Origin of the sequence: Paenarthrobacter sp. PAE-2, from assembly GCF_026013155.1 — a bacterium.
Classification (GTDB): Bacteria; Actinomycetota; Actinomycetes; order Actinomycetales; family Micrococcaceae; genus Arthrobacter; species Arthrobacter ureafaciens.
Genome location: NZ_JAPDNV010000014.1, coordinates 1 through 57,182 on the forward strand (window position 1 = coordinate 1; position 57,182 = coordinate 57,182).

Genomic DNA, 57,182 nt, shown 5'->3' on the forward strand with positions numbered 1-57,182 from the left:
CCGCCCGCCGCTACTTCAAAAACGACACCCACTCCATCGTCACCAAAACCCTGCAACTTCTCGCCGCCAAGGGCGAAGTCGCAGAAGACGCCACGGAGAAGGCCATCGCGAAGTACCGGCTGCTTGACGTGAACGCCGGCACCACCGGAGGCGCAGGCGGAGAGGCCTGACCTTTTCGCCAAGGCCCAGGCCAGTCCCCTGACAGGCCAAGCCCGGCATCAATCCGCGCGGCGGCCTCCACCGGAAGGTGGGGGCCGCCGTCGGGCTTTAAGCACGCCGTTTGCAGCGTCACGCGGTGACGTGAGCCGGACCATGCGAAGTTGTAGCCTTCGCACAAATGGAGCTTGGTCTTGATGCACCGTATGCTCATTCCATGGCCGAGCCCACCAAGACCACTACCAAGCGCAAAGCAGCCCCGCCGGCGGTGTCCCCGGAGAAGGCCGAGACCTTGCGCCAGCTCCGCGCAAACGTGGGACAACTGTCCACCAGCACCATGCGACAGCTGGAGAAATCACTGCCGTGGTACAGCCGGTTGAGCTCGGACGAACGCTCCGCGCTGGGACTTGTTGCGCAAAACGGCATCGCGGCTTTTGTGACCTGGTACGAGCGGCCGAGTTCCCCGTCCTGGATCCTGACCGACGTCTTCGGCAATGCCCCTACCGAACTGACTCGCTCCATCAGCCTGCAGAAAGCGCTGCAGCTGATCCGGATAGTGGTGGAGGTAGTGGAGGACCAGGTTCCGGTCATCGCACCGGAGTCCGACCAGCCTTCCCTGCGCGAAGCAGTACTGAGGTACTCCCGCGAGGTGGCTTTCGCTGCAGCCGACGTGTATGCCCGCGCGGCCGAATCCCGCGGCTCGTGGGATACCCGGCTGGAAGCGCTGATCGTGGACGCCATCCTCCGCGGCGAGAACACGGACGCCCTGCGCTCTCGAATCGCGGCCCTGGGCTGGAAAGCCCAGGAACGGTTCACGGTGATGGTGGGCAATTCCCCTTCCGAACCGAGCGCCAGCTACGTCAGCGAACTCCGCCGCACGGCCGGACGTTTCGCGGAGGACGCACTCGTGGGAATCCAAGGCGACCGCTTGATCCTCATTCTCGGCGGAGTCCAGGACCGGGACACCGCCTATGTAAAACTGAGCGAACTCTTTGCGCCCGGCGCGGTGGTGTACGGCCCCGAGGCCAGCTCCCTGCTCGAGGCAAGCAGTTCCGCCCAGGCCGCCTTCGCGGGGCTGACCGCGGCGCGTGCATGGCCGTCCGCTCCCCGGCCGGTCGCGGCCGACGACCTGCTGCCTGAACGTGTTGTTTCCGGGGATGACGCAGCGCGAAGGTCCTTGATCAAGAACATCTACCGCCCCCTGCTGGCCGCCTCGAACGGGCTGGTTGAAACCCTTGGCACCTACCTTGAGCTGGGACATTCGCTGGAAGCCACGGCGCGCGAATTGTTCGTCCATGCCAACACGGTGCGCTACCGTTTGAAGCGTGTTTGCGACGTGACGGGCTGGGATCCCCTACTGCCGAGGGAAGCTTTCGTTCTCCAAACCGCCTTGGTGGTGGGGCGCCTTTCAGCCCAACCGAAGGCCGCTGCCGACCGTCACGCATCGCGTTCGCAGAACTGAACCGTTGTAGACTTCCTACAAACTGACCCAGTGAGCTTGGTGTACCGAAACACCAGTGGATCACGTGGCAATTTGGAAAGCTGGATACGTGCTTGCAATCGTCTGCCCTGGACAGGGCTCCCAGACCCCAGGTTTTCTGGCCCCTTGGCTGGAACTCCCCTCCGTCGAAGGCCAATTGGCCAAGCTGAGCGAGATCGCAGGCATCGACCTCAAAGCCCACGGCACCACCTCTGATGAAGAAACCATCAAGGACACTGCCGTGGCGCAGCCGCTGATTGTGGCCGCGGGCCTCGTCGCCGCCAAATCCTTGTTCGACGTTGAACTCAATACTCTTCCCGTTATTCTTGCGGGGCACTCGGTAGGTGAAATCACCGCTTCCGCGCTTGCGGGCGTCCTCACGGACGAGGAGGCCATGACGTTCGTGCGCGAACGCGCCAACAGCATGGCAGCCGCTGCGGCCGTCACTCCCACGGGCATGAGTGCCGTGGTGGGCGGGGACCCGGCTGACGTCCTCGCAGCCATCGAGGCTTCCGGCGCTACTCCGGCCAACGTCAACGGCGCAGGCCAGACCGTGGCTGCCGGCACCTTCGAGCAGTTGAAGGCCCTTGCGGACAACCCACCGGCCAAGGCCCGCGTCATCCCGCTCAAGGTTGCCGGCGCTTTCCACACCTCCCACATGGCACCGGCAGTGGACGCACTTGAGGCACTCAAGCCCTCGCTTGCGCCCCAGGACCCTACGGTTCCCCTGCTGTCCAACTACGACGGCAAGGAAGTGAAGGCCGGTTCCGCCGTCGTCGACAGCCTGATCGCCCAGGTCTCCCGGCCGGTCCGTTGGGACCTCTGCATGGAGAACCTGGTTGAGCGCGGTGTTACCGGCGTCATCGAACTGGCCCCCGCGGGAACCCTCGCCGGCCTCGCAAAGCGCGGCATGCCCGGCGTCAAGACCGTAGCAGTCAAGACGCCCGAGGACCTGTCTGCCGCCCTTGCCCTGTTTGCCGAACTGGAGGGAGAAGCATGAGCACGCCCGTATTGAAGAAGGCTCCGGTTCACGAAAACAGCCGTATCCTCGGGATCGGCGCCTACCGGCCCGACGTCATCGTCACCAATGACGACGTCTGCCAGTGGATTGATTCTTCGGACGAATGGATCCGCCAGCGCACCGGCATCATCACCCGCCATCGCGCCGCTGCCGATGTCAGCGTGATCGACATGGCCGAGGGGGCCGCCCGCGACGCCCTCCAGCAGGCGGGCATTGAGGCATCCCGGTTGGGCGCCGTCATCGTCTCCACGGTCACCCACCCGTACGCAACGCCGTCGGCGGCTGCTGCACTCACCGACCGTTTAGGCGCGACGCCGGCACCTGCCTTTGACATCTCCGCCGCCTGTGCGGGTTACTGCTACGGGGTTGCCCAGGCGGATGCGCTGGTGCGGTCCGGAGCCGCCGACTACGTCCTGGTGGTTGGTGCCGAGAAACTTTCGGACGTCATCGACAACCACGAACGCACCATCTCGTTCCTCCTCGGCGACGGCGCCGGCGCCGTGGTGGTGGGACCTTCGGACACTCCGGGTATTGGCCCGTCCGTCTGGGGATCGGACGGCAGCAAGTGGAACGCCATCGGCATGACCCACTCGCTGGACGAAGTCAGGAAGCTGGGCGAATCAGCCCGCCACTCGGACGAGATAGACGATCCCGCCATCCTCTCCGCCACCCAGGACGTGTGGCCCACCCTGCGCCAGGACGGCCAGACCGTCTTCCGCTGGGCAGTCTGGGAAATGGCGAAGGTAGCCCAGCAGGCGCTGGATGCCGCCGGCATCGAGGCAAGCGACCTGGCTGCTTTTGTCCCCCACCAGGCGAACATGCGCATCATCGACGAGATGGTCAAGAAGCTGAAGCTGCCCGAGTCGGTGGTCGTTGCACGTGACATCGCCCAAGCAGGCAACACGTCCGCGGCCTCCATCCCCCTGGCCACCCACCGGCTCCTTCAGGAGAACCCGGGCCTGAGCGGAGGCCTGGCGTTGCAGATCGGTTTCGGCGCCGGCTTGGTCTTCGGCGCCCAAGTGATCGTGCTGCCGTAACCGGAGCCGTGTCTCCAGCCAACTGAATACGCAGTCAAAATCCAAACCGTAACCGCGGTTTGCCCCCTTTCCGGCAGCAGCCGGCACAACAAGAAAAGGAGCCAATCATGGCTAGCAACGAAGAAATCCTGGCCGGCCTGGCTGAAATCGTCAACGAAGAGACCGGCCTTGCCACCGAAGCCGTGGAACTGGACAAGTCCTTCACCGAGGACCTGGACATCGACTCCATCTCCATGATGACCATCGTGGTCAACGCCGAAGAGAAGTTCGGCGTGCGCATCCCGGATGAAGAGGTCAAGAACCTCAAGACCGTGGGCGACGCCGTCAGCTTCATCGCAAACGCACAGGCCTAGTCCTGGCACCAGCTGTGCCGGGCGGGGGTTGCTGATCCTGCGCCCGGCACAGCCGCATTACCGCCCAAAGATTTTTTCTGCCGCCCCTGCATGAACTGCAGGCGGGACGGCACATCCGACAGAGAGTGATCGCATGGCACGCAAAGTAGTCATAACCGGTCTGGGGGCCACCACTCCCATCGGCGGCGATGTTCCCACAATGTGGCAGAACGCGCTGAAAGGGGTCTCAGGAGCCCACACCCTCGAAGACGAGTGGGTTTCCAAGTACGACCTCCCCGTGCACTTTGCTGCCAGGTGCTCGACACCCGCACTGGACGTCCTGACGCGCGTTGAAGCCAAGCGCATGGACCCCTCAACCCAGTTCGGCGTCATCGCCGCGCGCGAGGCCTGGGCAGACGCAGGAATCGAAGGAATTGACCACGACCGCCTTGCAGTGGCCTTCGCTACCGGCATCGGCGGCGTCTGGACGCTTCTGGACGCGTGGGACACCCTCAAGGAAAAGGGACCCCGCAGGGTCCTGCCCATGACCGTTCCCATGCTGATGCCGAACGGCGTTGCCGCCGCAGTGAGCCTCGACCTGGGGGCCCGCGCCGGAGCCCACACGCCGGTCTCGGCCTGCGCCTCCGGCACGGAAGCACTCCACCTTGGCTTGGAGCTGATCCGTTCGGGCAAGGCCGATGTAGTCATGTGCGGCGGTGCCGAAGCGGCTATCCACCCGATGCCGTTGGCTGCCTTCTCCTCCATGCAGGCCCTTTCCCGTCGTAACGATGAGCCGGAGCGCGCCTCCAGGCCCTACGACATCGACCGTGACGGCTTTGTGATGGGTGAAGGCGCCGGAGCATTGGTGCTTGAAGCCGAAGAGCACGCGATCGCCCGTGGCGCACGCATCTACGCCGAGTTGGCCGGCACGTCGGTCACGGCAGACGCCTACCACATCACGGCTCCGGACCCTGAGGGCCTCGGAGCTACCCGTGCGCTGAAAGCAGCCATGTTCGATGGCCGCATCCAGGCCGAGGACGTGGTTCACGTCAATGCCCACGCCACATCCACTCCGGTGGGCGACAAGCCGGAGTACACGGCGCTCCGGGCTGCCCTGGGTACCCACGTGGACGACGTCGCGGTTTCGGCCACAAAGTCCCAGATGGGCCACCTCCTGGGTGCATCCGGCGCCGTCGAAGCTGTCCTCACGGTCCTGGCTGTCTACGAACGCAAGGCACCGGTAACCATCAACCTTGAGAACCAGGATCCGGAAATCCCCCTTGACGTCGTGACGTCGGTGCGGGATCTCCCTGCCGGGGACATCGTGGCCTTGAGCAACTCCTTCGGATTCGGCGGACACAACGCAGTCATCGCGGTCCGTAACGTCTAAAGCGGGTCCTTGAAACGGACGCGCAGAACCAGCAGGGCCCCCACCGCGTATGGTGGGGGCCCTGCTGGTTGCTATGGGAAAGTGGTGGAGGCTTGAGGTAGTCAGCCCACCTGGTGCAGCCAGCGAACAGGTGCGCCCTCGCCGGCATGGCGGAACGGTTCGAGCTCTTCGTCCCACGCTTCGCCGAGGGCAAGGGAAAGCTCATGATAGACCGCCGAAGGATCGCCGGCACCGGACTCGTAGGCGTAACGAATGCGGTCTTCGCTGACCATGACGTTACCGTGGACATCCGTGACGGCGTGGAAGATTCCGAGTTCGGGCGTGTGGGACCATCGGGCACCGTCCACCCCGGGACTCGGCTCCTCGGTCACTTCGTACCGCAGGTGTGCCCAGCCCCTGAGCGCAGAGGCCAGTTGGGCACCTGTGCCCGGCTGGCCAACCCACGACAATTCCGCCCGGAACATTCCGGGCGCAGCTGGTTGCGGGGTCCACTCAAGATCGGTTCGCTTGTCCACGACCGATCCAATGGCCCATTCGACGTGCGGGCACAAAGCAGTCGGAGCCGAGTGCACGAACAGGACACCGCGGGTTGTTGCAACAGACATTCCATCCTCCATAGCTGTAGGTACGTCTTCCCCAACGACCTCTGCATGGACGACAACACTGACCTATGCCGTGAACCCTGCGGGATATTCAGTTATTTGAAGACGACCCAATCCCGCTGGTCGCCGCTAATAAGAACCAGTCTTTCACAATGGAATCACTTTGCTCGATTGTGGCACACGAGTTCATTGTGGCAAACAAGGAACCCTCAACTTGAAATTGAAGGTTCCGCGGTGGTGCTTACATTTTGCCGTACACGTCACTTTTCCGCCAGTGCAACATTTGCCGGGCGCTAGGCTCTCGGATGCGCTTGCCGGTAACTGTTGCGCAGTCTTTCCACGGAGACATGTGTGTAGATCTGGGTAGTGGCAAGGCTGCTGTGACCGAGGATCTCCTGCACTGCCCTGAGATCGGCACCGCCGTCCAGCAAGTGGGTGGCCGCGCTGTGGCGCAGGGCGTGCGGACCGGTAGCGGCGGTGTCGCCGAGGGCTTCGAGAAGATTGCCCACGACGCTCCTGACTTGCCGCGGGTCCACGCGCTTGCCGCGCTGCCCCAGGAAAAGCGCGGGACCGCTCAGGGAGACAACCAGGGCCGGGCGTCCGCGTCGCAACCAGTCGTCCAGGGCAACGGCAGCGGGGACCCCGAAAGGAACCGTGCGTTCCTTGTTGCCTTTGCCCAGCACCCGCAAGGTCCGCCGGTCAGGGTCTACATCGTCGACGTCCAGGCCGGTCAGCTCACCCACGCGTATGCCGGTGGCGTAAAGCAACTCCACCATGGCACGGTTCCTCACCGATAGCGGGTCCCCCGCCGCGGCAGCGGCATCGAGTTCATCGACCACCCTGCTGATTTGCCGCTGATGAAGGACCCCGGGCAATGACTTGCTGCGTTTTGGAGCCTGCAAGCGCAGGGCGGGATCACTCTGGATCAGTTCTTCGCGAAGAGCCCACTTCGTGAAGGACCTGGCAGTCGCGGCCCGGCGGGCCAAGGTGGACCGCGCCATGCCCGATTCGCTTTGCGCACCCAGCCAACGGCGGAGCGTTCCAAGGTCCACCGAGCGAAGATCAGTGGTCCCCTCCTGTACCGCGAAGCCAAGAAGGCTCTCAACATCCGACATGTAGGCCCGTACCGTGTGGGCCGACCTGGCCCGCTCCGCTTCCAGATAACGCCTGAAGCCCTCGACCGCTCTACCAAAGTCCGGGGGCAGTGATTGTCCATCCACCTTTCCACTTTGCCACTGTCCGGTGCGGGATCGCTGCAGGACATGGCACTAGCCTCTGACCATCAAGCGTTCCCACTCCGTTTCCACGCACCCCTTTCCGAGGACGCGAGCCCAAGAAGTCCCAAGCGCCCCAAGCCCGCCCGAACTGCATCGGGGCTCAGCCCTGCCACGGTGGCAAGCTTGTCCACGGAGCTGGCTGAGCGCAGCGGCAGCGCATCCAAAAGGATAAGGTCCTCAAGTGACAGCCCGTCCTGCGGCTCCGCCGGAGTCTCTTTGTCGGCAGCCATCCATTCGCCGCTCCTGCCGGACAATTCGGCAACCTCTCCCACGTCGGTGACGCACACCGCTCCGCCGTCCCTCAGGAGCCTGTGGCATCCGGCGGAGTTGGCACTATGGATGGAACCGGGAACGGTAGCGACGATCCTTCCGATGGATTCGGCATGATGGGCGGTGTTCAGGGCCCCCGAACGCCATCTGGCCTCGACCACGACCGTCACGGAAGCCAATGCTGCGATCAGGCGGTTGCGCTGGAGAAACCTGTATCTGGTGGGGGCTGAACCGGGTGGCACCTCAGCGATCAGCGCTCCCTGATGGGTGACAGCCCGCAGCAGATCCTCGTTGCCCGCCGGATAGAAGCGGTCCACTCCGCCGGCCATCACGGCAATGGTCGGCATGTCGGAGGCGCCGCCGCTCAAAGCACCCCGATGCGCATGGGCGTCGATGCCGTAGGCACCACCTGACACAACCGAGTAGCCGCGCTGGGCCAGGCCATGGGCGAAGTCCCCGGCCACAGAAGCACCGTAGCTGGTGCTGTCACGGGAACCCACCACAGCAATGGTCCGCCGGGGCGAAGGAATCGGGCGCTCGGGGCCGCACCACCACAGGCACAACGGTTCCTGAAGTCCCAGGTCCGCCAGCTGTTCAGGCCACAGCTCGTCTCCGGGAATGACCAGTCGCCCACCCAGTCTCCTCATCGTCGCAAGGTCACGCTCGGGCGCCAGATCACGGACGCGCGGTGCCCAGCGTCGTTGGCTTGTGGCCATGCCAGTCCACGTTGGGGTGGTGCCATCCTGCGAGAGGAGTGCCGTAATTTCCCGCTCCACTGAGGCACCTGCTGAGAGCTCTCCGGTAGCGATGCCAAGAGCATCAAGGGCGCCTACAGCCCTCACCAGCGCCAGCCCGACGATGTCCTGCGGTTCCATCAAACGCGACAGCGCCGCCCTGGCGATGCGCTCCTTCTCCTGCATGGTCAGTTCCCCCAACTCCGTTGCTCCCTTCGATGTTCCGTTCATGGCATTGCGTTCGTTTGGCGCAAGCCCAGGGCTTGCCCGACGTGATCCGGTACCGGAGCATCCGCGTGGTCCAAGTCGGCCAAAGTCCATGCCAAACGGAGGACGCGGTCATACCCCCGGGCCGTCAGGATTCCCCGTTCCAGCGCCGTGTCCAGAATCCTGGTGGTCCCTGGCTGAAGGCGCAGTCCGCCGCGCAGCACGCGCCCCGGCACCTGCGCGTTGGTCTCGAAGCCGTACTCCCGGAGGCGGTCCACCTGACGTTGCCTGGCCGCCATGACCCGGAGGGCCACATCGGCTGTGCTCTCCTCGGTACCGCTGTGCCCGAAATCGGACAGCGAGACACGGTCCACCTGCAACTGGATGTCCACCCGGTCCAACAGGGGGCCGGACATCCGGCCGAAGTACCTCCTGCGCATCAACGGCGTACACGTGCAGTCTTTGCCCTTGCCAGAAGCATTGCCACAGGGACAGGGGTTGGCCGCCAAGACCAGCTGAAACCGCGCGGGATAGGCAGCTGTCCCGGCGGAGCGATGAATGACGAGGTCCCCGTTCTCCAACGGTTGGCGAAGGGCATCGAGGACCCTGCGTTCAAACTCGGGTGTTTCGTCAAGGAACAGCACGCCCCTGTGTGCCCGCGAAGCCGCCCCGGGGCGGGGCAGGCCCGATCCGCCGCCGATGATCGCGGCTGCTGTAGCGCTGTGGTGTGGACTTTCGAAGGGCGGCCGCCGAATCAACGTCACGGGTGAAGACCGCACAGCCGCAAGGGAATGGATCGCCGTCACTTCCATGGCAGCTGTGTCCCCCAGGTCCGGAAGAAGGCCCGGGAGACGTTCTGCGAGCATTGTCTTACCGGCCCCCGGCGGTCCGGTCAGCAGCATGTGGTGACCACCGGCCGCTGCGACCTCCAATGCCTGCCGCGCTTCGGATTGGCCGGATACGTCGCTCAGGTCGGGCGGCAGGGCTTCCGTGCAGCCGTCCCCCTCAGCTGCGTCCTCCGCTGGTGGGTCAAAGTCCAAAGCCAGCTCTTTGGGATCCGCGCCAAAATCATAGGCAAGCCGCGCGAGCGTGGTGTACCCGCGGACGTTCGCGCCCGGCACCAACCTGGCCTCTGCTGCGTTTGCTTCGGCCACCACAATGTCCGGGTAGCCCGCATTCACCGCAGCCATGACGGCGGGCAGGATACCCCTCACGGGCCTCAGCCTGCCGTCCAGGCCCAGTTCGGCGATGAACACTGTGCCGCTGGTTGAACTGACGTCCTCGGCAGCCTGGAATGCCGCCATGGCAATAGCAAGGTCAAACCCCGAACCCCGCTTAGGCAGCGATGCGGGGATCAGGTTGGCGGTGATCTTCCGCCTGCTCAAGGGAATCCCGGAGTTCCTGGCAGCAGACCGGATCCGTTCCTTGGCCTCATTCAACGCAGCGTCCGGAAGACCCAGGATCACAAAGGCGGGGAGCGTTTGACCGATATCGGCTTCGACCTCCACGATGTAGCCGTTCAGCCCCACGAGGGCCACTCCGTAGCTGCGCCCGACAGCCATCAGCACACATCCCGGAGGTGTTCGACGTGCGGCGACCCCACGCCGTCGTGGATAACTCCCACGACGTCCACGCGGCGGCGCGACGGGTTCACCCCGCGTTCCCTGCACCATGAGGATGTCAGCCGATGAAGCCGGGCCAGCTTCTCCGGTCCCACTGCTTCAAAGGGGTGGCCGAAGGCCACGTTTCGCCTGGTCTTCACCTCGGCGATGACCAGGGTGTCACCGTCAAGGGCGACGATGTCTATTTCGCCTTCCCCGCACCGCCAATTGCGATCGACAACCTGCATTCCCTGGCCTTCAAGAAATGCAGCGGCCACGCTTTCGCCTTCGCGGCCAAGAACGTCCTTTGCTCGCATGAGCACCACCTCCGCCACCAAGCCTTCCGGCTGGCGGCCACTGAGGGCAGCTCATGATGCGTCTATGTGGACAATCCATTCACACGGGACGCTGTGGAGGAAAAGTGGAGCGGGAGCTAGTTGCCGAGATCCCCCAGGTCGCCATCCTTGGGCAGCGCCAGGTCCTCGTTGCGGGGAAGTTCCTCCACATTCACGTCCTTGAACGTGATCACGCGGACGTTCTTGACGAAGCGCGCCGAACGGTAGACGTCCCAAACCCAGGCATCCTGGAGGGTCAGGTCGAAGTAGACTTCACCATCGGCGCTCCGGGCCTGCAGGTCCACGTGATTGGCCAGGTAGAAACGCCGTTCCGTTTCAACCACGTAGCTGAACAGCCCGACCACATCCCGGTACTCGCGGTACAGCTGCAGCTCCATGTCGGTTTCGTAGTTCTCAAGGTCTTCGGCGCTCATAGTTCCATCTTGCACCATTGGCCTGATCCACAAAGCCAGGAGCGTCGGGCGGCACTCCGCGGCTCGTCAGGAGACCTCCGGGCCCGTCAGATGCCAGCTTGTCCGGTGGTACGCGCTTGGGCCCTGGGTCCGGATAACCTCACGGTGCGCGGGAGTGGCGTAGCCCTTGTTTTCGTTCCATCCGTAGGCCGGAACTTCGGCGTGCAAATCAATCATGATGCGGTCCCTGGCGACTTTAGCCAAGACACTGGCTGCGGCCACGCTCAAGCAGCTCATATCCGCCTTGATACGGGTGTGGACCGGAGCCTCACAGCCGGGCCCCTCCGGTGCCGCATCGAACAGCGAAGCCTGCACTTCAGGAGAAAGCCAATTGTGGCTGCCATCCAACAACACCACATCCGGAGTGATGCCTCCGGCGAGGATTTCGCACCATGCCCGGGTGCCGGCAAGGCGAAGGGCGGCGATGATCCCGATCGAGTCGATTTCCTGCGACGATGCGTGCCCCACCGCGCTGGCAACAGCCCACTCCCTGACCAAGGGCTCCAACCTGTCCCTGTCCTCGGGCTTGAGGAGCTTGCTGTCCCGGACGTCGGCCAGCAGCGGATGATCCTCAAGGTTCACCACGGCAATTCCCACAGTCACCGGACCTGCCAGCGCACCCCGGCCTACCTCGTCAACGCCGGCGAGGAGCCGGGCACCGGAGGCCAGGAAGGTGCGTTCGACGTCCAGAGTGGGAAATTGCACAACTTGCTTCGCCTTGGCCTTCAGGCCGCCTTTGGGTCTTGCCTTTGCCTTGGCCGGGGCCGTGCCTTTGGTTCGGTTTGGTGCCGTTGCCATCTACTTACCTGTTGTGCCGGCGGGTACATTCTTGAAAACGTCGGAGTGGCTGTCCAGGACGCTCCACCTGCTGATGGGCCACGCGATGACTTCCGCTTTGCCCTCCACGTCCTCAATATTGATGAAGCCACCGTTGGCCTCCTGATGCAAGCGTGAGTCCGCCGAGTGGTTCCTGTTATCCCCCATCACCCAGACCTTGCCCTCGGGAACAACCACGTCGAAGGTGTCCGGGGTGGGCACTTCTGCGGGATTGATGTAGGTCTCGTCCAAGGGAACGCCGTTGATGCTCACCCGTCCCCCGGCGTCGCAGCACGTCACATGGTCTCCGGGCAATCCGATAACACGCTTGACCAGGTGTTGTTCGCTGTCATCGGCCATGAGGCCAACGAACTCAAGGGTGTCCCCGACCCAGTCCATGGGGCCCGCCGGCTTCTTCTCGATCGGCGTCAACCACCCTTGGGAGTCCTTGAAGACCACCACGTCCCCGCGGGCCACATCGAAGGGCCCCGGTACCAGCAGGTTGATGAAGATCCGGTCGTTGACGTCCAAGGTAGCTTCCATCGACTCGGACGGAATCCAGAATGCACGGAACAGGAAGGTCTTCAGGAGGAAGGACAGCACCAGCGCGATGGCCACCACCGTGACGATTTCCTTGAGCCACACAATCGCCACGTTCTGCGTGCGTTTGCCTGCCCGTGCGTTACGCGAAGCCCGGGTATCGTCGGCACCTGCGGTACCCGTTTCCCGTTCAGTGGCACCTGCGGTGCCCGTTTCCCGTTCAGTGGCACCTGCGGTGCCCGTTTCCCGTTCAGTGGCACCGTCGGTGCCGGGGGTTCCATCCAAGAGCCGCGCGTCGTCGTCGTGCCTCTCGGGATTTTCTGGAACTCTGTCCGGCATTTAGTATCCGTTCTTCGTCGGGGTGGCCTGCGGGTAGCGAGGCATCTCTGCAAATCTATCAAGTGGCCAGATAATCCGGACCGGCTTACCGATAACCCGGTCGATCGGAACCATACCGCCACCTGGCGCCCCCAGCAGCGCCCGGGAATCGGCGGAACGGGAGCGGTGGTCGCCCATCAGCCACAAGCGCCCCTCGGGCACAACGACGTCGAAGTTTTGCTTACTTGGCTCGTCGCCCGGAAAGAGGTAGGGCTCCTCAACGGCCTGGCCGTTGACCGTCACGCGTCCGGCGTCATCGCAGCACTGCACGTGGTCACCGGGAATACCCAGGACCCGCTTCACATAGGTGGTATCGCTGCCTACCAGGCCGAACCACTGCCCGGCGGCGTTGACGGCGTCCACCATGGGACCCTTTCCACTGCTGAGCGGCGCAAAGGAACCGCGGCCGTCGAAAACCACGACGTCGCCCCGGGCAATGGGTTCATCGCTGAAGGCCGTCCTGGATACAAGGATCCTGTCGCCTGTTTCCAGGAGCGGTTCCATGGATTCGGACGGGATGTAATAGACATCGATCCACAGCGACCGGACCAGGCCGCTGATGGCCACGGCGAGCACCAGCGCCAGCAACGCAAAACGCCAGCCCTGTTTCCGGGGCTGGCGTTCTGCTGTGTCCATGACTCGTATCCTGTGTTGCGTTGCGGATTGCTCCGGAACCCTCCGGGCACGAATCCTGGACCCGTTGCGTAAGTTGGTGGACTTACTTGGCGAAGTCGCGCTTTTCCTTGATCTTCGCAGCCTTACCGCGCAGTGCGCGCATGTAGTAAAGCTTGGCGCGGCGGACGTCACCCTTGGTGACGACCTCGATCTTGTCGATGATCGGGGAGTGTACCGGGAAGGTACGCTCTACGCCGACACCGAAGGAAACCTTGCGTACGGTGAAGGTTTCGCGAACGCCGTCACCCTGGCGGCCCAGGACGAAGCCCTGGAATACCTGGACACGGGAGTTCTTGCCTTCGATGATGTTGACGTGAACCTTGAGGGTGTCGCCCGCGCGGAACTCCGGAACATCGTTACGCAGCGAGGCTGCATCTACGCTATCGAGGATATGCATTAATCCACTCCTGGTGAACGCCACAGGTCATTCACTTTGGGTCACGGCGGACAAGCCCGGGGCATTGAGGCCCACGGAAATTTCCGCCGAAGATTCTTTGTGAACGGTGCCGCCGCTGATTGGCGCCACCGTTTGTCCGACTGTTGGCTGAACTCCCCCTGTGGCAGGTGGCAGCCCAGTAGACACAAGGGTTAATTCTGCCATAAGCGGCACCAACGAGCCAATCACGCCGGTCAGCCCGACGGTGGTCAGCGCCCGACGGCGATCAGGACCTTTCGTCAGGGACGGCAGCAGGGCGGGGGCTCAGGCGCCCGTCAACGACGTCGTAGCCCAGGTCAGCCAGTGCGGTTCGGTCTGCGCGGCTCAGTCCGGCGGCGTCAAAACCGGCAAGGAGGTCCGGCCGGCGTTCCGCTGTGCGGCGGAACTGCTGGTGCTTGCGCCACTGTGCGATCTTGCCGTGGTTGCCGCTGAGAAGGACCTCCGGCACGTCATGCTCCCGCCATGATGAAGGCTTGGTGTAGACCGGGTATTCCAGCAGCCCATCGGAGTGGGACTCCTCAACCAGGGACTCCGGGTTGCCCACGACACCGGGCAACAAACGGCCGATTGCTTCCACCATCGCCAGCACCGCCACTTCGCCACCGTTCAGGACGTAGTCCCCCAGGCTGACAGGGCGCACCGTGAAATGTTCATGCGCCCAGTCGATAACCCGTTCATCAATGCCTTCGTAGCGACCGCACGCGAAAACGAGGTGCTCCTCCTCGGCGAGCTCGTAGGCGAGTGCTTGGTTGAAACGCTCTCCGGCCGGAGATGGCACAAGCAGGACCGGCTTCTTCTGCGTGTCCGGGGCCACGGCCTCAAGCGCCAGGGCCCACGGCTCGGGCTTCATGACCATGCCCGCACCGCCGCCGTAAGGGGTGTCGTCCACTGTCCGGTGCTTGTCGGAGGTGAAAGTCCGGAGGTCGTGGACATTCAGTTCCAGGATCCCGTCCTGGCGGGCCTTGCCAATGAGCGAGAGTTCCAGGGGCGCGAGGTACTCCGGGAAGATGCTGACGACGTCGATCCTCATTCAGCGGACCCCTCGGCGGGCTCGGCGTCGTCGTTGATCTCGAAGAGCCCTGCTGGCGGGGTGATGAGGATGTAGCCAGCCTCGATGTTGACTTCGGGGACGATCTCGTCCACGAACGGAATGAGGATTTCCTTGCCGTCTCCGGTTTCGACCACGAGCAGGTCCTGTGCCGGCATCGTGTTGAGCGCCGCGACCTTCCCAACTACCTGGGAGCCGACCCTGGCCTGGAGGCCCAGCAGTTCGTGCTCATACCAGCCTTCGTCGTCATCGTCATCAAGGTCTTCGGTTTCGATGAAGAGCTTGGCTCCGCGGATCAGTTCCGCTGCGTTGCGGTCTGCCACTTCCTCGAATCCGAGCAAGAGGATGTCTTTGTTCCAGCGGGCGCTGCGGACGGTCAACGGTCCGGAGGAGGCCGGCTCCACTACGAACTCTGTTCCCGCGACGAACCGCTCAGCGGGAGCGTCGGTCAGTACCTGGACCGTGACCTCGCCGCGGATGCCGTGGGGTTTGCCGATCCGGGCCACCTGGAGCTGCATGGGTTCCTCTGAATTCTGGTTTCATCCGCGGGCCGTGACCGCGGAGGTGTCTGGTTGATAAAGCAATCCGGCCCCTCCACCATATTCGGTGGAGGGGCCGGACCAAAGGCAAATAATGCTGAGCGCGTTACCGGCGGCGGTCGGTGTCGACGACGTCAACCCTGACCTGATCGCCACCGGCCAAAGCCGCAACCACCGTGCGCAGTGCGCGTGCGGTGCGTCCTTGGCGACCGATTACCCGGCCGAGATCGTCCTGGTGAACACGCACCTCGAGGGATTCCCCGCGACGGTTGTTCTTGGCACTGACCTTGACATCGTCCGGACTGTCAACAATCCCACGGACCAGGTGTTCGAGCGCTTCTGCCAGCAACTTACTCAGCCTCGGTGGTCTCTGCTTCAGCCTCGGCGGCTTCTTCCTTCTTGGCCTTCTTGGTGATGGCTTCCGGAATGATGACGGAACCCTTCTCCGGAGCCACGAAAGCTTCCTTCGGAGCCTTGGTCTTCAGGGTGCCTTCCTGGCCAGGCAGGCCCTTGAACTTCTGCCAGTCACCGGTGATCTTGAGGATCGCGGCAACCTGCTCGGTCGGCTGGGCGCCAACGGACAGCCAGTACTGGGCACGCTCGGAAGCGACCTCGATGTACGACGGCTCTTCGGTGGGGTGGTACTTGCCGATTTCTTCGATGGCACGGCCGTCGCGCTTGGCGCGGGCATCCATGACGACAATGCGGTAGTACGGTGCGCGCATCTTACCGAAGCGCTTAAGGCGAATCTTTACGGCCACTTTTGTGGTCACTCCTGTTTCTGAAACGAGGGTGAACCCGACGTTCTGCACCCGTGGGGCGGGCCATACTAGGGGGTTCGAAGGACAAGATACGAGCACGGAGAGAGGGGCCGCACCGATCGAGTACCTGTCCATTGTGCCAGATGACAGGAGTATTTACGACTTCGCCCCGCGCACCTGCCTGCGAGGTTCAGGAAATTGACCACACATACAGGCCGGCGCGGTCGATTTTTTCGACATCGCTGGCAAGTGCAGCCAACTGCTGGACGTACCCGCGGGATTCCGCAGCTCCGAACGGCATGTCCTCCTGGGCGGCCCAGGCCTCTGCGACGTCGTCCAGCACGTTCCCGTCACCTTCGCTCTGGTAGGTCAGCAGCTCGGCAAGGGCCCGCACCATTGCTTCCGGAACCCCCAGCAGCGAATCGCTGGTGACGTCCACCAAGGCGAGTTCATAATCAGCGCCGGAGGCATGCACTGCCTGCCCTGCAAGATCACCGAGCTGCTCCACCTCAAAATCGGTGATGCCTTCGATGCGCACAGCAGAACCGGCCACATCGGCACCGCGCTCGAGTGCAGCTGCCCGCTTGAGGGCTTCATCGTGGGTGGCTACAAAGATTTCGGCAAAGCCCATGGAACGTACTCATTTCCTTCGTGCTGACATGCCCCGCCCAACCGCGGGAGGCTGCGCAGGACATGGAACCGGCGCCGCCATCGCCTAGCCTAATGCAGCCACCCGCCGGCGGATGCCGCCTCAGCGTACGGCAACCCGCAGCTGGTTGCGCCACGGATCCTCGAAGCGGAGCTCAAGGCCGGTGTGGTGGCTTTGCAGGCCGGCCACGCGGAGACGGTCGGCGAGCGCTGCGACGTCATCATTCGACGGGACTTCGATGAGCACTTCACCCAGGCCCAGAGTGTCCTTGCGCGGGCCCGCTCCCCTGCTGTTCCAGACGTTCATGGCCATGTGATGGTGGTACCCGCCTGCCGAGACGAACAGCGCCTGGCCATGCCACCCCGCGGTCTTTTCAAAGCCAAGGGTGTCAACGTAGAACTTTCGCGCTGTGGCAACATCGCCCACTTGGAGGTGGACGTGCCCGATCCCGGCCGAGGCCCCCTGCTGCCCCACGATGGCGGCCTCGCTCAGGTGTTGCTGGAGGTACGCCTGCGGAGGCAGCGCCACGTTGTCCATGACCACGTTCTTGCCGTCCCATTGCCAGACGTTCCTCGGCTTGTCGTAGTACAACTCGATGCCGTTGCCTTCGGGGTCGGTGAAGTAGAAGGCTTCGCTCACCAAGTGGTCGGCACTGCCAACGAACGCGCGGGGTTCGTACTGCGCGGCCGTGGCAATGGTGGCGGCGAGGGACGCTTGGTCCTCGAACAGGACTGCCGTGTGGAACAGCCCCGCTTCCCCGCGCCCGGGCAGCTGCAAGCCCGCTGCGGGAGCCAGGTGGACCACCGGCTTCCCCAGGCGGCCCAGGTACAGGCCGCCGTCCTGCTCCGCTATGACCTGCAGGCCGAGGGCGCGCTGGTAATAGTCGCTCATCACCTTCATGTCGCCGACCCTGAGCATGACCGTGCCCATGGTGAGTTCGGCTGGCAGGAGGTCCTGGCTGGATGGCGTGGTCATGTGATGCTCCCGGTAGTTCGGCGGCCGCCTTTCGGCACGTTCTACCTTACTAAATTACTTGAAGCTTCAATTTATTCCTAACGGACGATGGTGCCCCGCAGAACCACGTGGCTAAGTTCACGCACGGTAGTCAGGGCGCGGCGGGGATCCTCCCTGCAAAGCACGACGTCGGCACTCGCTCCTTCGCTGACGCCCTCGGCTCCCAGCCACCTCCGGGCGCCCCACGCAGCAGCCTCGAGGACCGCTGAAGGCGGCAGGCCGGCGTCGTGCAGTTCCTGCATCTCGTCGGCTATGCGGCCATGCTTGATGACGCTCCCGGCATCAGTGCCGGCATAGATGGAAACACCGGCTTCATAGGCTTCGAGGACCCGTTCGCGCCGGCGCTCCCACAATGCGGTCATGTGCTGCGCGTAGTCGGGAAACTTGGGCCCGGCCTGGGCCGCGATATCGGGGAACGTGGCAATGTTGACCAAGGTGGGAACGATCGGGACACCCTGTTCCACAAGCCGCGGGATGTGCCGCGGCAGGAGCCCGGTGGCATGCTCGATGCAGTCAATGCCGGCATCGAGCACGTCATCCAAGGTTTCTTCCGCGAAGCAATGCGCTGTTACCCGTGCGCCCTCGTCGTGGGCTGCAGCGATGGCATCCTTGACCACCGCCGCCGGAAAAGAAGGTGCCAGGTCTCCGACGCCGCGGTCGATCCAGTCGCCAACCAGCTTGACCCAACCGTCGCCGTCGCGCGCTTCCTTTCGTACGGTTTCCACCAGCTGTTCCGGCTCCACTTCGTGGCCGAGGCCACGCAGGTAGCGCCGGCTCCTCGCAATGTGCCGCCCCGCCCGGATCAGCCTGGGCAGGTCCGTACGCTGCTGGACCCACCTCGTATTGGCCGGGGAGCCGGCATCCCGGACCAGCAACGTCCCGGCGGACAAATCGGTACGGGCCTGCTCCAGGGTAGTGGCCTCATCCACCGCCCCACCGGCTCCCAGGCCGATGTGGCAATGTGCATCAACGAATCCGGGCAGGACCCAGCCCTCCAGCACGGTATCCGGGGCCGTTTCGGGACGGCTGAAGGTCAGGCGGCCGTCCACGGACCACAGGCCCCGGCGTTCCTCATGCGCGGAAACCAGCACCGGACCGCTGAATTCAATGATGTTCGGCATGGCAGAAGCTTAGTGCCGGCGGCCTCAGTCCGGATCCGGACCGCATATGACTGGGAGCACCCGCCGCAGCTGTGGTAGCTTCGTCCCTGACCACACGGGAGCCCCTGCAGGGGCTGAGAAAAGGACTGAAGCAGTCTGCGACCGTTGAACCTGTCCGGGTAATGCCGGCGAAGGAAGTGAGTAATCCTTGAGCACCACAGAAACACAGCACAGCCCTGCCCAAAACCTGACTGCTGCCGGTGGGGACGCCGTCACGCAGTCGCTGAAATCCCACTCGCTTGCCTGGGTGGAGGACCCTGGCCACGGCATCCGCGTCCCGGTGACCGAGATTGCCTTGGAGCCCTCCCCCAACGGGAAGGCCAACGATCCCCTGAGGGTGTACCGCACGGCAGGGCCGGGCAGCGATCCCGTCGTCGGGCTTGAACCCTTCAGGGCGGCATGGATCCAGGCGCGCGGCGATACGGAAAGCTACACGGGCCGGGAACGCAACCTGCTCGACGACGGCAAGTCAGCCGTGCGCCGCGGTGCGGCTTCAGCGGAATGGAAGGGCGCGCAGCCCGTGCCCCGCCGCGCCGTCGACGGCAAAAGGGTCACCCAGATGCACTATGCCCGGCAGGGCGTGGTCACCCCGGAGATGCGCTTTGTGGCCTTGCGGGAGAACTGCGACGTTGAACTGGTCCGCAGCGAGGTGGCCGCCGGCCGCGCCATCATCCCCAGCAACATCAACCACCCCGAGTCCGAGCCCATGATCATCGGCAAGGCATTCCTGGTGAAGATCAACGCCAACATCGGGAACTCAGCCGTGACGAGCTCGATCGCCGAGGAAGTGGACAAGCTGCAGTGGGCCACCCAGTGGGGAGCGGACACCGTCATGGACCTCTCCACAGGAGATGACATCCACACCACCCGTGAATGGATCATCCGGAACTCCCCCGTTCCCATCGGCACCGTCCCCATCTACCAGGCCCTGGAGAAGGTCAACGGCGAGGCGAACAAGCTGACGTGGGAAATATTCCGGGACACCGTGATCGAACAATGCGAACAGGGTGTGGACTATATGACCATCCACGCCGGCGTCCTGCTCCGGTACGTGCCGCTGACAGCCAACCGGGTGACCGGAATTGTTTCCCGCGGCGGCTCCATCATGGCCGGCTGGTGCCTTGCCCACCACCAGGAAAACTTCCTCTACACGCATTTCGACGAACTGTGCGAAATCTTCGCCAAGTATGACGTTGCCTTCTCTCTCGGAGATGGACTGCGGCCCGGCGCCACCGCGGACGCCAATGATGCCGCACAGTTCGCGGAACTGGATACCTTGGCGGAGCTGACGGAGCGGGCCTGGGAGTACGACGTCCAGGTCATGGTCGAAGGCCCGGGCCACATTCCGTTCCATTTGGTGCGGGAGAACGTGGAAAGGCAACAGCGGTTGTGCAAGGGCGCGCCGTTCTACACCCTGGGCCCGTTGGTGACTGACGTCGCGCCAGGCTACGACCACATCACCTCGGCCATCGGTGCTACGGAAATCGCCAGGTACGGCACAGCGATGCTTTGCTACGTGACCCCCAAGGAACATCTGGGGCTGCCGAACAAGGACGACGTCAAAACCGGAGTCATCACGTACAAGATTGCAGCCCACGCCGCAGACCTGGCCAAGGGCCACCCCGGCGCGCACGAACGCGACGACGCGCTGTCCAAAGCGCGGTTCGAGTTCAGGTGGAGGGACCAGTTCGCGCTCTCACTGGACCCGGTGACAGCGGAGTCCTTCCACGATGAGACGCTTCCCGCTGAACCCGCCAAGACCGCGCACTTCTGTTCCATGTGCGGGCCGAAGTTCTGCTCCATGCGCATCAGCCAGGACATCCGCGATGAATACGGTTCCGCCGAGGCCCAGGCGGCCATAGCGGAGATGTACAACGGAATGCGCGAAAAGAGCGAGGAGTTCCTGGCAACCGGAGGCAAGGTCTACCTGCCCGAACTCCAGATGCCGGCCCGCGGTGAACAGCGGCTCACGACGCCCTGACCGACATACCCCGCCCGACGTCGGCAATGAAGGACCGGATGAACCGGTCGCCGTCCGCGGAGTCCTGGGGACGGTGCCCTCCTGCAGCTACGCGGTGGAGGGCACCGGTATCCCTCAAATACCCGGCAATTTCCTCGTACAACGGCTCCCAGCCACCGGTCAGCACCAGCGTGGGAACACCGGGCACAATGTGCAGGGGCACTTCCCACGGCGGGGCCTGCAACCTCAAACGCCGGGCTGAGCGCCGCGCTTCCGGTGTCTGCAGGCCGCCCGCCTCCGCAGCGTAGGCCCGCCGGAAATACTCACGCTCATAGTCGGCGTCGCCGAGTTGGCTACGGACATCGAACAAGGGCTGCATCAGGGCGCGGTGCGACGCCGTAGCGGGAAGTTCGGCCGTCAAGGACAAGCACGCCGGTTCCACCAAGGACAACGAAAACACCAGGTCCGGGCGCTCCACCGCGGCAAGCATGGCGGAAATGGCACCCTGTTCGTGGGCAACCACGTGTCCCCCGCCCGAGTCGGCCAGCGCGTCAACAAGGATGGCCACATCCGCGGAAATGTCCGACTCAAGGGGCTCGGCCACGGGATCGAAACCGTGCCGCCTCAGAAAGAGGCAGTCATACCGCAGGGCAAGGCCATGCTGTTTTGGCCAGGCCGCAGCGCCGAAACTGCCCAGGCCGTGGACAAAAACTACGCGCTGTTTGTGCATTGGACCAGCCTATGCGAGGGCTGCGACATCACGGGAGGACGACGGCGCATGCCGGGCTGACCGGAGGCCTGGGCATCCTTGGTGGGGCCTCACTTCCCTGGGCTCTATTTGCCTGGGCTTTATTTACCCAGGAACTTGTCGAAGCCCTTGGGCAGGTTCAACGAGGACGGATCGAAGTCAGCGGCGCCCTGGCCGAACGCTGCACCCTTGGGAGCAGCCGCGGCAGCTGCGCGCTTGGCCTCTGCCTCGCGCAACTCCTGCGCAGCCTTGGCGGGGTTGCCCGAACGCGCCTTCTTCTTGGGGGCGTTCTTGCCTCCCTTGCGGCCGCCGCCGGGTCCACCCAGGCCGGGCATTCCCGGCATACCGGGCATACCGCCGCCCTGCGCCATCTTCTTCATCATCTTCTGAGCCTGGGCGAACCGCTCCAGCAGGCCGTTGACCTCGGAGACGTGGACGCCGGAGCCTTTGGCGATACGGGCACGGCGGGAACCGTTGATGATCTTGGGAGCCACACGCTCATGCGGGGTCATGGACCGGACAATCGCCTCAACGCGGTCAATTTCCCGTTCGTCGAAGTTCTCCAGCTGCTGCCGGATGTTTTGCGCACCCGGCATCATCATGAGCATCTTCTTCATGGAGCCCATGTTGCGGATCTGCTGCATCTGGGCCAGGAAGTCGTCCAGCGTGAAGTCCTCCTGGTCGGCGAACTTCTTCGCCATCCGGGCGGCTTCTTCCTTGTCCCAGGCCTTCTCAGCCTGTTCGATCAAGGTCAGGACATCGCCCATGTCCAGGATGCGCGAGGCCATGCGGTCCGGGTGGAACAACTCGAAATCGTCGAGCCCTTCACCCGTGGAAGCGAACATGACCGGTTTGCCCGTCACGGACGCTACGGACAGCGCGGCACCACCGCGGGCGTCGCCGTCGAGCTTGGACAGGACGATGCCGGTGAAGTTGACGCCTTCATCGAAGGCCATTGCCGTATTCACGGCGTCCTGGCCGATCATGGCGTCAATGACGAAGAGGACTTCGTTCGGGATGATGGCCTGGCGGATGCGCCGGGCCTGGTCCATCATCTCGGCGTCGACGCCGAGGCGGCCGGCGGTGTCAACGATCACGACGTCGTGAAGCTTCTGGCGGGCTTCCTCCACGCCGGCCTTTGCCACGGCCACGGGATCGCCTGCCGGGTGTTCAAGTTCAGAGGTGGCGCCCGGGTGCGGAGCAAACACCGGAACGCCTGCGCGCTGGCCCACCACCTGGAGCTGGGTGACGGCGTTGGGCCGCTGCAGGTCACAGGCAACGAGCATGGGGCTGTGGCCTTGGGACTTAAGCCACTTGGACAGCTTGCCCGCGAGGGTCGTCTTACCCGCGCCCTGGAGGCCGGCCAGCATGATGATGGTGGGGCCGGTCTTGGCCAACCTGATGCGCCGCGTTTCACCGCCGAGGATCTCCACGAGTTCCTCGTTGACGATCTTCACGATCTGCTGGCTCGGGTTCAGCGCCCCGGAAACTTCGGCGCCGAGCGCACGCTCGCGGATCCGCGACGTGAACTCACGGACCACGGGAACCGCGACGTCGGCATCCAGCAGGGCGCGGCGTATCTCCCGAACTGTGGCGTCGACATCGGCCTCCGACAGGCGGCCCTTGCCACGGAGGTTCTTGAAGGTTGCTGTCAACCGGTCAGAGAGTGAATTGAACACGCGCCGTGCACTTCTTTCGATGGTCTGCGAATGGCGGCCTTGCGGCTCACCGGAGTCTTTGACGTTCCTGCCCCAACAATGTGTCTCAACCCTAATAAATCAGCGTCAACTAGGGGACTCGACTATCTAGGGTACCAAGTCGCGCCCGCAAGATGGCATGCTGGCACAGTGACCAGCAAAACAACTGTGAAAACGTTGCTCATTCTCGGCGCTTCGGGCGACCTCACCGGCCGCCTGCTCCTTCCGGGACTTGCCGGCCTCCTTGCGACAGGCAGGGTTGGCGGGCTTCGACTGGTCGGGGCCGGGTCCGATCCCTGGACCGCGCGGCAGTGGAAGGAACGGGTGGACGCATCCTTCGCTGCGGCAGCCGGCGCCGCGGAAAGCGCAGGCCGGTCAGTGCTGGACTCGGTGGCCGCAACCACCGAATATCACCAGGTCGACGTCACGGCGGACGGCAGGCTCGCCGACTTGCTGGCGCGCCTGGAAGGGCCGGTTGCCATCTACTTCGCCCTCCCCCCGGAAGTCAGCCAGAAAGCCTGTGCCCTCCTGCGCCGTGACCAGCTTCCGGCCGGAACCCGGCTGGTATTGGAGAAGCCTTTCGGCGCGGGGCTGGAATCGGCCCGGGAACTGAACAAGGTACTTGCCGCGCTGGTCCCGGAAGACCACATCCACCGCGTAGACCACTTCCTCGGCAAGGCCACGGTGTTGAACATCCTCGGACTGCGTTTCGCCAACCGGTTCCTGGAACCTGTGTGGGACCGCGACCACATCGAAAAAGTCGAGATCATCTTCGACGAAGACCTCGCGTTGGAAGGCCGTGCCCGCTATTACGACCATGCCGGCGCCCTCAAGGACATGATCCAAAGCCACCTGCTCCACATCATGGCCTTTCTGGCCATCGACGCCCCCGCCTCCATCGACGAACGCGATCTCCGTGACGCCGTGGCCGCGGTCCTGCGTGCCAGCAGCATCAAGGCCCCGTTCCAGGATTCGACCCGCCGGGCCCGCTATACAGCCGGGAAGCTCGGCGAGCGCGCCATTCCCGACTACGCGGCCGAGCCGGGCGTGGACCCCGCCAGGAACACCGAAACCCTTGCCCAGGTCACGGTGGAGATCGACAACTGGCGCTGGAAGGGTGTCCCGTTCATCCTGCGCTCCGGCAAGGCGATGGGCCACAAACGGAAGGAAGCCGTGGTGACTTTCCGTCCCGTGCCGCATTTGCCGGTCGGGTTCTCCGGCGTCGACTCCCCCAACCACCTCCGGATCGGTTTCGGTCCCGACGTCCTGCAGCTCGACGTCGACGTCAACGGCCCTGGCGACGTGTTCACCCTGGACCGGGCGAGTTTGATCACCGAGCTCAACGCTGCCGGCATGCTGCCTTACGGCGAAGTCCTGGAGGGCATCCTGACCGGCGATCCGCTCCTCTCCGTCCGCGGCGACACTGCGGAGGACTGCTGGCGGATCATGGAACCCGTGCTCCGTGCCTGGGCGCAGGATGCGGTCCCGCTGGAGGAGTACGACGCCGGTAGCCAAGGCCCGGCAGCGTGGGGCACCAGCGGCGGCCACAGCGACAGCCACGAAGGCTGACTGTTAACGGCCAAGCGGGCCGGGTACCTTTTCGGTACCCGGCCCGCCGTTCGTTTCCCGGATCAACAGCCGGGGTCCGGACGTCCGCCTAAATGGCCGCCGCGCCGCGCTCCCCGGTCCTGACGCGGACCGCTTCGTAGACGTCCACGGTCCAGACTTTCCCGTCACCGGCCCGGCCGGTGTTGGAGCTTGCAATGAGGACATCCAGGATGTCGTCCGCTTGTTCGTCGGTGGCAAGAACCTCGATGCGGATCTTGGGCAGCAGGTCCACGTTGTATTCCGCACCGCGGTACACCTCCGTGTAGCCCCGCTGCCGGCCGTAACCGCTGGCTGCGCTGACCGTCAACCCCTGGACGCCGTACGCTTCCAGGCCTTCCCGGACTGCTTCAAGCTTCTCCGGACGGACGATCGCTGTAATGAGTTTCATGCCTGGACACTCTCCTTGCCTTCGGCTGCGGGGGCCTTGGTTTCCACTGCGGCGTCGTTCTTGCCGGTCATCACATCGTGCAGCGGCTGGAAGCTTCCACCGTGTCCGCCTACACCGAACTCGTAGGCCGTCTCGGCGTGGAGGCTGAGGTCAACGCCGACGTTCTCCTGCTCAGTGGAGACCCGGAAGCCCATGGTCTTGTGGATGGCCAGGGCGATGATCGCCGTCATGATGGCGGAGAAGGCGATGGCGATGCCGGCCGCTGCGAGCTGCGCCCACATCTGGGCCATGCCGCCACCGTAGAAGAGGCCGCCGCCCACGCCGTCCACCGGCTTTGCGATGAAGCCCAGTGCTACGGTTCCGATGATGCCGGAGACCAGGTGTACTCCCACCACGTCCAGGGAGTCGTCGAAGCCCCAGCGGAACTTCAGGCCTACGGCGAGGGCGGACGCGATACCGGCGACCAAGCCCAGGCCCAGGGCGCCGATGGGATCGACGTTGGCGCAAGCCGGGGTGATGGCCACGAGGCCTGCCACGACGCCCGAGGCAGCGCCGAGGGACGTCGGGTGGCCATCGCGGATGCGTTCGGTGATGAGCCAGCCGATCATTGCTGCGGCCGGAGCTGCGAGGGTGTTGACCCAGATGAGGCCGCCCTGCTCAGCGGTGGTTGCTGCGCCGCCGTTGAACCCGAACCAGCCGAACCACAGGATGGCTGCACCGAGCATCACGAAGGGAATGTTGTGCGGGCGGTGGTTGGGGTCCTTGCCGAAGCCGCGGCGGTTGCCGATGATCAGCACCAGGACGAGTGCGGCCACGCCGGCGTTGATGTGCACTACCGTTCCGCCGGCGAAGTCGATGGCCGGGCCGAGCGCCTTGCCGATGGCACCCTCGGGACCGAACAGGCCGCCGCCCCACACCATGTAGGCCAAGGGGCAGTAGACCAGCGTGACCCAAACGGGAACGAAGAGGCTCCAGGCGCCGAACTTGGCACGGTCGGCGATCGCGCCGCTGATCAGGGCCACCGTGATAATGGCGAACGTGGCTGCGAAGCCTACCTTGATGTAACCGTCAGGAGTGGCGTCCACTCCAGCCAGTCCAAATGATGCAAACGGGTTCCCCACGATCTCCATGAAGCCCTCGCCGGAGCTCATGGATGCCCCCCACAGCACCCATACGACTCCCACGATGCCGATGGAGATGAAACTCATCATCATCATGTTCAGGGCGGCCTTGGCCCGTGTCATACCACCGTAGAAGAATGCCAATCCCGGTGTCATGAACAGCACAAGCGCTGCCGCCACCATGACCCATACGTGACCTGCGGTAAGTTCCATGGTGCACGTCCTCTCTTGCTAGTACTGCGGTTCGTCCGCTGTCCTGACGCCTTTTGCGTCCTGCAATAAAGTTTTGTGCCGCAGTGTTTCACCTGCGCGGGATTTAGATTGCGGGCCTGTTACATCAACCTCCCCAACGTAAATGATGCATAACCTCGTTGTTACGGATATGTTTCATGCGTCACACAGGCCCGGGACGAGTACCGCGCCCACGCAAAAACCTTCGACCCTGACAGGACCACCCCGGATGCCACAGTCGCCCCGATCCACCCAACCACCAAGGATCAGGCAGCAGAGGGAGCCGCTTCCCCGCGACGTGAAGGTCATGCTGGCCGCCGCCTTCCTCATCGCCCTGGGTTTCGGGCTGGTGGCCCCGGTACTGCCGCAATTTGCCACGACCTTCGACGTCGGTGCGACGGCCGCCGCAGTGATCGTGAGTATCTTCGCCTTCATGCGCCTCGTCTTCGCGCCGGCAGGCGGTCAGCTGATCGTCCGCTTCGGGGAGCGGAGCGTCTATGTGAGCGGGCTGCTGATTGTTGCCGCGTCGACTGCGGCGTGCGCTTTCGCGCAAAACTACTGGCAGTTGTTGATCTTCCGCGGCCTGGGCGGAGCGGGTTCGGTGATGTTCACCGTCGCCGCCATGGGCCTGCTGATCCGGCTGGCGCCGCCGGAGCGAAGGGGCCAGGTTTCGGGAGCCTACGCTTCGGCCTTCCTGATCGGCAGCGTCCTGGGGCCCGTGGTAGGCGGACTCCTGGCCGGTTTCGGCCTGCGCGTGCCGTTTCTGGTGTATGCCGCTGCCCTGCTGCTCGCCGCCGTCGTTGTGCGGACGATGCTGACCGGCACGAACCAGTTGGGTGAGGAGGCAAGGCACGCGCCTGCCATGACGCTGAAAGAGGCACTCGCCGATTCGGCCTACCGGGCGGCCGTCTTTTCAAGTTTCGGCAATGGCTGGGTCACCTTCGGTGTGCGCATGGCCACCATCCCGTTGTTTGCCACGGCCGTCCTGCAGTCACGTCCGGAAACGGCGGCGTGGGCGCTTGCTGTGTTCGCCATGGGTAACGCACTCGCTTTGACGTTCTCCGGCCGGCTTTCGGACTCCTGGGGACGGAAGCCGCTGCTCATCCCGGGATTGGTCATCACGGGAGCCGCTACGGGGCTCATCGGCGTGACCGGTGACCTGGTGTGGTTCCTCGTCGCCTCCGCCGTGGCGGGTTTCGGCTCCGGCTTGCTGGGCCCGGCGCAGCAAGCCGCCGTCGCCGATGTGATTGGCCGGGGCCGCTCCGGCGGCCGCGTACTGGCAGTGTTCCAGATGGCGGCCGATACCGGAGCCATCATCGGGCCTGTGGTTGCCGGGCTCCTGGCGGACCAGTTGGGCTACGGGTGGGCTTTTGGAATCACCGGCGGGGTGCTCCTGGTCACCGCGGTAGCCTGGCTGCCCGCCCGCGAACCTGCCGTTAAACAAAACTGACTGGCAACAGGGGCTGCTCTGAACGCTCAGAACAACCCCTGGTGCCAGTCAGTTGAAGAACTAGTTGAGCAGTGCGTCCACGAAGCCCTCGGCTTCGAAAGGCGCGAGGTCGTCGGGCCCTTCGCCCAGGCCAATGAGCTTGACCGGCACGCCCAGCGTCTTCTGGATGGCGACCACGATGCCGCCCTTGGCGGTGCCATCGAGTTTGGTCAGGACGATGCCGGTGATGTTGACCACCTCGGCAAAGACCCTCGCCTGGTTCAGCCCGTTCTGGCCGGTGGTTGCATCCAATACCAGCAGGACCTCGTCCACTTCGGCCAGCTTTTCGATGACGCGCTTGACCTTGCCAAGCTCGTCCATCAGGCCGGTCTTGTTCTGCAGGCGGCCTGCGGTATCCACCATGACAACATCGACTTCCTGGTCGATGCCGGCCTTGACTGCCTCATAGGCAACCGAAGCGGGGTCAGCTCCGTCGATGTCCGACTTCACTGTGGGCACGCCCACGCGCTGGCCCCACGTGGCGAGCTGTTCGGCCGCTGCCGCACGGAAGGTGTCCGCTGCTCCCAGCAGGACGTCCTTGTCTTCAGCCACCAGGACACGCGCCAGCTTGCCCACGGTGGTGGTCTTGCCGACGCCGTTGACACCTACCACCAGCACGACGGCGGGGCGGTCACCTTGGCGGGCGACGTTCAAGGAACGGTCCATGGACGGGTCAACGAGCTTGATGAGTTCTTCCCGGAGCATGGCCTTGACATGCTCCGGATCGCGGGTTCCCAGGACCTTGACACGCTCCCGCAGGGACTCCACCAGTTCCATGGTCGGTTCTGTTCCGAGGTCTGCCAGGAGAAGGGTCTCCTCCACCTCGTCCCACACGTTCTCGTCGATCTTGTCGCCCGAAAGCAGGGCCAGCAGGCCCTTGCCCAGGATGTTGTTGGACTTAACCAGGCGTGCGCGAAGACGGGTAAGACGGCCCTCCACGGGTGCCGGTGTCTCCACGGCAATCGTTTCCAGCCCGGCGGCATCGTCCGGGACCAAGGTCTCTTCGAGGGAGCCGTCAAGGCCGGGTGCGGGCGCGGGCTCCGGCCGGTCCTCCACCAGGGTGCCGCCGCTTGCTGCCGGCGACTGGAGGGGGTCGTTGGCGTCGCGGGTCCCGGGGTACTTGGAGCCGGACTTACGGGCCTTGAGCAGGACCGGGACCAGTCCGCCAATCACCACGAGCGCAGCGACAATGGACAGGATTATGGGTAGGAAATCGTTCACTCCCCTACCTTCTCACACAGCTAGGCCCCGTCCCCGAGGCGTTGGCTGATGACCGTGGACACACCGTCCCCGCGCATTGTTACCCCGTACAGGGCATCAGCCACTTCCATGGTTCGTTTCTGGTGCGTAATGACGATCAGCTGGCTGGACTCACGCAATTCCTCGAAGATCGTGATGAGGCGGCCAAGGTTGGTGTCGTCCAAAGCGGCTTCCACCTCGTCCATGACGTAGAAGGGCGAAGGCCGCGCCTTGAAAATCGCGACGAGCAACGCCACTGCGGTGAGCGACCGCTCGCCGCCGGACAAGAGGGAGAGCCTCTTGATCTTCTTGCCGGCAGGCCTTGCCTCGACCTCGATCCCTGTGGTCAGCATGTCGTCCGGATCGGTCAGGACCAAGCGGCCCTCGCCGCCCGGGAAGAGGCGTGCGAAGACGTGGTCGAACTGGGCAGAGGTGTCGGCGAAGGCCTCAGTGAACACCTGCTGGACGCGGTTGTCGACTTCCTTGATGATGTCCAGCAAGTCCTTCCGGCTGGCTTTGAGATCTTCCAGCTGGGAGCTGAGGAACTGGTGCCGTTCCTCCAAGGCCGCGAACTCTTCCAAGGCCAAAGGGTTGACTTTGCCCAGCGAAGCGAGGTCCCGTTCAGCCTTCTTCAGCCTCTTCTCCTGCTCGGCACGGACAAACGGAACACCCTGGACAAGGGGCTGCCCGTCCTCGTCAACGGGCGCCCTGAGCTCCGCCCACTTATCCGTTTTTCCAGTACTTGCAGTTGCGGGCACCGGAACCGGCTGGTCCGGACCGTACTCCGCCACCAACTGCCCTGCGGACATCCCGAGTTCGTCGATTGACCTGGCTTCAAGTGCCTCGATACGCAGCCGCTGCTGCGCACGGGCCAGCTCGTCCTTGTGCACCGAATCGGTCAGCTCCGCCAATTCCTTGGCACGTTCCTCGTTGACGGAACGGACTTCGGTAAGTTCCTTCTCGAGTCTTTCGCGGATTTCCTCGGCCAGGTCCCGTTCGCCCGCAGCGAGCTCCACGGAGATGTCCAGGAACCGGAGCGTGTGCGTGGCTCCCGCCTGGACGGCTGCTGCCCGGGCTGCCTGGGCACGGCGCCTTTGCGCGCGGCGTGCGGCTTCCTCCCGGGCCCGGCGTTCGGTTGCTGCGGCCCTTTCCAGCGAGGCGGCCCGGTTGCCCACGGCGCCAAGCTGTTCCTCTGCGGTTCTGAGCGCCAGGCGTGCTTCCATTTCCTTGGCCCGTGCGGTGCGGGCCTGTTCGGCGAGTTCGTCCCGAAGATCGGTGGAGGGTTCCTCGTCGGGGGCTTCCTGGGCTGCTTCCAGGCGCTCGGTGGCCACGTCCAGATCCATGGTGGCTTCGGCGATGTTCGTCTCGGCTTTGGCCAGCGTGGCCGCAAGCCTTTCGCTTTCCCCGACGACGCCACGCAGGACGGAGTTCAGGTGTCCCAACCGTTCGGCCACGGCCGCCAGCCGGGCATCGGATTCGTGCAGCTTCTCCAGCGCAGCGTCTGCCCGGTCCCGGGCTTCAGCCTGCCGCGCCTTCGCTGCTGCCAGGCGGAAACGGTTGCGCTCCAAACCGGCGGTAACGTCCTGGAGCCTGGCAACAGCGTCGTCGACGGCGGCCTGGACCTCAATCAACGACGGCACGGTCGCTGAGCCGCCGTGCGCGGCCAAGGATGTCAAAACATCGCCTGACCTGGTGACCGCCTTCAGCCCGGGGCGCTCAGCGATCAGTTCCGCCGCTGCTGCCAAGTCCTCGACGACGGCTGCCCCGGCCAAGAGGGCAAGCGCACTCCGGGCCGGCGCTTCAGTGGCTTTGACGACGTCATGTACCCAACGGCAGCCCTGCGGCAACGCGCCGTCGTTGGCGGTCTCCGGTCCGTCGCGGCCGGCCAGAAGCAGGACGGCACGTCCGGCGTCGTCCGCCCTGAGGGTGCTGAACGCGGCCAGGGCTGCGGCGGTATCGGCGGCGACCAAGGCATCGGATGCCTCACCCAAGGCTGCAGACACCGCTGTTTCGTAGCCGGGTTCGATGGCGAGCATCCCGGCCAAGGGCCCGAGGATGCCCGTAACGTCCCCACCGAGCAGCCTCTGCGAACCGTCCTTGCGGTTGAGGCCCAGCTGCAGTGCGTCGCGTCTGGCAACCAGCGCGTCGCGTTCCCGCAGGGCGTCGCGCTCGGCGGCCTTGAGTTCTTCGATCTCGGCAGTGACTGCATCGAGGACCTGGTTGGCATCCTCGTAATCGGCGTCGAGGCTTTCCTCGCCGTCCTCGACTCCAGCAACCTGGGATTCGAGGGCGGTGAACTCGCTGTGTGCGGAACGGCGCCGCTCATCGGCAGCTGCGAGCGATTCCCGGATACGTCCGCGTTCGGCTTCGGCAGCATCCACCCGCGAACGGGCCGCGGCCACTTTCCCGGCGAGCCGGGCCAAGCCTTCCCGGCGGTCTGCCGCTGCCCGCAGCATGGCGGTCAAGCGCTTGTCCTCGGCAGCTGCGAGCGCCTCCGCGCTGTCCTTGGACACGGTAGCTTCCAGGAGTGCCGCCTGCTTGGCGAGGACATCGTGTTCCAAGGCTGCTTGCTCCTGACGCACCTTGGCCGCTTGGCGTTCAAGTTGTTCAGGGTCGCGGCCGGAATCCGGCAAGGCTTCCGAGGCCCCCAGGAGACGCCGACGCTCACCCGCCAGCGAGGCCAGGGAACGGAGCCGTTCCCTGTTTGCCGAGAGCTGGTACCAGCGATCGCGTGCGGTATTGAGGCGCGGCGTTGCTTCAGCGGCGCACTGCTCCAGCTCTGCCTGCCGCTGCCGCCCGTGCCCGAGTTCCGCTTCAACCACCTGACGGCGTTCCTTGAGGGCTGCTTCATCGGCCACGTCCTGCTCCAGGCCGCTGGTGAGCTGCACGAGGTCGTCGGCCAAAAGCCTTGCTTTGGCATCGCGCACGTCGAACTGGACCGTTTGGGCGCGGCGGGCGATTTCCGCCTGTTTGCCCAGGGGCGTCAGTTGGCGGCGGATCTCGGCGGTCAAGTCTCCCAGCCGCGAAAGGTTGGCCTGCATCGCCTCCAGCTTGCGGACTGTCTTTTCCTTGCGCCGCCGGTGCTTGAGGATACCGGCAGCTTCTTCGATGAAGCCCCGGCGGTCTTCCGGAGTCGCGTGCAGCACCCGGTCCAGTTGGCCCTGGCCGACGATGACGTGCATCTCCCGGCCAAGCCCCGAATCGGACAGCAACTCCTGGATATCCAGCAAACGGCACGGCGCACCGTTGATGGCGTACTCGGAGCCGCCGGTGCGGAACAGGGTGCGCGAAATGGTGACTTCGCTGTATTCGATGGGAAGCGCGTTGTCGGTGTTGTCGATGGTGAGCGACACGTGTGCCCTGCCCAGGGGCGGCCTGCCGGACGTGCCGGCGAAGATGACGTCTTCCATTTTGCCGCCACGCAGGGTCTTGGCCCCTTGTTCGCCCATGACCCACGCCAGGGCGTCAACGACGTTGGACTTGCCGGAGCCGTTGGGCCCCACCACCGCAGTGACTCCCGGCTCGAAGTCGAACGTCGTGGCCGACGCAAACGACTTGAACCCGCGGACGGTCAAACTCTTCAAATGCAAGGTGGCTGGTTCTCCTGGATGGCCCCGGTGGCGGTATCCCACTAAATCTACTGCGGATTTGTTGAAAACCCGGGATCCATGGCGGGAAAGCCTTGCGGGCACCCGCCCGCATCCCTACACTCCTGCCTAGGGTTACCTGGCGCATGCGTTCCGGTGATCCGGCCGGATCCCCGGTTTGCCGGGGTCCGCCGGGTCGCGGTCCGATATTCGGAATACATGGGCATGGTGGCTGTGGCTGTGATGGTTTTCAACTGAAGATCTGGTTTTACCCTGGCTGGGGAGCGGTGAGCAGGGACCGGGCATGTGCGCGGACCTTTGTTTAGCAATCGGCGTACCACCCAGGAGTTCTGATGCCCGGTCCTTCCGCTACCCGGCCACCACGGTTCTTCAAAGGTTTCTTTGTACCCCTGGTCGTTGCAATGGTTGCGTCCTTGCTGCCCTTGACGGCACCTGCCGCCTTCGCAGCGGGCCCGTGCGACCCCGTGGTGAATCCCGTGGTGTGCGAAAACTCAAAACCGGGCAGCCCGCCGTCGGAATGGGACATCGACGGCGCCGGCGATGACAGTATCCAAGGCTTCTCAACGGCCATGAGTGTCAACGCCGGCCAATCAATCCAATTCAAAGTCGATACCTCGGCATCCAACTACACGATCGCCATTTACCGCAGCGGCTGGTACGGCGGAAACGGGGCCCGCAAGATTGCCACCGTGACACCCTCGGCCTTCCGCCAGAACCAACCGGCGTGCCGCACCGACCTGGCCACCGAACTCTATGACTGCGGCACCTGGGCGGTATCGGCAACGTGGCAGGTCCCGGCAACGGCGGTGTCCGGCGTGTACTTTGCTTTGCTGACCCGGCCGGATACCGGCGGGCAAAGCCACATCACGTTCGTGGTGCGCAATGACGGCAACCGGTCAAGCGTGCTCTTCCAGACGTCGGATACGACGTGGCAGGCCTACAACACCTACGGGGGCGCGGACTTCTATCAAGGTGCCGTCAATGGACGTGCCTACAAGATCAGCTATAACCGCCCCATGGCCAGCCGAAGCGGACCGGACGGCCGTGATTTCTACTTCGCCAACGAGTACCCCATGGTCCGGTTCCTCGAACAGAACGGCTATGACGTCAGCTATATCAGCGGATTGGATACGGACACCCGCGGCGCCGAACTGCTCAACCATAAGGTGTTCCTGTCCGTAGGGCACGACGAGTACTGGTCCGGAAACCAGCGCGCCAATGTCACGGCAGCACGGGATGCGGGGGTGAACCTCCAGTTCCTTTCCGGCAATGAGATGTACTGGCGGACCCGGTTCGAGCCTTCGAGCGTGGACGGTACGCCCGGCCGGACGCTGACCAGTTACAAGGAAACGTGGTCCAACGCCAAGATCGATCCCAGCACCCAGTGGACGGGCACCTGGCGGGATCCGCGGTTCGCTTCCCAGGCAAACGGCGGAGGCCTGCCCGAAAACGGCCTCACGGGAACCCTCTATATGTCCAACTACACGGACCTCCCTGTGACTGTTTCCGCCGAAGAGGGCAAGACCCGGCTCTGGCGCAATACTTCCCTGGCATCGATGTCGCCAGGCACCTCCGCTGCGTTGGCACCCCACACGATCGGCTACGAATCGAACGAGGACCTGGACAACGGGTTCCGGCCGGCCGGGCTCATCCGATTGTCCACAACCACCGGCAGTGTCAGCCAATACCTGCAGGACTTCGGGAACACGGTGGCGCCAGGCACCACCAAGCACAGCATCACCCTGTACAAGGCGGCGAGCGGTGCATTGGTTTTCTCCGCCGGCAGCGTGCAGTGGACATGGGGCCTTGACCAGGAACACGACGGAAACGGCGCCCCTGCCGATATCCGGATGCGGCAGGCGCAGGTGAACCTGCTTGCCGACATGGGTGCCCAACCGGCAACCCTGGCATCCGGCCTGGTGGCGACCACCGCCAGCGGCGACAAAACAGGCCCCACCACCACCATCAATGCCCCTGCCAACAATGCCGCCGTGGCTCACGGAAGCAACGTCACCGTCAGCGGAACCGCAACGGACGCGGGCGGGGTGGTTGCCGGCGTCGAGGTTTCAACCGACGGCGGCACGTCCTGGCACCCTGCCACCGGCAAGGCGAACTGGACGTACAGCTATGTGCAGAAGGGCCTGGCGACTGCCACCATCCAGGTGCGGGCAGTGGACGACAGCGCGAACATCGGCGCGGTGGCCACGCGCAACCTGACGGTAAACGGCCCGTACACGGTCTTCGGCCAGGCGGTTCCACCGGTGGTTGACTCCGGCGACGGCGGCGCGTACGAGATGGGCCTGCGTTTCACGCCGTCCGTGGACGGCTTCATCACCGGTGCGCGCTTCTACAAGAGCACCGCCAACACGGGAACCCACATTGGTTCCCTCTGGAACTCCGCAGGCACCCGCCTCGCCACCGCAACGTTCGCCAATGAAACCGCTTCGGGCTGGCAGAGCGTCCTCTTCAGCCAACCCGTGCCCGTGGCGGCCGGGCAAAAGTACACGGTCTCCTACTGGGCACCGCGAGGCCACTACGCCACCAAGGACTTCCAATGGGCGTATTCGGGCTTCAACGACGCGCCCATGAAGGTTGCCGGCGGTTTCGGCGCGGAACCGGCCGGTGTCTACAACACGTCCCAGGGTTTCCCAACAGCCAGCTTCAACGGTGGAAACTACTTCGTTGATGCCATCTTCAGCACCACGGACAATTCGCCCCTGACTGTCAGCGGGCAAACCCCCATCCCCTCATCGTCCAGTGTTTCGGTCGCAACCACCGTGAGCGGAGTCTTCTCCAAGCCCGTCACGGCGTCCAGCGTGCAACTGACGCTTCGTTCGGCGGCTGGTCCGGTGGCCGGTACCACCACCTATGACGCCGCCACCCGGAAGGCTACTTTCACCCCGTCATCCCAGCTGGCCTTCAGCACCCAGTACACGGCAACCCTGGCCGGCACGGATGCCGTGGGCGGCCAAGTCGCCTCCGGTGGTACCTGGACATTCACCACGGCCGCAACCGCCCCCGCTCCCGGCGCCTGCCCGTGCAGTTTCTATGACGACAGCGTCACTCCCGGGATCGCGGAAATCCAGGACGGCGTACCGCTGACACTCGGTGTGCGCTTCACGAGCGTTTCAGCCGGCACTGTCAACGGCGTCCGGTTCTACAAGTCGGCCGGCAACACGGGAACGCACACCGGCTCCCTGTACACGGCCTCCGGTCAGTTGCTGGCAACAGTCACATTCGCCAACGAGAGCAGCGCAGGGTGGCAAACTGCGATGTTCAGCCAACCGGTGCAAATGGCTGCCAATACCGAATACATCGCGGCCTACAAATCCACCACAGGGGCGTACTCGGCAACCAGCAACGGGTTTGGACAGGGCCTCAGCGTCGGGCCGCTGCGGACAGGCCCGGACGCAGGGGCTTACTCCTACAGCTCCGACTTCCCCGGTTCGCGGTCGACGGCCAGCTACCTGGTGGACGTCGTGGTCATGGTCGCCGCTCCGGCATTCACCGTCGGCAGCCAGTCACCGGCAAGCGGTTCCTCCAGCGTTCCATTGACCACGACTGTCAGTGGCGTGCTGTCCCAGGCAGCAGTGGCCTCCAGCGTCAAACTGGCGCTGAAGACCGCCAGTGGCACCGCCGTCGCAGGAACCAGCGCCTACGTTGACGCAACACGCAAGGTCACGTTCACTCCATCCGCTCCATTGACCGAAGGCACAAGCTACACGGCCACAGTGACCGCAACAGCGGTATCCGGCACTCCCATCACCGGCAACACTTGGACTTTCACCACAGTCCCGCCGGCCAGGACGCCCGGAGTGTGCCCCTGCACCCTTTACCAGGACACCGTGACCCCCGGCACGATGGAAGTGGATGACGCCGTTCCGTTGACCCTGGGTGTGCGCTTCAGCAGTGACACGGCCGGGCAGGTAACCGGCGTCCGGTTCTACAAGTCCAGTGGTAACACCGGCACGCACACGGGCTCGCTGTACACGGCTGCGGGCCAACTGCTGGCCACGGTTACCTTCGCCAACGAGTCCACCAGCGGCTGGCAAACGGCAACGTTCAGCCAACCCGTCAGCATCCAGGCGGACACCGAGTACATTGCCGCCTACAAGGTGCCCGGCGGCAAGTACTCCTACACGAGCGGAGGCTTCGGTCCCGAAGGCTTTACCAGCGGTCCCCTGCGCGTCGACGCCGACTCCGGCATGTACACCTACAGCGGTGACTTCCCGGGCACCCGCTCCACGGCAAGTTACCTCGTGGACCTGCTGTTCCAGCAGCCTGCGCAACCCCTGAGCATCACCGCGCAGGTGCCCGCGCCGGGAGCCACGTCGATACCCACGGACGTGTTGCCATCGATGACCTTCTCCACTGCCATTAACCCGGGCGCTACCTTCACACTGTCGGCCAACGGAAGCCCGGTGGCGGGGTCGGCGGCGTTGTCCGCCGACGCCCGGGTCATCACCTTCACACCGGCCTCCGCACTGCCGGCCAGCACCGTCATCACGGCAAGCGTTTCCGGGGTGGCCAACCAGCAGGGGCAGACCTTGCCGACCACCACGTGGCAATTCACGACCGCGAGCGCCTCCGTCCAGCAGAGCACCATCTTCGGCTCCCTCGTTCCGCAGGTGCTTGCGGCACCGGAAACCAAGTCGGTGGAACTGGGAACTGCCTTCACGGTTTCCCAGGCCGGCAATGTCACGGGTATCCGCTTCTACAAGGGCACCGGCAACACCGGCACCCACGTAGGTTCGCTGTGGAACTCCGCAGGCACCAGGCTGGCCCAGGTGACGTTCACCAACGAGACCGCAACGGGCTGGCAGACCGCCACGTTGTCCACCCCGGTGGCACTGGCTACAGGCCAGACATACGTGGTGTCCTACCGCGCACCCAATGGCCGCTACTCCTACACCCAGGGCTTCTTCAACACCACCTGGACAAGCGGTGTCTTCACGGCCTCGGGCCCCAACAACGGCCTCTACCGTTACGGCAGCGGAGGCGTGATGCCGGCCAATTCATGGAATGCCACCAACTACTTCGTGGACGTCGTCTACTCGACAGCCACCCAGGCACAAGCCCAGACCCAGACTGCCACGGCTTCGCCGACGCCGACGCCAACCCCGACGGCAACATCCACTTCTACGCCCACGGCAACGGCGACACCCACGCCAACGCCGACGGCAACGCAGTCAGGTGGCCTCCTGTGCGGTCTTCTGACGCTCTGCTAAGCCTCGCGGTCAGCGGACGATACTCAGCGGACGACGCTCGGTGACCAGGCGTGGGCGATGAACAACTCCGGTTGTGCCGCGGGTTCGATGTCCAGCTGCCAAATGTTGCTGTCGCCCTCAACAGCCTGGTCAGGCAAGCCGTACAGCAAAGTATCCTCGTCCAGCCATTCAATCTGATCGTCAACGCTCCGCTTTTCCGACAGGACCGTCTCCGCCCCGGAAGCGAGGTCCAAAACGGCGACCTTCCAATGCGTCCCCAGCGCACCGCCGTCGTTCTTCTTGAACGCAATCCGGGTACCGTCCGGCGAGATGGACGGGCACTCCACGTTGTCATGCACCGCAGTGAGCGTCCTGCCGGAGAGGCTGCCCTTGACCAGCCACAGACGACCCGACGACGCGGCCGTGGCGTAGAAGGAATCCTCCTGGCCGGGGACGAACGTCACGCCCCAGATGTTCCTGTCCGCAGCCACCAAGCGCTCGCCGTTGACCATGAGGGCAAAGTCTTCGAGGTTTCCCAGGTTGCCGGTTCCACGGCTGATTTCCGTTGCGGTGGAGAACCCGGAGGTTGAGTAGGAGTGCCCGGTCACGAACACTGTGGTGGCGATCAGGGAGCCATCGGCACTGATGCGTGTCCGGCTGGGAATGCCGGGCAGGGCCCACGATCTTTGCTGCTGCCAGTTCCGGTCCAGGACCGTGGCCTCAAATGCCGTGACCAGTCCCCTGTTCGCTTTCAAGCACACCACTTCGGCTGACGTTCCGTAGACCCTGTCGCACGCTTGTTCGCTAACGGCACGTTCGCCCTTCGGATCGGCGAGGGGTACCGTTGCCGCGTTGCCATAACCCTGACCGGCCGCGGTGTTGCGGAAGAGAACGAAGGGAGCCTGCGGCAAGGGTTGTCCCGCAGTCACCCCTACGGAAGGGGCAGCCGTGCGGCTTTGCTCAAATCTTTGGTAGGCGCCGACGGCGTAAACCCCCGCCGCCGTCAGCATGAGGGCGGTAACAGCCAGCAGGATGCCCCAACGAAGCTTTGTGCCAGCCATCCTTCCGCTCATGCGCCGGCCCGCCCGGGCCGGGCTCCCGGAAGGATGAAGATCACTGCCACCACAACGCAGGCCAGCAGGATGCCGGCGATCGTGACGGCAGTTGATGCCCCCACGGCGTACCACAGCACACCGAACCCGGCCGAAGCCGCCATCCGGCTCAAAGCCACAACCGTCTGGGCCGCGGCAATGCCGGTGGCAAGCTTTCCCTCCGGCGTCAGTTGACTCGCCAACGCGGCCAACACCCCGTCCGTTGCCGCATAGAACGCACCGAGCAGGAGCAGGCACGTCAACGTCGCCCAGAGACCACCAAGCGGAGCCGCAGCCAGGAAGTAGCAGGCCAGGAGTGCCACGTGCCCCGCGATGAAGACAGGTACCCTGCCTAAACGGTCAGCGAGGCGGCCCAAGGGGACGGCCATCACCAGGAAGGCGACATTGGTGCCCACGAACAGCAACGGAAACCACTGGACGGCGAACGAGTCCCGGTCCTGGAGCACCAGGTAGATAAAGCCGTCACCGATGGTCACCAGCCCCAGGAGTCCCGCAGCGACAAGGAGCTTCCCCAACCCCGGTTCCTTGAAGTTGCGCCAGGAAAAGGCAAGAAGCCGTTGGCCCTTCGGCGCATCCTTCGCGCTCCGTGCACGGAGGTCGGGAACCACCAATCCCAGGACGGTCACGCCGATCACGGCAAACGCCAAAGACACCACAAAGACTGTGCTGAAGCCATTGGGGATGACCAACAGAATCAGGAAAGCAATCAGAGGCCCGGCCGCTGCACCGATGTTGTCCAGCATCCGGTGCATACCGAAGGACCGCGCCAGATGCTCCGGTTGCGCCGACACTGTGATCAGCGCATCCCGGGGCGCCGTCCGGATTCCCTTGCCGATCCGATCCCCCGTGACGATCGCCGCCATGGCCCAGAAGCCCCCGGCGAAAAGGAATCCGATCCTTGCCAGCATAGACAGTCCGTATCCGGCCAGGGCGATCCGTTTGGGATGGCCGCTGCGGTCGGACGCCCAGCCTGCGGCGATCCGGACGATGGCGCTCGCGCCTTGGTTGATGGCGTCGATGAAGCCGAAGGCTATGGTCGACAAACCGAGGAAGCCCGTGACGTACAAAGGCAGGATGGCCGTGACCGACTCGGAGGAGATATCCGTGACCATGCTGACGATTCCAAGCCACACGATGACCGGGGACAAACGAAACGGCACCTTCGACAGTGCCGTCTGCTCGCTGGGAGACTTTCCGCGCTTACCGCCGCTGCGGTACGAAAGCGAAATGTACATGCCTACCCCTACTCCGTGTCCGAGTGCAGACTGCCCAGCAGTTGGAAGCGCGAGTTTCCGGTTCCGGTGGTGGCCACGGAGACCGTAATCGTGTCGGTGCCGCGGACGAACCGGGCAGCCGTCGCGCCGTCCGGGGCAGGTGCTTCTTCGGACCAGAAACCATGGGGAACCAACGAAGCCCGGAAATCCTCGATCACGGCTTGTTGCGGCTTGCCCACCACCCCGTCGGCAGTCACCTGCAGGACATCGCCTGAACCCGAAACACTCGTGGACCCGATCGTGGTGCCTTCCGGCAACGTCAGGACGCTGCTCGGCCACCCGTCCACGACGGCGCCTGTCGCGTTTCCAGGGTCCGGCAGTTTCCCCTTGAGCAGGGGCGCGGCAGCTGATGGTTCCGGAAGGCCCGTAGGGGAAGCCGTGACTGGCGGCAGGACCTCCAAGGGTTTGGCGCTGGGGGACGCACCGCCGCTGCTGTCGCCACCGGTGGAAGGGCCCGACGTCGGACTTCCGGAGGATTGCGGGCCGGCGCCGTCTTCCCCGCTTCCTGTGGGCGAGGAACCCGCCGCAGAGGGGCTTGCAGAGCTGGAATTTTGGGCTGTCGTTTGGGCCGGACGCACGGCCAATTGGTCAAAGACCACCGCGATGACCGCGATCAGCACGGCAAGGGCCAGGCCCGCGATGACCAGCCGCCGGGCATTCATGGCTTCCCCGGGCTGGCTGAGCCGCCAAGGAGCTGGTGCGCCCTGGCTTCAAGACCGTCGTCAACGAAGTCGTAGATGAAGGACGCGAGCCAGATGACGATCGTGGCGGCAATCCAGCCGAACAGGCTTGTGATGGCGAACCCTTGCGAGAAGAGGCTGGTCAGGATCAGGACGGCCAGCGTGGCCAGCAAGCTTGCGCCCAGGGTGGACACCTTGGTCATCAGCCAGGTCCTGCGCTCCTGCCCGCCGGCCTGCTGTCGCTGGTCCCACCGCCTGCGCAGCAGCCCGGCAACCAACGGTTTCACCAGAAGGGTGGCGGCCGTGAACACCACGACGGCCCAGAGGAACCCGGACCCCAACCGGACCCCGGGTAGCACCGACGCCACCCACAAGGTGATGGCGTTGAAAACAAGGGCGATGGCGATTTTGACCGCCAAGCTTTTCATGGGGACAGTAAACCATCGAGCCCGCCAATCCGGAACAGTTTTCCCCTGTGAAAAACCCGTTACCAGCGACCGTTACGCGGCCGGGGCTGGCAGACGGGACACGTATAGGACGAACGGTTCATGAACTGTTCGCGTTTGATGACCCCGTGAAGGCCCGCTGCCTCGCAGCGACTGCATGGTTCACCGGCCCGCCCGTATGCATGCAGCGAGCGGGCGAAGTACCCGGAGTCTCCGTTGACGTTGACGTACAAGGAGTCGAAACTCGTGCCGCCGGCGGCCAGGGCTGCGTTCATGACGTCCCGGGCGGCTTCGATGACCCGTTCCGCGTCGCCGCGCCGCAGTTTGTCGGTGGGGCGGGCGTAGTGAAGTCGTGCCCTCCACAGGGCTTCATCAGCGTAGATGTTGCCAATTCCGGATATGACGGACTGGTCCAGGAGGACCCGTTTGAGTCCTGTCCTGCGCGCCTTGACCTTCCGGTAAAACTCATCGAAGGAAAAGTTGGGGTCCAGGGGGTCGCGGGCTATGTGCGCCGCTTCCTCTGCAATTTCGGGCAGGGGCGTCTCTCCCAAGCCGCCGGGGCCGCCATCGGGCGTCGGTATGAGGGACGTGACAAACAACCCGCCAAAGATCCGCTGGTCCACGAACCGGAGCTGCTCGGGCATGCCGTCGGACGCGCTCAGCCGGATCCGGACCTTGAGGTGCTTTTCGTCAGGCACATGGGGATCCTGCATCAGCAGCTGCCCGCTCATCCCCAGATGCGCCATCAGGGCAGTGCCGGGCAAACTGGCGTCCGAGCCGTCCATGGATAGGGGCATCCATAAGAACTTTCCGCGGCGCACGACGTCAAGCACCGTAGCGCCTTCAAGGTTGCCGATGAAGTCCTCGGTACCGAGTGCATGCCGTCGGATGGATCTGGGGTCCAGGACCTCGACGCCGGTGACCGTGCGGCCGCGAACCCAGCGCGCGAGGCCACGGCGCACCACTTCTACCTCGGGAAGTTCGGGCATGGATCAGGAAGAAGCCGGTTCGGTGGAGGCTGCGTCCAACGAATTCAGGGCGCGCCAGGCATCCGCTGCGGCTTCCTGTTCCGCTTCCTTCTTTGAGTGGCCCGAACCCCGCCCACAGGGGGTGCCGCCAATGTTGAGCACGGCTTCGAAAGTGCGGGCGTGGTCCGGCCCGGAACCTTCCACGGCGTAGTGGATGGTGCCGAGCTGCCGGCTGGCTGCCAGCTCCTGGATGCTCGTCTTCCAGTCTGTCCCGGCGCCCAGCGCACCAGCGTCCTGGAGCAACGGTCCTACGAGGCGCATTACCAGTTGGCGCGCTGTTTCCATGTCATTGGAAAGGTACGTGGCGCCGATCAGCGCCTCCATGGTGTCCGCGAGGATGGAGGCTTTATTCTTGCCGTCGGTGAGCTTCTCGCCCTGGCCAAGGTAGATGAATTCGCCGACGCCGAGCTTGCGGCCGATGCCTGCCAGGGCACGGGTACTGACGACGGCGGAACGCCGCTTTGCGAGCTCACCTTCAGGGAGCTCGGGATGGTCGCGGTACAGGGAATCGGTGACGGAGAATCCCAGGATGGAGTCGCCGAGGAACTCGAGGCGCTCGTTGGTAGGGATACCGCCGTTCTCATACGCGTATGAGCGGTGTGTCAGAGCAAGACGAAGCGTCTCGGTGTCAATGGAGACACCGAGACGCTTCAGAAGCTCTTCAGTTGAAGACATCCTTTGTCAGCCTGTGCGGCAGATTAGGCGTCTGCGACCTTGCGGCCCTTGTATTCAAGGAACAGCGCGGTGCCGGCGGAGTCGGTGACGACCTTTGCCTGGTGCGGCAGGCTGTAGGTGACCTGACCGTTTTCGATGGTCTTGACCAGGTTGGGGGCAGTTGCCTTCCACTGGGCACGGCGTGCGCGCGTGTTTGCGCGAGACATTTTCCGCTTGGGAACAGCCACGGCTATCTCATTTCTCTCTTAGTCCAACAGTTACTAATCAGTTTGCCGGTCAGTCTTAGCCAGATCAGCTAGGGCAGCCCAGCGAGGGTCCAGGACCTCGTGGTGGTGCCCCGGCTCGTCTTCCAGGCGCACTCCGCATTCGGAGCACAAGCCTTGGCAGTCTTCCCGGCACACCGGCTGGAACGGCAGCATGGTGACTACTGCGTCCCGCAACACCGGCTCAAGATCGATCAGATCGTGCTCGACTCGACGTTGCTCTTCATCGTCTTCCCCGTCCGAAAGCTCTTCGCCTTCGTAGAAGAAAAGTTCTTGCACATTGACCTCAAGGTCATACGCAAGGGGATCCAGGCATCGACCGCATTCGCCAGTTACTCCGACGATTGCGGTTCCGGATACCAGAATTCCTTCGTGTACGGCCTCAAGCCGGAGATCGAGCTCGACATCCGAGCCTTCCTCCACGCCAATGAGTGCCACACCAAGGTCACTTGGTGCAGGCACATGCTCCTTGAGTGTCCGCATGGTTCCTGGACTGCGTCCAAGGTCCTTGACTACCAGCGCCAAGGGCGAACTTGCATCTCGTTTAATGAGAACTCCTGTAGAACATATGACCGACGTACCATCTTAGCCTGATCACGTGCGAGGACTCAAACCGGCGACGGGCGCGTAAATGCGCCAACGTGTTCAGTTTGGGAATTGCGCGCGAACGGCTGCGGGCACGGCTTAAAGCCTACCCCTTACGTTGCTGTTCTGCCGAAGGCTCGCCCGCGAGCAGTCGGCGAAGGACGGATTTGGGCACGAAATCCGAGATGTCGCCACCCAGGACGTTGACCTCTTTGATGAGCGTCGAGGAGAGATGGACGTAGTGCGCCTCGGCGGGCAGGAAGACCGTTTCGACGCCGGTAAGCTGCCGGTTCATGGTGGCCATGGGCAACTCGTAATCGAAGTCCGAGGAGGACCGCAGTCCCTTCACGATGGCCGAAACGCCCCTGTGGCGGCAGTACTCCGCCAGCAGGCCTTCGCCCATGGGTTCGACGATGATGCCCCGCAAGGACGCCAAGGTTTCCCTGGCCATCTCCATGCGGTCCTCAAGGCTGAAGCGGTACTTCTTGGCGTAATTGGTGGATACCGCCACGATGACCTCGTCAAACAGCCCGGCCGCGCGGGCAATGACTTCAAGATGTCCGTTGTGGATGGGGTCAAAGGATCCGGGGCAAACCGCACGTCTCATGACACGAACCTACCCCAAAGCTTCGCCGGGATACCATGGCTGACATGTCACCGGCAGGAAGCAGCGCCCCACCCGTCCACACGTCCCTGCCCTGGCAACGGGCGGCTGGCGGAGCCAACCTCCTGTCCCCCGATGGCGGCCTGGGTGTCACCATTTTCGAGGAGATGACAACCCTTGCTGTCGCCAAGGGAGCCATCAACCTCGGACAGGGGTTCCCGGACGAGGACGGCCCCGCCGAAATGAAGGAGGCCGCACGCGCGGCCATCCAGGGAGGGGCCAACCAGTATGCGCCCGGCAAAGGGTTGCCCCGGCTCCGGGAGGCAGTGGCTGCACACCAGGAACGTTTTTACGGCCTCACTCCGGATCCGGACACTGAGATCATCGTCACCACCGGCGCCACCGAAGCGATCGCCGCCTCCCTGCTGGCATTCGTCCAGCCCGGCGACGAGGTCCTGACGTTCGAGCCTTTCTACGATTCCTACGGGGCCATCATTGCGATGACGGGCGCCAAACACGTCACCGCTCCCCTGGCCGCCCCGGACTTCCTGCCGGACCTGGACGCCTTGGAAGACGCGTTCAGCAACCGGACCAAGGTGGTGTTGCTGAACAATCCACACAACCCCATGGGTACTGTCTTCCCGCGCGACGTCCTGGCCAAGGTGGTGGAACTGGCGGAAAAGTACGACGCCATCATCGTTAGCGACGAAGTCTACGAACACCTGACCTTCGACGAAGCACACATCCCCATCACGACGCTCCCCGGAGCCGCTGAACGGACCATCACGATCTCTTCTGCCGGGAAGACGTTCTCCTTCACCGGGTGGAAGATCGGTTGGCTCAGCGGACCGGCCTACCTCGTCGCCGCCGCCCGTACGGTCAAACAATTCCTGAGCTACAGCTCAGGCACCCCGTTCCAAGAAGCCGTGGCGATCGGACTCGGCCTTCCGGACGCCTTCTACGCGGATATTGCGGCCACGCTGAAAGAGAAGAGGGACATCCTCGCGGCGGGGCTGCGTGAGGCGGGATTCGGCGTCTACGTTCCGGGCGGAACGTACTTCATCAACGTCGACACCGCAACGCTGGGAATCACCGATTCGGTTGCCCTGGCCCGGCGCCTCCCGGACCTGGTGGGAGTAGCTGCGATCCCTGTCCCCGTCTTTTGCCACGCGGAAGGAGCAGAACGGACGCGAAGCCTGCTGCGCTTCGCCTTTTGCAAGAAGACCGCCCTCCTGCGTGAGGCAGCTTCGCGCCTCGCTACCCTGCAGGACAAGCTCTGAGCGCCAAGGGCGTCCGGCACGACGCGTCACGGTTTCTTCGCACCACGGGCCAGCACGCCACGATCGATGCCGATCCACTGGTACCGGGAAGCTACATCCTGAGCATTGGCGGCGCCGAACAGTCGCACGTGAACCTCGCCCATCCCGATGAGATCTTCTATGAGTACCTCCGCCGGATAGGCCACGTGGTTGACCTGGTTGCCGAGCCGGCGGCTCCGGTCTCGGCCCTGCACCTTGGGGCAGGCGCGCTGACGCTGGCCCGCTACATCCAGGCGACCAGGCCCGGTTCCGTGCAGCACGCAGTCGAGTTGGAGCGGGAGCTCTTGGACTTTGTGCTCCAGAAGCTGCCGATGCCCGAAGGCACCCACCTGACCACCCACATCGCAGATGCCCGCGAAGCACTCGCTGCCCTTCCCGCCGGACCGGGATTCGACGTCGTCATCCTCGATATCTTCTCCGGCCCCGACGCTCCCCCGCACATCGCCTGCCGGGAGTTCTATGAAGAGGCTGCCCGGCGGCTGGCCCCCGGCGGTGTCCTCATTATCAACGTGGGAGACGAGCCCGCCCTCACCTTGGTGCGGAGCCAGGTAGCAGCCCTGCGCCAGGCCATGCCTGATGTTGCGGCGGTTGCCGAGGCCGGAATGTTTGAAGGCCGATATCCCGGCAACATCATCCTGGTGGGCACGCAGACGCCGTGGCCTGCGGACTGGTCGCGCGAGCTCCTGGCCCGTGGACCGCATCCGGCCGCCGTGCTCAGCGGAGTGGAACTGGACAAGATCTCCGATTAGGCCGGTTTGGCATTTCCGATCAGGCAGGTTCGGCGAACCACAGTTTGGTTTCGCCGTACTTCTTGTCCGAAAAGCATTCCATGGCCTCAGGCCACCCGGGTTCGGCGCTGCGTGAAGACCGCTCCACAACAACTACTGCCCCTTCATCCAGGTGCGGGGCCAGTTTCCCCAACACGGCGCTCAGGGCTGCCTCGTCCAAGGGATACGGCGGGTCCAGGAACACGAGGTCCCACAGGACGTCCCCACCGGCGCGCTCGAGGAATGATTCCACCTTGGACCGGTGGACAGAGACGGTCTTCCTGCTCAGGACCTGGTTGACCATGTCCGCATTCCGTTGGCAAACATCGCTGGCACGGGCATCAAACTCCACCAGCTCAACGCTGCGGGCGCCACGGCTTGCCCCCTCGATTCCCAGCGAACCGGAGCCTGCATAGAGATCCAGCACGCGGGCGTCATCGATCACGGCCAAGGACTCCAGCCGGGAGAAGAGCGCTTCCTTGACGCGGTCCGTGGTTGGCCGCGTCGCAGTGCCCGGAACGGATGTGAGCGGGTTACCGCCGGCTGCTCCCGCAATGATGCGGCTCATCGGCATCCACCGGACAACAACCATGCCAAAGGCTTCCGGCCTGCACTAACCGCGTTCAAGGAACGCCTCCTTCTCCGGGTTCAAGTAGTCGTCGATAGCAGCTGCCAGCGACGGTTGCTGGGCCAGGGCGGGGTCCCCGGCAACCAAGGCCTGGGCATCTGCTCGGGCCCGGGCGATAAGGTCCTCGTGCTCCAAGACGCGCAGGAGCTTCAGGGTGGAGCGCCCGCCCGACTGTGAGGCACCCAGAATGTCGCCTTCGCGCCGCAGCTTAAGGTCCTCTTGGGACAGCTCGAATCCATCCGTGGTGGAAGCCACGGCATCGAGCCGTCGGCGGCTGGGATGGCCGGGCTCCAGGGTAGTGACCAGCAGGCAGGTACCCGGCAGCCCGCCGCGGCCGACGCGTCCACGCAGCTGATGGAGCTGGGAAATTCCGAAGCGGTCTGCATCCAATATCACCATCAGCGTGGCGTTATGGACGTCAACGCCCACCTCGATGACAGTGGTGGAAACCAGGATCTTGGTCTGGTTCGCAGCGAAGGAAGCCATGGTGCCGGACTTGACGTCGGGATCCTGGCGGCCGTGGAGGGGCGCCACCGGGACGCCACTTAGCGAGGGCTCCTGGAGGAGGGATTCGACGACGGCGTTGACGGAGGCGAGCTCACGGGCCGGCCCTTCGTCCGACAGCTCCGCGTCGCTGGGTTCCGCCTCCCCGGGACTGAAATCGCCGTCGTCGTCCGAACCGATCTTGGGGCATACGACATAGACCTGGTGACCCCCATCCACTTCCTCGCGGGACCGCTTCCAAATCCGGTCCGCCCAACCGGGGTTTTCCGCCAGACCAACCACATGGGTTGAGATTGGCGCGCGGCCGGCGGGCAGTTCATCCAATACGGAGGTTTCGAGGTCACCAAACACGGTCATCGCCACGGTCCTGGGAATCGGCGTAGCCGTCATGACCAGGAGGTGTGGCGGCCGCTGTGCCTTTGCCCTGAGGGCATCGCGCTGTTCAACACCGAACCGGTGCTGTTCGTCCACCACGATGAGGCCGAGGTCCTGGAAGGAGGTCTTGTCGCTGAGCAACGCGTGGGTCCCAATGACGATTCCGGCGTTGCCTGACGCGGCATCCAGCATGGCCTGTTTACGGGCGGACGTTGGCATTGACCCCGTTAAGAGGGTCACCTGCACGCCGGGCTCTGCGGATCCGCCGCCAAGCATCCCTGCTCCGCCGAAGAGTCCGTCGCGGGACAGCCGGCCCAGCGTCCTGCGGATGGAGTCGTAATGCTGCGCTGCGAGCACTTCAGTAGGCGCCAGCAACGCCGCCTGGCCGCCGGAATCCACCACCTGCAGCATGGCACGCAAGGCGACGATGGTCTTGCCGGAGCCCACTTCGCCCTGGAGCAGGCGGTTCATGGGCGTGTCCCGCCCCAGTTCCTCCGACAACGTCTTGCCGACGGCGGACTGGCCTGCCGTCAGGGTGAAAGGGAGATTTCGGTCAAATTCTTCCAGCAGGCCCCCGCTCACCCGGCGGCGGGCGGTTGCTTCCTCTGCAGCCAACTGCGCACGCCTGCGTGCCAAGGCCGTCTGGAGCACCAGCGCTTCCTGGTAGCGGAAACGTTCCTGTGCGCGCTGCCAATCCTTCGCAGTCTCCGGAGAATGGATCAGCCGGTAGGCCTCCGCCACGCTGAGCAACCCGTCCCTGCGGACCACCTCTTCGGGCAAAGGATCGGCCAGTGCGTCCAGATCCAGCGTTTCAAGCAAGGCCTTAATCACTTTGTGGATGGACCAGCTGGTCAACTTCGCCGTTGCGGGATATACCGGGATGGGCATGGCAGCAAGCTTCCCGGGGTCCACGGACCCCTCTGCCTCCGGATCCTCATCCAGCAGGAGAAAGTCCGGATTCGTCAGCCCCAAGGCACCCCCGTACCGCGAGACCTTCCCCGAGAACATGGCCCGGCGTCCCGGGAGCAGCTCAGCCTTTGCCCGGAAACCGTTGAAGAAGCTGACTTTCAGGGTCCCTGCAGCACTGCTTCCGCCCACCTCATCGGTAACAACGACGTCGGTGATGGTGCCGCGGCGGGCACGCATTTGCCGTGTGCTGTTGGAAACCACCCTGGCAATCAGGGTCACCTCTTCGTCCAGCGGCAGTTTGCTGATGGGGGTCAGTTCTCCGCGGCTGAGGTATCGCCGGGGAAAGTAGTTGAGCAAGGAACCGGTGCTCCGTAGTCCCAAGTGCTTTTCGATGACCCCGGCTGACCGCTTGCCGATCCGGCGCTCGAGGGGAAGTTCAAGTTCAGTCGTCATGCCCGCCTACGGCATCCCTCGGAACGGCCAACTGGCTGACGGCGATATCCGCCGGTTCGCCCAGGGAGCGAATCAACTCAACGGCCGGTCCGGGATCCGGAACGTGGACGTGGATCCGCCAACGGTAGCTCACGTCCATCGGCGAATCGTCATCGTCTTCCGCCCTGGCGGCTCCGCCCACCTGGCTCATAATGACGGAGTCGCCCATTTCGTCCAGCCGCTGCCGAAGCACGGCGGCATCAAGGGGCGAAAGATCGATGGTGCACATGACTTCAACTCCGTCATCTGCCGGCATGTGCTGATGGATATGGGGATCCTGCAGCTTGTAGCCATGCAGGCCATCCAAAAGTTCATCCTGGAGTTCTTCGCCAAGGACGGCGGACCTCAGGCAGTCCAGGACCAGCAGCATGCCAACCCCGCCGGCATCCACTACATGGGCCTCGTGCAGGGGAGCCAGTTCGTCCTCCGTCCGAACCACTGCCTGGAAAGCAGCTTCCACCGCGGCATCCAGGGCAAGGCCCAAGGCGTGGTTGCTCTGGTCCCCCTCCTGGTTTGCGTCCACAGCCTGCGCCGCGTGCGCGGCTGCTTCAAGCACGGACAACATGGTTCCGGACACGGGTTCACTGAGTGCCGACCATGCGCGGATCTGCGCACGGTGCAAGGCCGCGGCAAGCAACGGAGCGTTCAACCGGGGTTTTCCGGCCAAGGGTTCGGCCGCGGCGGACAGGAAAACGGCGATCAACGTGCCGGAATTTCCCCTGGCCCGCTCCATGGCTGCCTGACCCGCGCGGGCCAGCACCGCACCGACGTCGTTCCCGGTTTCGACTGCGTCAGCAGGGCCGCCCAAGGCTGCGGCAGCCGCCCGCATGGTCAAATAGAGGTTTGTTCCCGTGTCACCGTCGGCCACAGGAAAAATGTTGATCGCATTGAGGCGGTCGCTGTGGTTTCCCAGAACCACTTCGGCTTTGTTGAGCCAACGCTTCATTGCGTGCGCGTTCGCTGCGATCTTAGTCTGCAAAATGATCCCATCCCACGGTGTCGGCAGGCTGCCCTGCAATCCGGACGCTGCCGCCCGGTGACTCGTCAACGGCCTGAACCGAGCCTATCGCAGTAAAGCCCGCTGGCAGCTGAATTCCAGCCGGGAACGTGGCCAGCAATCCGTGGTCTTCTCCCCCGCCCAGGACCCACGCCATGGGTTCAATGCCCAGCAGTCCGGCAGCGGCCTCCAACGGAGCGGCGTGTGCCTTCAACGCTACGGGATCGAAATCCAGGACCACGGTGCTGGCTGCCGCCATCCTGCCGGCGTCCCTGATCAGGCCATCGGAAATATCCATCATTGCCTTTACACCGCTGTTCGCCGCCAAAGGTCCTGCGGCCAGGGGCGGTATGGGCCTGCATTGGTTTTCGACCAGCGCTTTCTGCTCCGGCGTCAGGCTGGCCATGGCCACGCTGCTTTCAAGCAGCGCCAAGCCTGCTGCGGCCCGGCCCAACGTCCCGGCGACGGCCACGACGTCCCCCGCTTCCGCACCCGAGCGCACCACCGGAGGGAGCCCGCCAAGCGTCCCGACGACGGCGACAGTCACCCCAAGCTCCCGTCCGCGGCCAAGATCGCCGCCCGCCACCGAGCAGTCCGCTGCCCCGAGGTCCCTGATGGCGGCCGTGAGTCCGTCGGCGAAATCCTCGACCCAGGAAACCCGCGTGGCAGGAGGCATGGTCAGGCTGACCACCAGGGAGGTGGCACGTCCGCCCATGGCATTGATGTCGCTAAGGTTCTGGGCGGCGGCCTTCCATCCGACGTCGAAGCCCGTGGTCCGGTAACCGTTGTTCCACTGCAGCCGGAAGTCCTGGTCCTGGGTCTGGGTATCGATGGAGATGAGGGTCCTGCCATCCGGAGCAGCAACCAGCGCGGCGTCATCGCCGGGGCCCAGAAGGACCGCGGAAGTCCGGTTCAGGCGGGGAAAAATCCGGGCCAGCAACTCTGATTCAGAGAGGTGGGCAACGGTCAACTGTTCTTCAAGCACGGTCCTACGCTATCGCGAGCGACCGACAGAATAATGCGGGATAGGCTGGAGTGATGCACCGAAAGACCCTCCGCCGGACGGTTGCGGCCTTCGCCGTCTCCGGAACGGCCGTCCTTGCACTGTCTGCCTGCTCTCCCGCCGTCGACGTCACGGCCGCGAACGATGCCGCCAATCCGGCCTGCGCTCCCATGATGGTGGCACTGCCTGACAAGATCGGCGACGCGGGCCTTCGCAAGACCAACAGCCAGGCAACCGCTGCTTGGGGCGATCCATCGCAGGTCATCCTCCGGTGCGGGGTCAACGTACCGGGCCCCACCACGGACCGTTGCGTCACTGTGAACGACATCGACTGGGTGATCAAGGAAGGCGATCCCTACTACACGCTGACCACGTACGGCCGGGAGCCGGCTACTGAGATCCTCATGGATCCGGACAAGATCAGCTCCGCGACAGTACTGGCGGAACTTGCCGCCGCGGCCGGCAAAATCAAGGCAACGCGGCAGTGCATCGGCCAGGAAGACCTGCAGAACCTGCCGTCCGGCAAGTAACGGGACGGCAGGTTTCCTGGCGCAGCCCGGTCTTTCGGGTCAGCGCAGCCCTGTCTTTCGGGTCAGCGCAGCCCGGTCTTTCGGGTCAGCGCAAGGTGGATGAGTTCGTCGATCAACTCACCGTAAGCAAGCCCGGAGGCGGCCCACATCTGCGGATACATGCTCTTGGGCGTGAAGCCGGGCATGGTGTTGATTTCGTTGATGATCAAGTCACCTGACGGAGTGTAGAAGAAGTCCACCCGGCTCAAGCCTTCCGCGCCCACCGCATCAAAGGCGACTGCGGCAAGTTCGCGGACGCGGGCTATGTCCTGGTCAGGCATGTCAGCCGGGCAGCTGAGGGCCGCGGCACCGTCCTCCACATACTTCGCAGCGAAGTCATAGAACTGGTGCTCACCGGCCGCTACGGCGATTTCGCCTGGCATGGACGTCCGCGGGGCATCCGTTCCGCGCCCCTGCAGGACGGCGCACTCAATTTCGCGGCCGTCTATTCCTGCTTCGATGACCAGTTTGAGGTCGTGCCGGCGGGCTTCTTCAATGGCGGCGTCAAGGCCGTCAAGGGAATCGACCTTGGAGATGCCCATCGAGGAGCCCGCGCGTGCAGGCTTGACGAAGACGGGGAATCCCAGCTTGTCAACGCGCTTGCGGACAGCTTCGGGATCGGTCAGCCATTCCCTGTCGGTCACAGCGATGTACGGGCCCACGGTCAACCCCGCGGCCTCGAAAACCACCTTCATGAAGTGCTTGTCCATGCCCACGGCGGAGGCCAGGACTCCTGCGCCCACGTAGCGGGTGTTGGACAACTCCAGAAGTCCTTGGATGGTCCCGTCTTCACCCCACGGACCGTGCAGCAGGGGGAACACGACGTCCACGGAGCCCAGCTCCTGAGGTACGGCGTTGGGTTCGGTGACAATGAGCTGATGCTCTCCCCCGACTTCTGCCAGGGTGACTGTCTTCTCAGATGCGGCAACCTCAGGCAGTGCTGAGGAACTCAGCGACCACTGGCTGGTATCGCCTGAAGCGAGCACCCACTGGCCAGACTTGGCGATGCCGATGGGCACGACGTCGTACTTTTCCCGGTCTATGGCACCCATCACGCCGGCGGCGGTGACGCAACTGACGGCGTGCTCGCTGGAGCGCCCGCCAAACAGGATCGCCACCCGGGGCCGTCGTCCGGCTGCGGGAGTTGAATTTTCTGTCACCATCAGTAGTCGCCTTCGGACTTCAGTGCCCGGGCCAACAGGCGCGGCCCCAGGTCATCAACGGACATCTTGCCTTCCAGCACCGCCACCACGGCAGCGGTAATGGGCATCTCAACATCTAGCTTGCCGGCAAGCTCATGCACGGCCGGTCCCGACTTGATGCCTTCGGCTGTTTGGGTCATGCGGGCGGCTACCTGTTCCAGGCTGAGGCCTTCGCCCAAGAGGCGCCCGGCGGTGTGGTTGCGCGATAGCGCGGAAGAGCACGTCGCCACGAGGTCTCCCAATCCCGCCAGGCCGGCCATCGTGTGGGCTTCTCCCCCGAGCGCCAAAGCGAGCCGGGACGTCTCGGCCAGGCCACGGGTAATCACTGAGGCCTTCGTGTTGTCCCCCATCTGCTTGCCTTCGCAGATGCCGACGGCCAAGGCAATGACGTTCTTGACGATCCCGCCAATCTCGACGCCAACGACGTCAGTGCTGGTGTAGGGCCTGAAGTACGGCGCAGTACAGCAGAGCGCTATGGCCGCAGCAGTTTCAGCGTCACTGCACGCCACCACGGATGCGGTGGGCTGCTCCCGCGCGATCTCCATGGCAAGGTTCGGTCCCGACACCACGGCAACCCGCGAAGCCGGGATGCCCAGCTCCTGGGCGATCACTTCGCTCATGCGCGCGTCGGTGCCGAGCTCGAGGCCCTTCATCAGGGAGACCACTATGGCATTGGGCTCCAGGAGCGGCTTCCACTCGCTGAGCTGGGGCCTCAGGGACTGGGCGGGCACGGCCAGCACAACCAGGCCTGCTCCCTTGAGGACCTCGGAGACGTCGGTGGAAGCGGTAATCGTGGCCGGGAGGCTGATGCCGTCCAAGTACTGTTCATTCCGATGGACGGAGTTGATCTGGTCCACTACCTCGGCACGGCGACCCCACAGGTGGATCTTCCGATCCGCCCCTGTAGCGTCGGCAGCATCGGCAAGGACTTTGGCAAAGGTGGTTCCCCACGACCCGGCACCCAACACGGCCACCTTGTCCGGAGCCGGCACGCCTGTTTCGATCAGCGTCATTTGCCGCCCTCAAGATCCGGAGCCTCGGACGCTCCCGTTGGGTTTGCCTCGGTCGACGCCGGGGAGCCCGGTTTCAGGCCGCGCTCCACAAAACGTCCGTGTTTGGCTTGCTGGTGGTTGGCCGGATCCCAGCGCTCAGCCGGCGCCTGCTCGCCCCGCAGTGTTTCCAGGAGCCCGGTGATGGCATCCATGATCAACTCCGTGGCCTCAGCCAACGTCGTACGGTCCATGGGCTTGTCCCTGAAGGCACTCAGGTCCACGGGTTCTCCTACCAGGACCCGGACCGTCTTCCGCGGAAAGATGTGGAACCGCTTTGCATAGCGGGGGAACACTTCCTGGGCGCCCCAGTGGGCCACCGGCACTACGGGCGCGCCGGTCTGCAACGCCAAACGGGCTGCCCCGGTGTGGCCCTTCATCGGCCACAGATCGGGATCCCTCGTGAGCGTCCCCTCCGGGTAGATGATGATGGACCCGCCGGCATCAACCACCTCTTTGGCCACCTGCAGCGAGCGGTTCGCACCCGCCGTCGAACGTTCCACCGGTATCTGCCGGGTGGCCCGCAACAGAGAGCCCAGTACGGGGACCTTGAAGAGGCCCGATTTGGCAAGGAAGTGCGGCGGGCGCTTCTGGTTGAACAGCATGTGGCCGATCACGATGGGGTCGATCTCAGTGCAATGGTTGGGCACGGCGATGAAGCCACCCTCGGGAAGCTTGTCCGTTCCCTCCCATTTCTTCGCCATGAGGACGTTCATCAGCGGACGCGCGATGCCTGCCAGAAACACGAATGTGGCACGGCTCTTGGCCGATTCCTTCAAAGGGGTCCCCTGCTACTTGGTAGTGGTGATGTCGAAATCGGCACCAAGGCCCGCGAGCTTCTCCGTGAAGCGCTCGTAGCCACGGTTGATGATATCGATGCCGGTGACCCGCGAGGTACCGGTCGCGGCCAGGGCGGCGATCAGGTGGCTGAAACCGCCGCGGAGATCGGGGATGTCTATTTCGGTGCCGCGAAGCGGAGTGGGGCCGGAGATCACGGCGGAGTGCAGGAAGTTACGCTGGCCGAACCGGCACGGAACACTGCCAAGGCATTCGCGGTGGACTTGGATGTTCGCCCCCATGCGCGCCAAGGCATCGGTGAAGCCAAAGCGGTTCTCGTACACGGTTTCATGCACGATCGACACACCTTCGGCCTGCGTCAGGGCAACCACCAGGGGCTGCTGCCAATCCGTCATGAACCCGGGGTGCACGTCGGTTTCCAGCACCAACGGCGTCAGTTTTCCGCCGGGGTGGTAGAAACGGATGCCGTCGTCGCCGATGTCCATGCCGCCGCCCACCTTCCGGTAGGTGTTCAGGAACGTCATCATGTCGCGTTGGGATGCACCTTCAACGAAGATGTCACCCCGCGTGACCAGCGCGGCCGAGGCCCAGGAAGCGGATTCGTTGCGGTCTGCCAGGGCCCGGTGGTTATAGCCGCCGAGGTCCTTGACGCCTTCAATCCTGATGGTGCGGTCCGTCTGGACGCTGATGATCGCGCCCATCTTCTGGAGCACGGCAATGAGGTCAACCACCTCGGGTTCCGTTGCTGCGCCCGAGAGCTCGGTGATTCCTTCCGCGCGGGTAGCGCTGAGGAGAACCTGCTCGGTAGCACCCACGGAAGGATACGGCAGGGAAATCTTGGCGCCGTGTAGTCCGTTCGGTGCCGAAATGTGGATGCCGCCCGGACGCTTCTCCACCACGGCACCGAACTGGCGAAGCACGTTCAAGTGGTAATCGATGGGGCGGTCCCCGATCTTGCAGCCACCCAGGTCCGGGATGAAGGCCTCGCCGATCGCGTGGATCAACGGCCCGCAAAGCAGGATCGGGATCCTGGAATCGCCTGCGTGGGCGTCAATGGCGGTGCTGGACGCGGTCTTGGCGTCCTTCGGGTCCAACGTCAGGTCTCCCGTCGCCGGGTCTTTCACCACCGTCACGCCATGGAGCTGCAGGAGGCTGGTGACAACCTCGACGTCCTTGATTTCCGGCACATTCCGCAGCACGGAAGGTTCACTGCCCAGCAGTGCCGCAACCATGGCTTTGGGTACAAGGTTCTTGGCCCCCCGAACGGTTACTCGTCCGGTCAAAGGGACGCCACCGCGGATTGTCAGAACACTACTCATCTATACCGGTTTCCTCACGACTACTCGCCCCCCAATACTTTCAAAGGCTCCTGCTAAGCATAGAAGCTCGCGTTACCTAACCGAAATGCAGCCCCCGCGCGCCGGGTTCATCGCATGGCCCCGGGCTTCCTGCGAAAAAAGACCGGAAGCCCTGGTGAAAGGGACTTCCGGTCTTTTTCGATGGGCGTATGCCGCCCCTTTATGTGTCTGCTAATTCAGCTCCTCGCAGGAAGCGTCGTCGGCTTGAAAGATGGGCGGGTGGCCTCGTAGGCAGTGATGTCTGCCTCATGCTGCAGGGTGAGCCCGATGTCGTCGAGGCCTTCCAGGAGCCGCCAGCGCGTGTAGTCGTCAATCTCG

At 64.2% G+C, this 57,182-nt stretch carries 53 protein-coding genes and 1 riboswitch (1 of these 54 running past the window's edge); of the genes, 12 read left to right on the forward strand and 41 right to left on the reverse strand.

Features of this window, described 5'->3' with window-relative positions:
- Nucleotides 1-373: 373 nt before the first annotated feature.
- The 5 genes from OCL88_RS10735 to OCL88_RS10755 all read left to right on the forward strand — a co-directional run bounded on the left by OCL88_RS10735 (nucleotide 374) and on the right by OCL88_RS10755 (nucleotide 5,416).
- On the forward strand, nucleotides 374-1,618 hold the full coding sequence (locus OCL88_RS10735) for a PucR family transcriptional regulator (RefSeq protein WP_021474396.1): 1,245 nt from the start codon (nucleotides 374-376) through the stop codon (nucleotides 1,616-1,618).
- Nucleotides 1,619-1,706: 88 nt separating this feature from the next.
- The gene (locus OCL88_RS10740) at nucleotides 1,707-2,636 is read left to right on the forward strand and encodes an ACP S-malonyltransferase (protein ID WP_264962489.1); all 930 of its coding nucleotides are present in this window, start codon (nucleotides 1,707-1,709) and stop codon (nucleotides 2,634-2,636) included.
- On the forward strand, nucleotides 2,633-3,694 hold the full coding sequence (locus tag OCL88_RS10745) for a beta-ketoacyl-ACP synthase III (RefSeq protein WP_166185480.1): 1,062 nt from the start codon (nucleotides 2,633-2,635) through the stop codon (nucleotides 3,692-3,694). The genes OCL88_RS10740 and OCL88_RS10745 overlap by 4 nt, the downstream gene beginning before the upstream one ends.
- A 107-nt stretch (nucleotides 3,695-3,801) precedes the next feature.
- The gene (locus OCL88_RS10750) at nucleotides 3,802-4,047 is read left to right on the forward strand and encodes an acyl carrier protein (RefSeq protein WP_011692310.1); all 246 of its coding nucleotides are present in this window, start codon (nucleotides 3,802-3,804) and stop codon (nucleotides 4,045-4,047) included.
- Nucleotides 4,048-4,180: 133 nt separating this feature from the next.
- Nucleotides 4,181-5,416, forward strand: coding sequence for a beta-ketoacyl-[acyl-carrier-protein] synthase family protein (locus OCL88_RS10755; RefSeq protein WP_166185483.1), 1,236 nt, complete (start codon nucleotides 4,181-4,183; stop codon nucleotides 5,414-5,416).
- Nucleotides 5,417-5,517: 101 nt separating this feature from the next.
- Here the strand turns inward: OCL88_RS10755 and OCL88_RS10760 are convergent, their stop codons facing one another.
- The 17 genes from OCL88_RS10760 to OCL88_RS10840 form a co-directional block, all read right to left on the reverse strand.
- A complete protein-coding gene (locus OCL88_RS10760; RefSeq protein ID WP_193593522.1) occupies nucleotides 5,518-6,021 on the reverse strand; it encodes a DUF3145 domain-containing protein in 504 nt (167 codons plus the stop codon).
- A 290-nt stretch (nucleotides 6,022-6,311) separates the two neighbouring features.
- Nucleotides 6,312-7,238 carry a tyrosine recombinase XerC gene (locus OCL88_RS10765; RefSeq protein ID WP_166185488.1) on the reverse strand — a complete coding sequence of 309 codons (927 nt, stop codon included), beginning with the start codon at nucleotides 7,236-7,238 and terminating at the stop codon, nucleotides 6,312-6,314.
- Nucleotides 7,239-7,300: 62 nt separating this feature from the next.
- Entirely contained in the window at nucleotides 7,301-8,530 is a 1,230-nt protein-coding gene (gene dprA / locus OCL88_RS10770) for a DNA-processing protein DprA (RefSeq protein ID WP_264962490.1), read from the reverse strand.
- Complete coding sequence (locus tag OCL88_RS10775; RefSeq protein ID WP_264962491.1) at nucleotides 8,527-10,068, reverse strand: YifB family Mg chelatase-like AAA ATPase; 1,542 nt, start codon at nucleotides 10,066-10,068, stop codon at nucleotides 8,527-8,529. The genes dprA and OCL88_RS10775 overlap by 4 nt, the downstream gene beginning before the upstream one ends.
- A complete protein-coding gene (locus tag OCL88_RS10780) occupies nucleotides 10,068-10,433 on the reverse strand; it encodes a YraN family protein (RefSeq protein WP_170828544.1) in 366 nt (121 codons plus the stop codon). The genes OCL88_RS10775 and OCL88_RS10780 overlap by 1 nt, the downstream gene beginning before the upstream one ends.
- A 107-nt stretch (nucleotides 10,434-10,540) precedes the next feature.
- Nucleotides 10,541-10,876 (reverse strand): DUF2469 domain-containing protein, encoded by a 336-nt coding sequence (locus OCL88_RS10785; protein ID WP_021470793.1) that lies wholly within the window; start codon nucleotides 10,874-10,876, stop codon nucleotides 10,541-10,543.
- A gap of 66 nt (nucleotides 10,877-10,942) precedes the next feature.
- Complete coding sequence (locus OCL88_RS10790) at nucleotides 10,943-11,713, reverse strand: ribonuclease HII (RefSeq protein ID WP_264962492.1); 771 nt, start codon at nucleotides 11,711-11,713, stop codon at nucleotides 10,943-10,945.
- Nucleotides 11,714-12,610: a signal peptidase I gene (gene lepB / locus OCL88_RS10795; protein ID WP_264962493.1), complete on the reverse strand. Its 897-nt coding sequence runs from the start codon at nucleotides 12,608-12,610 to the stop codon at nucleotides 11,714-11,716.
- The gene (gene lepB / locus OCL88_RS10800) at nucleotides 12,611-13,285 is read right to left on the reverse strand and encodes a signal peptidase I (RefSeq protein WP_264962494.1); all 675 of its coding nucleotides are present in this window, start codon (nucleotides 13,283-13,285) and stop codon (nucleotides 12,611-12,613) included.
- 82 nt (nucleotides 13,286-13,367) lie between these two features.
- Nucleotides 13,368-13,721, reverse strand: a complete 354-nt coding sequence (gene rplS / locus OCL88_RS10805) for a 50S ribosomal protein L19 (protein ID WP_014922079.1) — start codon at nucleotides 13,719-13,721, stop codon at nucleotides 13,368-13,370.
- A gap of 265 nt (nucleotides 13,722-13,986) precedes the next feature.
- Nucleotides 13,987-14,790 (reverse strand): tRNA (guanosine(37)-N1)-methyltransferase TrmD, encoded by an 804-nt coding sequence (trmD, locus tag OCL88_RS10810; protein ID WP_264962495.1) that lies wholly within the window; start codon nucleotides 14,788-14,790, stop codon nucleotides 13,987-13,989.
- A complete protein-coding gene (gene rimM, locus OCL88_RS10815) occupies nucleotides 14,787-15,326 on the reverse strand; it encodes a ribosome maturation factor RimM (protein ID WP_264962496.1) in 540 nt (179 codons plus the stop codon). Before rimM ends, trmD begins: the two co-directional genes overlap by 4 nt.
- A gap of 127 nt (nucleotides 15,327-15,453) precedes the next feature.
- Nucleotides 15,454-15,696, reverse strand: a complete 243-nt coding sequence (locus tag OCL88_RS10820; RefSeq protein WP_021470799.1) for an RNA-binding protein — start codon at nucleotides 15,694-15,696, stop codon at nucleotides 15,454-15,456.
- Nucleotide 15,697: 1 nt separating this feature from the next.
- Nucleotides 15,698-16,108 (reverse strand): 30S ribosomal protein S16, encoded by a 411-nt coding sequence (gene rpsP / locus OCL88_RS10825; protein ID WP_264962497.1) that lies wholly within the window; start codon nucleotides 16,106-16,108, stop codon nucleotides 15,698-15,700.
- A gap of 190 nt (nucleotides 16,109-16,298) precedes the next feature.
- A complete protein-coding gene (locus tag OCL88_RS10830) occupies nucleotides 16,299-16,739 on the reverse strand; it encodes a hypothetical protein (RefSeq protein WP_166183141.1) in 441 nt (146 codons plus the stop codon).
- A gap of 120 nt (nucleotides 16,740-16,859) precedes the next feature.
- On the reverse strand, nucleotides 16,860-17,732 hold the full coding sequence (locus OCL88_RS10835; RefSeq protein ID WP_264962498.1) for a VOC family protein: 873 nt from the start codon (nucleotides 17,730-17,732) through the stop codon (nucleotides 16,860-16,862).
- 77 nt (nucleotides 17,733-17,809) lie between these two features.
- Nucleotides 17,810-18,892, reverse strand: a complete 1,083-nt coding sequence (locus OCL88_RS10840; protein WP_264962499.1) for an amidohydrolase family protein — start codon at nucleotides 18,890-18,892, stop codon at nucleotides 17,810-17,812.
- An 84-nt stretch (nucleotides 18,893-18,976) separates the two neighbouring features.
- Nucleotides 18,977-19,085, forward strand: a riboswitch (TPP riboswitch).
- Here OCL88_RS10840 and thiC point away from each other — a divergent pair.
- Nucleotides 19,080-20,912, forward strand: a complete 1,833-nt coding sequence (gene thiC, locus OCL88_RS10845; RefSeq protein ID WP_319951651.1) for a phosphomethylpyrimidine synthase ThiC — start codon at nucleotides 19,080-19,082, stop codon at nucleotides 20,910-20,912. (Overlaps the previous riboswitch by 6 nt.)
- Here the strand turns inward: thiC and OCL88_RS10850 are convergent.
- On the reverse strand, nucleotides 20,899-21,621 hold the full coding sequence (locus OCL88_RS10850) for an alpha/beta fold hydrolase (RefSeq protein ID WP_264962500.1): 723 nt from the start codon (nucleotides 21,619-21,621) through the stop codon (nucleotides 20,899-20,901). The genes thiC and OCL88_RS10850 overlap by 14 nt on opposite strands.
- A gap of 119 nt (nucleotides 21,622-21,740) precedes the next feature.
- The gene (gene ffh / locus OCL88_RS10855) at nucleotides 21,741-23,318 is read right to left on the reverse strand and encodes a signal recognition particle protein (protein WP_021470806.1); all 1,578 of its coding nucleotides are present in this window, start codon (nucleotides 23,316-23,318) and stop codon (nucleotides 21,741-21,743) included.
- Between the two features lie 168 nt (nucleotides 23,319-23,486).
- On the opposite strand from ffh, the gene OCL88_RS10860 reads away from it, so the two are divergent.
- Nucleotides 23,487-24,905: a glucose-6-phosphate dehydrogenase gene (locus OCL88_RS10860; RefSeq protein WP_264962501.1), complete on the forward strand. Its 1,419-nt coding sequence runs from the start codon at nucleotides 23,487-23,489 to the stop codon at nucleotides 24,903-24,905.
- An 88-nt stretch (nucleotides 24,906-24,993) separates the two neighbouring features.
- Here OCL88_RS10860 and OCL88_RS10865 read toward each other — a convergent pair whose 3' ends face one another.
- Together OCL88_RS10865 and OCL88_RS10870 are read right to left on the reverse strand one after the other, a co-directional pair.
- Nucleotides 24,994-25,332: a P-II family nitrogen regulator gene (locus OCL88_RS10865; protein ID WP_017199639.1), complete on the reverse strand. Its 339-nt coding sequence runs from the start codon at nucleotides 25,330-25,332 to the stop codon at nucleotides 24,994-24,996.
- Nucleotides 25,329-26,666, reverse strand: coding sequence for an ammonium transporter (locus tag OCL88_RS10870; RefSeq protein WP_264962502.1), 1,338 nt, complete (start codon nucleotides 26,664-26,666; stop codon nucleotides 25,329-25,331). Before OCL88_RS10870 ends, OCL88_RS10865 begins: the two co-directional genes overlap by 4 nt.
- Before the next feature lie 247 nt (nucleotides 26,667-26,913).
- Here OCL88_RS10870 and OCL88_RS10875 point away from each other — a divergent pair, with 247 nt between their 5' ends.
- Nucleotides 26,914-28,134, forward strand: a complete 1,221-nt coding sequence (locus OCL88_RS10875) for an MFS transporter (protein WP_264962503.1) — start codon at nucleotides 26,914-26,916, stop codon at nucleotides 28,132-28,134.
- A 60-nt stretch (nucleotides 28,135-28,194) separates the two neighbouring features.
- On the opposite strand, the gene ftsY is transcribed toward OCL88_RS10875, so the two are convergent.
- Together ftsY and smc are read right to left on the reverse strand one after the other, a co-directional pair.
- Entirely contained in the window at nucleotides 28,195-29,394 is a 1,200-nt protein-coding gene (gene ftsY, locus OCL88_RS10880) for a signal recognition particle-docking protein FtsY (RefSeq protein ID WP_264962504.1), read from the reverse strand.
- A gap of 20 nt (nucleotides 29,395-29,414) precedes the next feature.
- Nucleotides 29,415-33,002: a chromosome segregation protein SMC gene (gene smc / locus OCL88_RS10885; protein ID WP_264962505.1), complete on the reverse strand. Its 3,588-nt coding sequence runs from the start codon at nucleotides 33,000-33,002 to the stop codon at nucleotides 29,415-29,417.
- Nucleotides 33,003-33,352: 350 nt separating this feature from the next.
- On the opposite strand from smc, the gene OCL88_RS10890 reads away from it, so the two are divergent.
- Nucleotides 33,353-38,248 (forward strand): DUF4082 domain-containing protein, encoded by a 4,896-nt coding sequence (locus tag OCL88_RS10890; RefSeq protein ID WP_264962506.1) that lies wholly within the window; start codon nucleotides 33,353-33,355, stop codon nucleotides 38,246-38,248.
- Nucleotides 38,249-38,271: 23 nt separating this feature from the next.
- Here the strand turns inward: OCL88_RS10890 and OCL88_RS10895 are convergent, their stop codons facing one another.
- From OCL88_RS10895 to coaD, 9 genes are all read right to left on the reverse strand, one after another.
- Nucleotides 38,272-39,300: a hypothetical protein gene (locus OCL88_RS10895; protein WP_264962507.1), complete on the reverse strand. Its 1,029-nt coding sequence runs from the start codon at nucleotides 39,298-39,300 to the stop codon at nucleotides 38,272-38,274.
- Nucleotides 39,297-40,574 (reverse strand): MFS transporter, encoded by a 1,278-nt coding sequence (locus OCL88_RS10900; protein WP_264962508.1) that lies wholly within the window; start codon nucleotides 40,572-40,574, stop codon nucleotides 39,297-39,299. The genes OCL88_RS10895 and OCL88_RS10900 overlap by 4 nt, the downstream gene beginning before the upstream one ends.
- An 8-nt stretch (nucleotides 40,575-40,582) precedes the next feature.
- The gene (locus OCL88_RS10905; protein ID WP_264962509.1) at nucleotides 40,583-41,275 is read right to left on the reverse strand and encodes a hypothetical protein; all 693 of its coding nucleotides are present in this window, start codon (nucleotides 41,273-41,275) and stop codon (nucleotides 40,583-40,585) included.
- Entirely contained in the window at nucleotides 41,272-41,721 is a 450-nt protein-coding gene (locus OCL88_RS10910; protein WP_264962510.1) for a hypothetical protein, read from the reverse strand. Before OCL88_RS10910 ends, OCL88_RS10905 begins: the two co-directional genes overlap by 4 nt.
- A 59-nt stretch (nucleotides 41,722-41,780) precedes the next feature.
- The gene (mutM, locus tag OCL88_RS10915; protein WP_264962511.1) at nucleotides 41,781-42,728 is read right to left on the reverse strand and encodes a bifunctional DNA-formamidopyrimidine glycosylase/DNA-(apurinic or apyrimidinic site) lyase; all 948 of its coding nucleotides are present in this window, start codon (nucleotides 42,726-42,728) and stop codon (nucleotides 41,781-41,783) included.
- A gap of 3 nt (nucleotides 42,729-42,731) precedes the next feature.
- Entirely contained in the window at nucleotides 42,732-43,442 is a 711-nt protein-coding gene (gene rnc / locus OCL88_RS10920) for a ribonuclease III (RefSeq protein WP_264962512.1), read from the reverse strand.
- Nucleotides 43,443-43,465: 23 nt separating this feature from the next.
- On the reverse strand, nucleotides 43,466-43,669 hold the full coding sequence (rpmF, locus tag OCL88_RS10925; protein WP_011775139.1) for a 50S ribosomal protein L32: 204 nt from the start codon (nucleotides 43,667-43,669) through the stop codon (nucleotides 43,466-43,468).
- Nucleotides 43,670-43,702: 33 nt separating this feature from the next.
- Nucleotides 43,703-44,230, reverse strand: a complete 528-nt coding sequence (locus OCL88_RS10930) for a YceD family protein (RefSeq protein WP_264962513.1) — start codon at nucleotides 44,228-44,230, stop codon at nucleotides 43,703-43,705.
- 166 nt (nucleotides 44,231-44,396) lie between these two features.
- The gene (coaD, locus tag OCL88_RS10935) at nucleotides 44,397-44,897 is read right to left on the reverse strand and encodes a pantetheine-phosphate adenylyltransferase (protein WP_021470821.1); all 501 of its coding nucleotides are present in this window, start codon (nucleotides 44,895-44,897) and stop codon (nucleotides 44,397-44,399) included.
- A gap of 35 nt (nucleotides 44,898-44,932) precedes the next feature.
- Here coaD and OCL88_RS10940 point away from each other — a divergent pair, with 35 nt between their 5' ends.
- Nucleotides 44,933-46,174 carry an aminotransferase class I/II-fold pyridoxal phosphate-dependent enzyme gene (locus OCL88_RS10940; RefSeq protein WP_264962514.1) on the forward strand — a complete coding sequence of 414 codons (1,242 nt, stop codon included), beginning with the start codon at nucleotides 44,933-44,935 and terminating at the stop codon, nucleotides 46,172-46,174.
- On the forward strand, nucleotides 46,171-46,962 hold the full coding sequence (locus OCL88_RS10945; RefSeq protein WP_264962548.1) for a spermidine synthase: 792 nt from the start codon (nucleotides 46,171-46,173) through the stop codon (nucleotides 46,960-46,962). Before OCL88_RS10940 ends, OCL88_RS10945 begins: the two co-directional genes overlap by 4 nt.
- A gap of 19 nt (nucleotides 46,963-46,981) precedes the next feature.
- Here the strand turns inward: OCL88_RS10945 and rsmD are convergent, their stop codons facing one another.
- The 4 genes from rsmD to thiL are packed head-to-tail and all read right to left on the reverse strand — an operon-like array spanning nucleotide 46,982 to nucleotide 51,870.
- The gene (gene rsmD / locus OCL88_RS10950; RefSeq protein ID WP_264962516.1) at nucleotides 46,982-47,548 is read right to left on the reverse strand and encodes a 16S rRNA (guanine(966)-N(2))-methyltransferase RsmD; all 567 of its coding nucleotides are present in this window, start codon (nucleotides 47,546-47,548) and stop codon (nucleotides 46,982-46,984) included.
- A gap of 45 nt (nucleotides 47,549-47,593) precedes the next feature.
- Nucleotides 47,594-49,849, reverse strand: coding sequence for an ATP-dependent DNA helicase RecG (locus OCL88_RS10955; RefSeq protein WP_264962517.1), 2,256 nt, complete (start codon nucleotides 49,847-49,849; stop codon nucleotides 47,594-47,596).
- Nucleotides 49,839-50,834, reverse strand: a complete 996-nt coding sequence (locus OCL88_RS10960; protein WP_264962549.1) for a DAK2 domain-containing protein — start codon at nucleotides 50,832-50,834, stop codon at nucleotides 49,839-49,841. Before OCL88_RS10960 ends, OCL88_RS10955 begins: the two co-directional genes overlap by 11 nt.
- A gap of 22 nt (nucleotides 50,835-50,856) precedes the next feature.
- Nucleotides 50,857-51,870 (reverse strand): thiamine-phosphate kinase, encoded by a 1,014-nt coding sequence (thiL, locus tag OCL88_RS10965; RefSeq protein ID WP_264962518.1) that lies wholly within the window; start codon nucleotides 51,868-51,870, stop codon nucleotides 50,857-50,859.
- A gap of 53 nt (nucleotides 51,871-51,923) precedes the next feature.
- Between thiL and OCL88_RS10970 the strand changes: the two genes are divergently transcribed.
- Nucleotides 51,924-52,418, forward strand: coding sequence for a DUF3515 domain-containing protein (locus tag OCL88_RS10970; protein ID WP_264962519.1), 495 nt, complete (start codon nucleotides 51,924-51,926; stop codon nucleotides 52,416-52,418).
- Between the two features lie 62 nt (nucleotides 52,419-52,480).
- Here OCL88_RS10970 and OCL88_RS10975 read toward each other — a convergent pair whose 3' ends face one another.
- The 5 genes from OCL88_RS10975 to leuD all read right to left on the reverse strand — a co-directional run.
- Nucleotides 52,481-53,620, reverse strand: coding sequence for a D-alanine--D-alanine ligase family protein (locus tag OCL88_RS10975; protein WP_264962520.1), 1,140 nt, complete (start codon nucleotides 53,618-53,620; stop codon nucleotides 52,481-52,483).
- Nucleotides 53,620-54,672, reverse strand: coding sequence for an NAD(P)H-dependent glycerol-3-phosphate dehydrogenase (locus OCL88_RS10980; protein WP_166183176.1), 1,053 nt, complete (start codon nucleotides 54,670-54,672; stop codon nucleotides 53,620-53,622). The genes OCL88_RS10975 and OCL88_RS10980 overlap by 1 nt, the downstream gene beginning before the upstream one ends.
- The gene (locus OCL88_RS10985; RefSeq protein ID WP_264962521.1) at nucleotides 54,669-55,487 is read right to left on the reverse strand and encodes a lysophospholipid acyltransferase family protein; all 819 of its coding nucleotides are present in this window, start codon (nucleotides 55,485-55,487) and stop codon (nucleotides 54,669-54,671) included. Before OCL88_RS10985 ends, OCL88_RS10980 begins: the two co-directional genes overlap by 4 nt.
- Nucleotides 55,488-55,499: 12 nt before the next feature.
- On the reverse strand, nucleotides 55,500-56,825 hold the full coding sequence (gene murA, locus OCL88_RS10990; protein WP_021470833.1) for a UDP-N-acetylglucosamine 1-carboxyvinyltransferase: 1,326 nt from the start codon (nucleotides 56,823-56,825) through the stop codon (nucleotides 55,500-55,502).
- Between the two features lie 215 nt (nucleotides 56,826-57,040).
- Nucleotides 57,041-57,182, reverse strand: partial view of a 3-isopropylmalate dehydratase small subunit gene (gene leuD / locus OCL88_RS10995; protein ID WP_021470834.1) — the 3' end only. It continues 458 nt past the right edge of the window; only the last 142 of its 600 coding nucleotides appear in the window; the start codon falls outside the window, past its right edge; it ends in the stop codon at nucleotides 57,041-57,043.

Bases quoted from the DNA above. Each gene is read 5' to 3' on its own strand.
- OCL88_RS10735 (WP_021474396.1), top strand. From the start codon at position 374: ATGGCCGAGCCCACCAAGACCACTACCAAGCGCAAAGCAGCCCCGCCG.
- OCL88_RS10745 (WP_166185480.1), top strand. From the start codon at position 2,633: ATGAGCACGCCCGTATTGAAGAAGGCTCCGGTTCACGAAAACAGCCGT.
- OCL88_RS10750 (WP_011692310.1), top strand. From the start codon at position 3,802: ATGGCTAGCAACGAAGAAATCCTGGCCGGCCTGGCTGAAATCGTCAAC.
- OCL88_RS10755 (WP_166185483.1), top strand. From the start codon at position 4,181: ATGGCACGCAAAGTAGTCATAACCGGTCTGGGGGCCACCACTCCCATC.
- OCL88_RS10760 (WP_193593522.1), bottom strand. From the start codon at position 6,021: ATGTCTGTTGCAACAACCCGCGGTGTCCTGTTCGTGCACTCGGCTCCG.
- dprA (WP_264962490.1), bottom strand. From the start codon at position 8,530: ATGAACGGAACATCGAAGGGAGCAACGGAGTTGGGGGAACTGACCATG.
- OCL88_RS10775 (WP_264962491.1), bottom strand. From the start codon at position 10,068: ATGGCTGTCGGGCGCAGCTACGGAGTGGCCCTCGTGGGGCTGAACGGC.
- OCL88_RS10785 (WP_021470793.1), bottom strand. From the start codon at position 10,876: ATGAGCGCCGAAGACCTTGAGAACTACGAAACCGACATGGAGCTGCAG.
- OCL88_RS10790 (WP_264962492.1), bottom strand. From the start codon at position 11,713: ATGGCAACGGCACCAAACCGAACCAAAGGCACGGCCCCGGCCAAGGCA.
- lepB (WP_264962493.1), bottom strand. From the start codon at position 12,610: ATGCCGGACAGAGTTCCAGAAAATCCCGAGAGGCACGACGACGACGCG.
- lepB (WP_264962494.1), bottom strand. From the start codon at position 13,285: ATGGACACAGCAGAACGCCAGCCCCGGAAACAGGGCTGGCGTTTTGCG.
- rplS (WP_014922079.1), bottom strand. From the start codon at position 13,721: ATGCATATCCTCGATAGCGTAGATGCAGCCTCGCTGCGTAACGATGTT.
- trmD (WP_264962495.1), bottom strand. From the start codon at position 14,790: ATGAGGATCGACGTCGTCAGCATCTTCCCGGAGTACCTCGCGCCCCTG.
- rimM (WP_264962496.1), bottom strand. From the start codon at position 15,326: ATGCAGCTCCAGGTGGCCCGGATCGGCAAACCCCACGGCATCCGCGGC.
- OCL88_RS10830 (WP_166183141.1), bottom strand. From the start codon at position 16,739: ATGGGCTTTGCCGAAATCTTTGTAGCCACCCACGATGAAGCCCTCAAG.
- OCL88_RS10835 (WP_264962498.1), bottom strand. From the start codon at position 17,732: ATGACCACGCCATCCAGCCAGGACCTCCTGCCAGCCGAACTCACCATG.
- OCL88_RS10840 (WP_264962499.1), bottom strand. From the start codon at position 18,892: ATGCCGAACATCATTGAATTCAGCGGTCCGGTGCTGGTTTCCGCGCAT.
- OCL88_RS10850 (WP_264962500.1), bottom strand. From the start codon at position 21,621: ATGCACAAACAGCGCGTAGTTTTTGTCCACGGCCTGGGCAGTTTCGGC.
- OCL88_RS10865 (WP_017199639.1), bottom strand. From the start codon at position 25,332: ATGAAACTCATTACAGCGATCGTCCGTCCGGAGAAGCTTGAAGCAGTC.
- OCL88_RS10870 (WP_264962502.1), bottom strand. From the start codon at position 26,666: ATGGAACTTACCGCAGGTCACGTATGGGTCATGGTGGCGGCAGCGCTT.
- OCL88_RS10875 (WP_264962503.1), top strand. From the start codon at position 26,914: ATGCCACAGTCGCCCCGATCCACCCAACCACCAAGGATCAGGCAGCAG.
- OCL88_RS10890 (WP_264962506.1), top strand. From the start codon at position 33,353: ATGCCCGGTCCTTCCGCTACCCGGCCACCACGGTTCTTCAAAGGTTTC.
- OCL88_RS10895 (WP_264962507.1), bottom strand. From the start codon at position 39,300: ATGAGCGGAAGGATGGCTGGCACAAAGCTTCGTTGGGGCATCCTGCTG.
- OCL88_RS10900 (WP_264962508.1), bottom strand. From the start codon at position 40,574: ATGTACATTTCGCTTTCGTACCGCAGCGGCGGTAAGCGCGGAAAGTCT.
- OCL88_RS10905 (WP_264962509.1), bottom strand. From the start codon at position 41,275: ATGAATGCCCGGCGGCTGGTCATCGCGGGCCTGGCCCTTGCCGTGCTG.
- OCL88_RS10910 (WP_264962510.1), bottom strand. From the start codon at position 41,721: ATGAAAAGCTTGGCGGTCAAAATCGCCATCGCCCTTGTTTTCAACGCC.
- mutM (WP_264962511.1), bottom strand. From the start codon at position 42,728: ATGCCCGAACTTCCCGAGGTAGAAGTGGTGCGCCGTGGCCTCGCGCGC.
- rnc (WP_264962512.1), bottom strand. From the start codon at position 43,442: ATGTCTTCAACTGAAGAGCTTCTGAAGCGTCTCGGTGTCTCCATTGAC.
- coaD (WP_021470821.1), bottom strand. From the start codon at position 44,897: ATGAGACGTGCGGTTTGCCCCGGATCCTTTGACCCCATCCACAACGGA.
- OCL88_RS10940 (WP_264962514.1), top strand. From the start codon at position 44,933: ATGGCTGACATGTCACCGGCAGGAAGCAGCGCCCCACCCGTCCACACG.
- rsmD (WP_264962516.1), bottom strand. From the start codon at position 47,548: ATGAGCCGCATCATTGCGGGAGCAGCCGGCGGTAACCCGCTCACATCC.
- OCL88_RS10955 (WP_264962517.1), bottom strand. From the start codon at position 49,849: ATGACGACTGAACTTGAACTTCCCCTCGAGCGCCGGATCGGCAAGCGG.
- OCL88_RS10960 (WP_264962549.1), bottom strand. From the start codon at position 50,834: ATGAAGCGTTGGCTCAACAAAGCCGAAGTGGTTCTGGGAAACCACAGC.
- OCL88_RS10970 (WP_264962519.1), top strand. From the start codon at position 51,924: ATGCACCGAAAGACCCTCCGCCGGACGGTTGCGGCCTTCGCCGTCTCC.
- OCL88_RS10975 (WP_264962520.1), bottom strand. From the start codon at position 53,620: ATGGTGACAGAAAATTCAACTCCCGCAGCCGGACGACGGCCCCGGGTG.
- OCL88_RS10980 (WP_166183176.1), bottom strand. From the start codon at position 54,672: ATGACGCTGATCGAAACAGGCGTGCCGGCTCCGGACAAGGTGGCCGTG.
- murA (WP_021470833.1), bottom strand. From the start codon at position 56,825: ATGAGTAGTGTTCTGACAATCCGCGGTGGCGTCCCTTTGACCGGACGA.